Genomic DNA, 57,671 nt, shown 5'->3' with positions numbered 1-57,671 from the left:
CCAGCCGCTTGCCGACGTGCCCTGGGCCGTCCGCGATACGGTGCCGCTAGTGCCTCCAGAGGCGATTCGCGGCCTCGATGGTCTGCGCAATTCACTGACTCGGGGCCGTGAGGTACCGGCACTGGATGCCACCCTGCGCAACAATGGCATCGGCTATGTGCTGGTCCGCCACGACTTGAGAGTTACCTCGAGGGGCGATTCACTGCGTGCCATCACCTCCACGCTGCAGGACTCCCCGACCATGGAAAAGGTGGCGGAGTTCACGGACGAGGACGGCCATACCGCTATCCAGATCTGGGGCGCGGGCCCGAAGGAGCTGCGCAATCGGGCCCTTTCGCCGCGGTTGGTGGACACTACACAGGTACCGCTGGTCGCCGGTGGTCCTGAAGTGCTCCCGCGGCTTGATGAGGTCGATTCCGATGCCCCGGTGCGCATCCTGTCCGGTAAGAACGCCGGCACTGTCACCGACACTCCCGCACGCCGCGGCCGCAGCTATGGTGAAGTCGTCGGAGCGGAGTCGGCAATCCTGGCCGAAGACGAGGACTCATATGTCCGCAACCTCGTTCCGGACTACCCCGTCGCGGGACTGCCACTGACGCAGACAGCAACGGGTCGCGCCACAATTGAGGTTTCATCGTCGGCCTCTGAGCCATACAACGTCGGTGGCGCATCGGCTGACCACTCGGTCAACGCAATGCTCGACGGCGACACCTCTACCTGGTGGGAACCCCTGGCAGGCAAGAGTCAGGCTGAGTGGGTCAAGCTGTCGTGGAAGGAACCGACCGATAACGCAGTGCTCAGCCTGACCGGTGCTCGCGTTCCGGCGCAACTGCGCATCCAGACCGATACGGCTTCCAGCTCCGTACAGTTGGTCCCGGGTGAGACGACTCGCATTCCGCTGCCCGGCGGCAAGACCACATCTGTGCGCATCACAGCAAAGATTGCTCCTGTGGGCTTTGCTATCTCGGAGCTAGGACTGGTGATTCCAAAGCGGGACACTGGCTTCGACGCATTCGAATCCAGCAACCCCGATTCCGATGGAGAGGCGGAACTTTCCGCCGAGGATATAGCGGAGGACCTCACGCCGGTTCGTGTCCCGGTGGTACCGAATTCCTCGTCGCTGGCTCAGCGTTGGGTCTTTGGCCAGGAGATTCACGAGGGCACGCTGGTGCGCCTGTTCACCGTTCCGAAGCCGGTAAAGGTGAAGGTCGATGCTGATACCTGTCGCAACAGCATCGGAGACCCGTGGGCCAGCCTCCAGCGAGGTGACGGTTCTGATCACCGCGAGCTGACCTGTGGTGAAGAGATTGAGCTCTCGCCGGGTCCATGGCGCATCGACGCCAAGTCCGATTGGGTATCGCTCACCTCGACTGACTACTTCGCGCCGTCAGCTGCGCAGCAGAAAGTCACGCCAATCGACCTGAACAATCCCATTGAGGCTGCCGACCACGATCGCATCGTGTGGCTGCCAATCTCTGTCAATGCTGGCCACGAACTTCGTGTCGGAGGTGCCGCCATGAAGCCGGTAACGGTCTCTGGTTGGCAGCAGGGTTGGACGATTCCGGCTGGAATTGGTGGTGCCGTCGAGCTGACCTATCCACCGCAGCAGACCTGGCGTACTGGAATTCTCGCAGGCGGCGCACTCGCAGCTGTGTACGCACTGGTCGCTGTGGGGCTGGCTTTCGCTTGGCGACGATTCGCTCTCACCGCCCCGATTTCCGCATCTTCGCTGGGCAATGACTTGCCGCGGGCGGCTATTGGCATTGCGGCTGCCGCGACAGTGACCCTGGTATCCAGCTGGCCTGGCGTGGTCGTTGCCCTCGTGGTGGTTGCCGCTACCCTTGGTGCGGTTTTCTGGGCACGGAAGCGTGGGGACGTCGTCAAACCATGGCTGAACGTGCGAAATGCACTAATTGTGGCGCTTGCTGCGATGATGTCGATTGCGGGCTTGGTGCTGGCGGCGAACCCATGGCCAAAGGATGACTACGCCGGTGCCGGCTGGCCGCTTCAGTTACTGCTGACGGCGGCGCTGACGATCGTGGCGTGCTGCTCGATGCTTTCCGGTGGCGGTGCTGATGACGACACCGACAACACCGCTGATTAAAAGCCGTTAGCGGTTGACCCAGACGCGTGCGAAGAAGCGGCGGGCAGGTTCCTCGACGAGCGCGTAGGAGGCGGCGGCCACCGGAATCGACAGTGCGACCGTGACAATGGTGACACTGAGCAGATGTCCGGTGAACAGCTTCACGCCAAGCAGCGGGAATGCAATGGAGAGCATCGCCACGTGCCAGAGGAAGATACCGTACGACCAGCGCCCTAGCGCCTGCATGATGGGGTGTTCAAGGAAGCGAGACTCCGGCGCTATCGTCCAGGGGCCGATGATGGCGGCACCGAAGACCAGACCGCACAGCAGGCGGCGGGTGAATTCCCAGTTGGTGAGCTCGACTAGCCCTTCGGGACCCAGGTAGGAAGCCAGAACCAGCGCACCAACGGCGATCGCCAGCCACAGCGAACGGCGGCGTGCCCAGCGCTGCATGGTCTCCACCTTCGCGCGGGCGGCATCGGTATCGACGCCCTGGAGCGATTCCAGCTCGGCGAGAATCATGCCAGCTGCGAACCAGGAAAAGTAGGCAATCGGCTGAATATGCGGGTTAACGCCTTCTGGGTACGGCAGTGGCAGGTAGGGCCAGCCGAAGCTCAAGATCGCAAGCAGGGAAATTGCCACTATGCGGCGCCCCTGCTGGCGATGCGGGTCCAACCGGCTAAGCCCAATGGCAAACAGCGGCAGCGAGATGTAGAACGCGACCTCCACCGACAACGACCACAGGTGCGTCAACCCACCGTGCAGCGAGCCGGAGAAATACACCTGTGTCAGCGTCAGATTTGTTAGCCAAATCTTGAGATCCGCGCCGCGCCCCACCGGCAGTGCGATGAGCACAATAAGCACTAGCACCCAGTACGCGGGCATAATGCGCGCGACGCGCTTCTTGTAGTACTTCGCCCAGCTCTTCTTCCGTCCGCCGTCGGCATCGGACAATGCTTTACGACGGGGAATTCCGCCGTAACCCGAGCGGTGAGAACGCCACAACAGGAATCCGGACAGCACGAAGAAAACGGCCACGAAGAAGTCGAAGCGGCCGAGGATGCGCTCCCACAGGGCTCCCACATCATGCCCGGTCTGGAATGCGACGTGCGTGCCGATGATGCCCATCGAAGCCACAGCTCGCAGGCCCTCCAGCGAAGGCAGGAAGCCTGGGCGGAATGTGGTGGCAGAGCTCGATGCAGTGCTGGATCCCGAGCTGGATACAGTGTTCGGCGTAGAGTTCGGCACAGAGCTCGACACTGTGTCTTGCCCAGCGTTTGGCGCTGCCGCATATGCCTTGGACGTCATAGTACTTTCTTACACGGATACCGGAATGAGTAAAATCACTTGTATTTTATTATGAAATAAGTCCTGTTCAGGCCGGTTTTTCCAAAACTCTTTTGTTTTCCCGACAAGTTATTTTTAAAAAACACACCACATAACTCCTAACTTCCTGCTAGGTTTTGCAGCAGAAAGTTACGTACAGTTAAAGGACTATCCGCTGATGAAGAGAACTCTCGGACATGCACTGATTATTATCGGTGCTGCATTGATTGTCATTGCCGTCCTTCTGCCAACCTTCCTGGTGCCTCGCCTCCGGGTCATCCCACTTGACACTGTGAGCGATACCATCACGGAGGTGCGCGACGGCACTCTGTTGGACTCCAGCCAGCTGGGCAAGAATGAGCCAACGCCAAACCGCAAGAATGACCCGCGCTGCAAGGCAGAGACGGACGAAGAGAAGCGCGATCTCCCGGTCCACTGCTTCATCAACGACAAGACTCCGATGCAGTCGAAGCGCCACGTTGAGATCGAGGAGCCGGCTGACGACAAGATCGCAACTCTCCAGGTCGGTACCACTCTGCTGCGCGATGACCGCGAAGAGCCGAAGAACCTCATCAATGCGACCCTCGACCGCATCACCGTCGACCGCAGCACTGCGTACCCGGTAGATGACCCGATCTCCAGCGTTGCTATTAACGCACCGCAGGGTGGTTCGGACACCAAGCCGCCGACGTTCACCCGTCCGGGCATCCAGTACCAGTTCCCGTTTGGTACTGAGAAGAAGTCCTACCCGTACTACGACGTCCAGGCGATGCGTAACTTCGAGATCGACTTCGTCGGTGAGGAAACTCAGGATGGCGTCAAGGTCTACAAGTACTCCATGACCATTCCGCCGCAGAACCTCTACGAGTCCCTGACCGAGCACTTCACTCGCGACGGCCGCAAGCTCACCGAGGCTGACAAGTCCTCGCTGGCTTCCATGCGCCTGAGCTTCCCGGCTCACAAGTGGGGCCTGGAGGGTGACGACGACGTCGAGTTGGATCGTTACTACACCAACGTCCGTACTGTCCGCGTCGAGCCGACCTCTGGCGTGATCGTCAACGGTACTGAAGAAATGTTCATGTTCTACGCCAAGGACGACAAGGAAGCTGAAGAAATTGCTTCCAAGGCTGGCCGTGAAAAGGAAGCCAAGGAGCAGAACCGTACCGCGATGAAGTACACCGCTCAGTGGGACGAAGGCTCCAAGGGCCGCCAGATGGACCGCGCTAAGGAAGCACGTAAGTCGCTGACTATCGGTGGCACTGTCGCACCGTGGGTCCTCGGTATCCTCGGCCTGGTCCTCATTGTGATTGGCTTCCGTGTTCGCAGCAAGTCCGCCTAAGACGCCAAACTACGGTGCCTCAGGCTCTCGCTTACCCTAAGTATCACTGAGGAAAGCGAAAAATAATTTAATATAGGGCACGTGACACAACGTTTCCGCACTACTCTGACCCAGTCGGCTCGCTCTCATTCGGAGCGAGTCGCCTGGGTTTTTGTGTTGTCGTGGATTCTCCTGCTGACCGCTGCCGTGTGCTGGCCGCTCTTTGTGCCTCACAAGGCCCCGGCTGATGGTCGCTTTGGGGCACCGATGTTCCTGCTGCGCGACATGGTCATCCCCAATCACCCACCGCTTACCGACGCGGCCCTGGGACTCGGCCCCGCTGCGGCACGAGCTGTTCCGCAGGACACCGCACTGTGGGCACTGGGCTACTTTGTGGATGCCAGCCATTGGGTGCGCTTCGGCATGGTGGGCGCCTGTTTGATTGGTGGTCTTGCAGCTGCTGAGCTCGCCCGCAGGTTCACTCGCCACGGCTCGGGCACCAGTAGCGCATCCGGTGCGGGCCTTGTACCCATGACTCCGAGCTTGGCCAGCCAGCTGATTGCACCGACGATGCTGCTCTGGAACCCGTTTGTGGTCGAGCGTTTGCTCCAGGGACAGTGGTCACTGGTCATCGCCGTATTGCTGCTTCCGGCAGTTGTTCTGGCAACGCAGATGGGTAGTGCCTTGTGGCGCACCAGCGCAATTGCCGCTGCGGGTCTCACGCCGACCGGTGCCCTTTTGGCTGGTATCACCGGCATTGTTACCGCTCGCAATAACCGCGACCGCGCTTGGATTGTGGCCACAACAGTAGCGGTCAGTTCACCGTGGCTAGTGGCATCTTTGCTGAACCCGAGTGCAGCTGGGTCCTCTGATGCGGCTGGCGCTGCCGCATTTGCGGCCAGAGCAGAGGCACACGTCGGCACGCTCGGCAGCCTGTTGGGATTGGGTGGCATCTGGAATAAGCAGGCTGTGCCACTGACGCGCGAGGTTGGTTTTTCGGCGATTATGGTGCTGGCACTCCTGGTGCTTATGGGTCTGGGATTCCGTCGTGCCTGGCATTCGCAAGAGCGCTGGCGGGGGCTGATTATCACTGGCGCCACGGCCATCATGCTCGTCGCTCTCGCCGCAACAACGCCGGGCATTTTGATGATGGGTTGGGCGCTGGAGCACATCCCGGGCGCGGGCCTGCTTCGTGATACGCAAAAGTGGATCGCGCTCGCCGTCCCCGCCTATGTCATCCTCGCCGCAAGCGGTGCGGAATACCTGGCACGCCGCGCTCGCGGGGCCACCGCCAATATCGGCCAGTGGTTGGCTACTGGCGTCAGCGCGCTCATCATCATCGCCGCTGTCCCCACGCTGCCCGCCGATGTCGCTCCACTTCGCCCCATTCCGTCATGGGAGGGCTGGTCGGCGGTTTCCGGCGTGGTCGCGCTTGACGACGATCGCGTTGCGGTTCTACCTGCCGGTTCTTACCGCATTATTAATGGGCGTCCTGTCCTCGACCCGGCTACGAAGATTTTGCCCGCTCCGGTGGTGAGCTCTGGCGAACTGATTGTCTCTGGGCAGTCGGTGTCTGGCGAGGGAGCCACAACCGTTGAGCGCACGCTGCTCGGTGGTGCGAAGAGACACGAGGAGCTTGAGTCTGCGCTCCAGAGTCTTCGAGACCAAGGCGTTGGCTGGGTCCTAGTGGAGAATTCGCCCGGCAACTTCGGCGACTCCGCTGACATTGTGGCAGCGTTAGACCCCGTCTATGAAACACCTGACCTGCAGCTATACCATGTCCCCGGCGTTATCGAGCCGGCCACACAACCAAGCCAGGGGGCCTATGCAGCTGCGTGGACAGCCTTTGGAATCTGGACTCTTTGCCTACTCGCTGGGCTGCTGGCGGGGCTACTGACTGGAGTAATGGAAGCGCTACTGCCCCGCCGCAGGTAGCAACTTATCCAGTGTTGGGTTTTCCAAGACATTCAGAACTGCCTCACCGGTCTTGTCCCAGCCAAATTCCGCGGCACGGGCGACGCAGGCCTTGGACATTGCGCGATGCAGTTCGCCGTTATCGAGAATCTGTCGTGTCTTGGCAATCAGGTCAGCTTCATCGCTGGCCAGCAGGCCAGTTTCGCCGTCGTTGACCGAATCGCGCAAGCCCGCCGAGGAGCGATAACCGACCGTCGGCACGCCGTGCTGCGCTGATTCGATGACGGCGAGCCCCCAACCCTCCTTGCGAGAAGGCATCAGGTGCAGACACGCCTTGGAGAGGATGCGGTGTTTGTCCGCCTCGGTGACCTGCCCGTGGAAGACGACGTGGTCCGAAACGCCCTTGTCACGGGCATATTCCACGAGGTTGTCGTGCCACCACCCCGAGCCAATAACATCGAGAATCGCACCTGGACGATCTTGTACAAGATCTGCAAGCACATCGATGGCGTGCTCAATCTGCTTATGCGGAACCAATCGCGACAGCGTCACCAAATGCGGTGCTGGACCGTCGCACTCGGATAGGTCCGCCATGATTTCGGTCGACTGCAACTCCTCCGGAATCGGGTCCACACCATTGCGGATTACCGCGATGCGCCCCGGCGACACTCCAAGTTCTACCAGTTCAGCGGCACTTGGCTCGGAAACTGTGATGTAGCGGCAGCGGCGGTGAATCATCGGCGACAGACGCGACTCGATGAACCACCCAAGCTTGCTAATAATCGGCCCCGCCACTGGCCACTGCTCGCGGTGGCAGTGATGTGTCAGGAGCACCGTCGGTGCGCCGGAGAAAATCCGCGCGAAAAAGGGGACACCGTTTTGGGTATCGACCACGACATCCGGCTTGCCGCCGAGCGCCTTGGCAAGTGGCCCCACGCCAAATCTAGCCCCCAGCATCGCGGTCCAGGAACGCACGTAGACGGAGAAGTTTCCACCAGCGCGGGAGAAAGTCACGCCGTCACGACGTGAAAGGGCCGGTGCGCCTGGGTAGCTGGCCGTGCGGAACACCACAGTGTGGCCTTGGTCGGCAAGGTAACCTGCGACGCGCTCCAAATAGCGCTCACTACCTCCACCTTCGGGATGACCAGTGTCGCGCCAACACAACAATAAGATTTTCATAACAATATGAGCCTAACGCTCGGCACGGCTTTCGTTGCCGCTTTAGCTCAAATCCATACTCCCAGACCCAACCAGTCCATTAGATTGTTTGACGTGACCAGCTTTCGCTTTCCCGCTTTTATCGTCCCGCCCGCTCTGAAAGAGCTGCGCAGCTTTGCTACTCTGTCGCGCTCATTTGAGCTGCTCAACGACTTCAAATACGAGCAAACCGATCCCGATATCTTCTACGGGCACCTTGCCGAAGACACCATCGGCCTCCTAGAAGGCATCGCGGCTGGCGCGGATGGTTCAGTGGGCGCGGTGGATGCGACGGGCACCGTCGGTACGGCGGAGTCGCCGGGCGCAGGGGGCACGTCGTCAAGCGTTACGACGAATACCGCACTGCGTGGCAAGCGCATCCTTGATGTCGGCGGCGGACCCGGGTACTTTGGCCGAGCATTTGCCCAGCGTGGCGTGGAATATTACACCTGTGAACCAGATGTGGGCGAGATGGCGGCGGCGGGTATCAAGCTGGAGTCATCGGTACGCGGATCGGGGCTGGAACTGCCGTTTCGCGATGATGCTTTTGACCTGACATACTCATCGAACGTTGCCGAGCATGTGCCCGAGCCATGGACGATGGGCGAGGAAATGCTGCGTGTGACCAAGCCGGGCGGGCTGGTCGTCTACTCCTACACCATTTGGTACGGCCCATTCGGTGGTCACGAGATGGGGATGACACATTACCTGGGCGGCGACCGCGCGCGGCGCATGTATGAGAAGAAGCACGGCAAGCGGCCGAAGAACTACTTTGGCGAGTCCCTGTTCAAGGTCGGTTGCGGTGAAGGGTTGAAGTGGGCGCGCGCTGCGGCGGAGGCTGTCGACTGTGAACTGCTAGCCGCGTTTCCGCGTTACCACCCGTGGTGGGCCTGGTGGATGGTGCACGTACCGGGGCTGCGCGAGTTCGCGGTGTCGAACCTGGTGCTGGTGCTGCGGAAGCGGTAGGGGGCCAGTTTCTCTCGGAGCGTGCTACCCTGACTTCGTATCGTCTGCCACTAGACTGGGAGCTCAAGCATTTTTACTGATTGAGCGGGGATTTTCACTATGAGTGACGCAGACCGGGCACAGCTGCACAGGACTATTTGGAACATCGCCAACGACTTGCGTGGCAGCGTGGATGGTTGGGATTTTAAGTCTTATGTGCTCGGCATGATGTTCTACCGCTTTATCTCGGAGAAGCTCACCGAGTACATCGATGACGGCGAACGTGCCGCTGGAAATGAGGACGCGGACTACGCTTCCCTTTCTGACGAGGATGCCGAGTGGGGCCGGGCCAGCATTGTCGAGGAAAAGGGCTACTTCATTGTGCCCTCTGAGTTGTTTACCAACGTCTGCAAGCAGGCGGCTGACGAGCACTACCGCGAGAACCTCAATGAACGACTGCAGCAGGTATTCAAAAATATCGAAGCATCTGCAAAAGGCACCGCTAGCGAAAGCGATCTTCAAGGGCTTTTCGACGACATCAACCTAGACAGCAACAAGCTTGGCAACTCGGTCATCGAACGCAATAACAAGATTTACGATCTGATGAGGCACATCGGCAATATGCCTCTCACCGTTAAAGCCGATGACAACTCCATCGACCTATTCGGTGATGCCTACGAGTACTTGATGGGTATGTACGCCTCTCAGGCAGGCAAGTCCGGAGGCGAGTACTACACGCCGCAGGAAGTCTCTGAGCTGCTGACCCGGATTACCGTGGTGGGAAAGAAGAGCGTGAACAGGGTGTACGACCCAGCTGTCGGCTCTGGTTCGCTGCTGTTGAAATTCAAGAAGGTGCTTGGCGAAGGCGGTGTCCGCGAGGGCTACTACGGCCAGGAAATCAACCTGACCACGTATAACTTGGCACGCATCAACATGTTCCTGCACGATGTGAACTTCGATAATTTCGACATTGCGCTGGGCAATACCCTCACCGAACCTGCACACTGGGATAACCAGCCGTTTGAGGCAATCGTGTCCAACCCGCCCTACTCCATCAAGTGGGAGGGCGACAACAATCCTCTGCTGATTAACGATCCACGCTACGCACCGGCGGGCGTCCTGGCCCCGAAATCGAAGGCCGATTTGGCTTTTACGATGCATATTCTCTCGTGGCTTGCGACGAACGGCACTGCCGCAATTGTTGAGTTCCCCGGTGTGCTTTACCGTGGCGGCGCGGAGAAGAAAATCCGCAAGTACCTGGTGGATAACAACTATGTGGATACGGTTATCCAGTTGCCGCCGGATCTTTTCTTCGGCACTACCATCGCGACCTGCATCATCGTGTTGAAGAAGTCGAAAAAGGACAATTCGGTTCTCTTCATCGATGCCTCCGCAGAGTTTGAGCGAAGTGGCAACAAGAACCGACTAAATGAGAAGAATCAGAAGAAGATTCTGGATTCCTTCACTGCCCGCGAGGATGTGGAGTATTTCACCAAGCTGGTGCCCGCTGAGGAGATTGCAGAAAACGACTACAACATCGCGGTTTCCTCCTATGTCGAGCCGGAGGACACCCGCGAGGTCATTGACATCGTGGAGCTGAATAAGCAGATTGTTGGCATCGTGGAGCGCCAGCGTCAGCTGCGCGAGGCCATCGATGAGATTGTGGCAGATCTTGAGGGAACCCGCACCGATGTCTGACACGAACGGCGACATGAGCATGGCGTCTGCGGGCGAGCTGGTGATGTTCCGCACGGACGACGGCGCTACTCGCATTGAGGTACGGCTTGTCGACGAAACCGTGTGGCTCACTCAGGCCCAGATGGTGGAGCTGTTTCAATCGTCAAAGGCGAACGTCTCCGAACATATTAGGAATGTGTTTGCGGAAGGTGAGCTTCCCAGGTCAGAGGCAACTGTTCGGAAATTCCGAACAGTTCAACTCGAAGGTTCAAGGGAAGTTTCGCGCGAGCGGGAGCACTACAACCTCGACGTGATTATCTCCGTGGGCTACCGAGTGAGGTCCTTGCGGGGTACTCAGTTCCGACAGTGGGCACTAGGGGTTTTGCGCGAATACCTGATTAAGGGCTTCGCCATGGACGATGAGCGGCTGAAAGAGGGCGGAGGCGGAACGTACTGGCGTGAATTGCTGGAGCGTATTCGTGACATTCGCTCTAGCGAGAAGGTCATTCATCGTCAGGTTCTAGACTTGTATGCCACCAGCGTGGATTACGACCCGCGGGCCGCTGTGAGTAAGAAGTTCTTTGCGACAGTCCAGAATAAGCTTCATTTTGGTGCTCACGGCCACACGGCAGCCGAGGTGGTTTACGAGCGTTCGGATGCCACAAAGCCAAACATGGGGTTGACGAATTGGAAGGGCGAGCGCATCACCAAGGCCGAGGTGGAGATTGCCAAAAACTACCTTGCCGAGGACGAACTAAAACGCCTGAATACCTTGGTTTCTGCCTACTTCGATGCGGCAGAATTCCGTGCGCAGATGCACCAGCCAACGTATATGGCGGACTGGATGGATCACCTCACCACAATGATTGCGGCCATGGGTGGCAAGTCTTTGGAGGGAGAAGGAACGGTTTCCCACCGCCAAGCTGTACAGAAGGCCCATGAGGAATACGAGAAGTACAAAACTGTGATGGATACCCAACCCAGTGGCGTGGAACGGGATTATCTCAAGGAAATCACTGCAGTTCAGAAACAGATTCAGCAACCACCGAAGGAGCAGAAGTGAACCAGATCGAAAAGCTCATCGAGGAACTCTGCCCGAATGGTGTGGAGTACAAGCCGCTGGGCGAGGTAGCCCACTATGTGAAAGAAAAGGTTGATGCTTCGGTACTTACTGCCGATAACTTCGTGGGCGTCGAAAACCTACTTCAAAACAAACGAGGAAAAATAAAGACAACTAGAGGCCCGAACACTAGTAAAGTTACGGCTTACAAAATTGGCGACATTCTACTCGGAAATATTAGGCCATACTTAAAGAAGATCTGGCTATCCAGCAATAGTGGAGGTTGCAGTGGCGATGTGCTTGCAATAAGAATTTCGGACAGCTCTTCTAAATCCCTAATGCCAGAATTCCTCTTTTACGTACTCTCCAGTGACAAGTTTTTTAACTTTAATAATTCTCATGCCACAGGCGGAAAAATGCCACGTGGAAACAAGAAAAAGATTCTTGATTACCGAGTGCCACAACCACCCTTTCGAGTTCAACAAGAAATTGTAAGAATCCTCGACACCTTCCAATCGCTGGAAGCGGAGCTGGAAGCGGAGCTGGAAGCGAGGAGAAAGCAGTATGAGTTTTATCGTGACCAACTGCTGACGTTTACCGAGAGAGAGAGAGGAGTCCGGCGAGTAACATTGAGAGAAATCGGCAATGTATGCATGTGCAAACGCATACTCAAGTCTCAAACTACCCCGAATGGCGATATCCCTTTTTACAAAATCGGCACTTTTGGAACAACTCCAGACTCCTTCATTTCTCGGGAAATATTCGAAGAATATAAAAGCAAACACCCTTTCCCAAAACCTGGATCAATTTTAATTTCCGCTTCTGGAACCATCGGAAGAACTGTTGAATACTTAGGAGAGGACGCATACTATCAGGATTCAAATATTGTATGGATTGATAACAATGAATCCTTAGTGCTTAATTCTTACTTAAAACATTGGTATAAGACTATTGATTGGAAAACAGACGGAGGTACAATTCGCCGTTTATATAACAACCGTCTCCTAAGAACCGAAATATCTTTTCCTCTCCTCGAAGAACAGCAGCGCATCGTGAATATTCTCGACAAGTTCGATGCACTCGTGAACGACCTCACCTCCGGCCTGCCTGCCGAGATTGAAGCTCGCCGGAAGCAGTACGAGTACTACCGGGATCAACTACTGACTTTTAAGGAATTGGCAGCATGAACCAGGACGGCGTCGGCAAGCGACGAGTAACCAAGTACGACCCGATTGCTGTCGGTGAGGAGAGTACCGTCGTCGCGGAGTACCAGGCCGAGGAGCGCACCTCGGAGGACTACCAAACTGAGGCGCAACTGGAGCAAGAACTCATCGACATCCTCCAGTCGCAGGCCTACGACTACCTGCCTATCCACAGCGAAGCAGATCTCGTTGCCAACCTTCGCCGCCAACTAGAAACCCTCAACCACGTCACCTTCAGCGACGCGGAATGGGAACGGTTCTATCGCACCTGCATCACCAGCGCCAACGACGGAATCAAGGAAAAGACCCGTCGCATCCACGAAGACCACATTCAGGTTCTTACGCGTGACGACGGCACAAGCAAAAACATCCGACTGCTGGATAAAGCAAATATCCATAACAACCGGCTGCAGGTCATTAACCAGTACGAGGTGGAAAAGGGCGAAAGCGGTGCGAAACACTCCAATCGTTACGACGTCACCATCCTGGTCAATGGCCTTCCCATGGTGCATATCGAACTCAAGCGTCGTGGCGTAGAGCTGCGTGAAGCCTTTAACCAGATCAGGCGCTACCAGCGTGACTCTTTCTGGTCTGGCGACGGTTTGTTCGATTATGTGCAGCTGTTTGTCATCAGTAACGGCACGCTGACCAAGTACTACTCCAACACCACCCGTGAACTGCACATCAAGGAAACGGGAGGAAAAGGCCGCCCAGCACGCGGTGCTAAGAGCTTTGAATTCACATCGTGGTGGGCTGACGCAAACAACCAACCCATCCGGGATCTTGTTGGCTTCACTAAGACATTCCTGTCCAAGCACTCGCTTCTCAATATTCTGACTAAGTTCTGCGTCTTCACCGCCGCGGAAGAACTACTGGTGATGCGCCCGTACCAGATTGTCGCTGCTGAGAAGATTCTGCAACGAATTGAGATTTCCAATAACTATCGTGAACGCCTTGGCACCACGGAGGCCGGCGGCTACATCTGGCACACGACCGGTTCGGGGAAAACCCTCACCTCATTCAAGGCAGCACAGCTGGCTAGCAAACTTTCGCATGTAGATAAGGTCCTTTTTGTCGTCGACCGCAAGGACCTCGACTACCAGACCATGCGTGAATACGACCGCTTCCAAAAGGGTGCTGCGAACTCCAACACCTCGACCGCCGTGCTGAAGAAGCAGCTGGAAGACGACGATGCGGCCATCATCATCACCACAATTCAGAAGCTGTCGAACTTCATCGCAGGCAACAAACACCACGATGTCTACAGCAAGCACGTGGTCATCATCTTCGACGAATGCCACCGCTCCCAATTCGGTGACATGCACACTGCCATCACGAAGGCGTTCAAGAAATACAACCTCTTCGGTTTCACCGGAACGCCCATCTTCGCCGACAACTCCACCAGCGGCACCAAGGCCAACCTCAAAACCACCGAGCAGGCGTTCGGCAAACGACTCCACGCCTACACCATCGTTGACGCCATCACTGATAAGAATGTCCTGCCCTTCCGGATTGACTACGTCAACACCATCTCGGTTGGCAACGTTAAGGACAAGGAAGTCACAGGCATCGACACCGAAGGCGCACTCCTGGCGGAGCCACGCTTGAAAAACGTCGTTGCCTACACGCTCGAGCACTTCGCCCAGAAGACGAAGCGGGAATCCTTCTACGAACACCGTGTTGTCGAAAACGTATCCGCCTCAGCAAAGGCCCGACACCGCGGTCGAATCAAGGAAATCAAGAAAGAGCAACGAGTTCGTGGCTTCAACGCTATCTTCGCCACCGCTTCTGTCGATGCTGCCTACACCTACTACAACCTCTTCAAAGAAGCGCAAGCGTCACTGCCAGAAGCAGAGCGCCTGAAGATTGCCATGATTTACTCATTCGCGCCAAATGAGGCCGAAAAGGATGAGTCACCGACGCTTCCGTCGTCAAGCGAAACGAAGAGCGATCCGGCAGCTACTGCTGTGGCCGACGAGACAGGCCTGCTCCTTGAAGAGGGCATGGAGCCCGAGCAGTTACCCAAGGTTGCGCGCGATTACCTGGAAGCGGCGATTGCCGACTACAACGGGTATTTCAAGACCAACTACGACACCTCGGCCGAGAAATTCCAGAACTACTACAAAGACCTCTCCCTGCGAATGAAGAACAGGGAAGTCGATATGACCATCGTGGTCAACATGTTCCTCACCGGATTCGACGCCACTACCTTGAACACGCTGTTCGTGGACAAGAACCTGAAATACCACGGGTTGATTCAGGCATTCTCGCGTACCAACCGAATCCTCAATTCCGTCAAGACGTACGGCAACATTGTCTGCTTCCGAGACCTCGAAGACGCCACAAATCAGGCGCTGCGGCTCTTCGGCGATACCAAGGCGCAAAGCGTGGTACTGCTTAAGCCCTACGCTGAGTACTTTGCCGAATATGCCAAGCTAGTGAAGCGACTGCTCCAGGAATACCCGCTGGATAAGGTCATTGTTGGCGAGAAGGCGAAGAAGGAGTTCATCAAGCTCTTCGGCGCGATTCTGCGTGTCCAAAACATCCTGACTTCCTTCGACCAATTCGCTGATGACGCGCTGTTGACGCCGCGCCAGGAGCAGGATTACCGCAGTATCTACCTCGACCTTTTTGCGGAATTCCGTACTGAAAGCGACGGGGACCGGGAGTCCATCAATGACGATGTCGTCTTCGAGATGGAGCTAATCAAGCAGGTCGAGATCAATGTCGACTACATTCTCATGCTCGTCGAGCAATACCGTGAAACCCACGGCAGCGACGAGAGAGAAGAAATTCGTGCCCAGATTTCTCGTGCTGCAAACTCCAGCCCATCGCTGCGGAACAAGCGCGACCTGATTGAAGAGTTCGTCAGCACCGTGAGCCTGACACAGCCCGTTGATGAGCAGTGGGAGGAGTTCATCAGGACCAAACGCACGGAAGAACTCAATGCGATCATCACGGAAGAAAGACTGCGGATGCCCACTGCGCAATCTTTCATTGAAGAGGCGCTGACCACCGGCATTGTCAGCACGCTTGGCACCGGAATTGTTCGAGTTCTTCCACCAATGTCGCGGTTTACCCCAGGTAATGAGCGTGAAAAGGTCAAGACGCGGGTGCTGCAGCGCATCCAGGCCTTTGTCGAACGCTATCAGAACTTGGGGTTCGCCGAGGATGATGGAGAGGCGGCATGATGGTTGCGGGCGGACGTTTGCGGGGGCTGGAGGGGCTGACGGAGTGGCAGCTGGGCGGGCGTAACGGTTAGGCCTTCACATAGCAGACCGTTACCGCCTCACTTCCGCGACTCCACGCCCCAAACTACTTATGTAATTACCCCCGGTTTCTCCCATAACCGCAGGTGGGAGACTACAGCGAGTCAACTTCCTCCCCAGCACCCCTCAAATCACCCCCGCCAATCCGGCATTCGTTATAGAGTGACGCACGACACTTTACGACGAATCTGTGAGGTAAAAACACATGACTTCCGCCACCATTCAGCCGGGCGGCGAAGCCTTCATTTACGAGGCAATTCGCACCCCGCGCGGCAAGGGCAAGAAGGACGGCTCCCTCCACGAGGTACGCCCGGTATCGCTTCTCGTCGGCCTCATCGACGAAATCCGCAATCGTTTCCCTGACCTGGACGAAGAGCGCATCAGCGACCTCATCGTTGGCTGCGTCAGCCCGGTCGGCGACCAGGGTGCGGACATTGCCCGGACCGCAGCACTCACCGCAGGTCTGCCGTACCGCACCGGCGGTGTCCAGATCAACCGCTTCTGCGCTTCGGGCCTCTCCGCCATCAACTTGGCTGCTCAGAAAGTCCGCTCCGGCATGGACGAGCTCGTCCTCGCCGGTGGCGTCGAGTCCATGTCCCGCGTGCCAATGATGTCCGACGGCGGTGCAATGGCGATGGACGCACAGGTCTCGTTTGCGACCGACTTCGTCCCGCAGGGTATTTCCGCTGACCTGATTGCATCGCTCGACGGCTTTGACCGTGAGTCCCTCGACGAGATGGCAGCACTCTCCCACGCTCGTGCCGCAAAGGCTTGGTCTGAGGGCCGCTTTGACCGCTCCGTCGTCCCAGTCAAGGACGCTAACGGCCTGACCATCCTCGATCGTGATGAGACCATCCGCGAAGGCGTCTCCGCAGAGTCCCTCTCCGGTCTGCGCGCAGCCTTCACCATGATGGGTGAGCAGGGCGGCTTCGACGCAGTTGCACTGAAGAAGTACCCGCAGCTTGAGCGCATTAACCACGTCCACCATGCAGGTAACTCCTCCGGCATCGTCGATGGCGCTGCACTGACTCTGGTTGGCTCTGAGAAGGCCGGCGCAGACATGGGTCTGACCCCACGCGCACGCGTTGTCGCCACCGCCGTCAATGGTGTCGAGCCGACCATCATGCTGACCGGTATCGAGCCGGCTGTCCGCGAGGCACTGGCCAAGGCCAACCTGACCGTCGACGATATCGACGTCTGGGAAATCAACGAGGCGTTTGCCGCCGTCGTCAAGCACGCTCAGCAGAACCTGGGCATCGACTACGACAAGCTCAACATCAACGGTGGCGCAATGGCCATGGGTCACCCGCTGGGTGCAACCGGTGCCATGATCACCGGCGCCGCAATCGACGAGCTGCACCGCACCGGTGGCCGCTACGCTCTCATCTCGCTCTGCGTGGCTGGCGGCATGGGTGTTGCAACCATCATCGAGCGCGTCTAAAGCAAACCGGAACGAAACTCACAGCGACAATTACCGCGGTCACACCGCGATAACCACAAAGGACTGACTGATTTATGAGCACAGATAACATGTTCCGGTGGGATCAGGACGACGCCGGAATCGTCACCCTCACCATGGATGACCCGAATGCGCCGGTCAACACCATGAACAAGACCTTCCAGGACGACATCTGCGCCACCGTGGAGCGCCTGGAAAACGAAATTGGCGACGGCTCTGAGACCTCCATCAAGGGCATCATCATCACCTCTGCGAAGAAGACCTTCTTCGCAGGCGGCGACATCAAGCAGATGTCCAAGGCCACTGAAGACGATGCAGCTGACATGTTCGGCATGGTCGAGGACATGAAGGCCTCCCTGCGTCGCCTGGAGAAGCTCCCGGTGCCGATTGTTGCTGCCATCAATGGCGCAGCACTGGGCGGCGGCCTCGAGGTCGCGCTGGCTGCTAACCACCGCGTTGCTGCCGATGTCCGCGGTTCCAAGATTGGCCTGCCAGAGGTCACCCTCGGCCTGCTGCCGGGTGGCGGCGGCGTTTCCCGCGTCGTGCGCATGCTGGGCATTCAGGACGCGCTGATGAAGGTCATTCTGACCGGCGCTCAGATGAACCCGGGCAAGGCCCTCGCAGCTGGCCTCGTTGACGAGGTTGTTGCTCCGGAGCAGCTCATCGACACCGCCCGCGCATGGCTGACCAGCGAAGACGCCAAGGCCGCACAGCCGTGGGATGAGAAGGGCTTCAAGATCCCAGGCGGTGACCCGAAGACTCCTAAGTTCGCAATGAACCTGCCGTCCTTCCCGGCAAACCTGACCAAGCAGCTCAAGGGCTCCCCGATGAAGGCTCCGCGCCTTGCGATGCAGGCTGCCATCGAGGGCTCTCAGGTCGACATCGACACCGCACTGCGTATCGAGTCCCGCTACTTCACCGAACTGGTCACCGGTACCCAGTCGAAGAACATGATGCAGGCGTTCTTCTTCGACCTCAACCACGCTCAGGGCGGCGGCTCCCGTCCGCTGCAGGCTGACGGCACCCCGTACCCGAAGCGTGAGTTTAAGAAGGTGGCCGTTGTTGGCGCCGGCATGATGGGCGCAGGTATCGCCTACGTGTGTGCAAAGGCTGGCATGGAAGTTGTCCTGAAGGACATTTCCCTGGAGAACGCCGAGCGCGGCAAGTCCTACTCCGAGGGCCTGGAGGCGAAGGCTCTCAAGCGCGGTCGCACCACTGAGGAGAAGTCCGCAGCACTGCTGAACCGCATCAAGCCGACCGAGTCCTACGACGACCTGGCCGACGTCGACCTGGTCATTGAGGCCGTCTTCGAGAACACCGACCTCAAGCACAAGGTTCACGCCGAGATCGAGGCCGCAGTTCCGGAGACCTGCATCCTGGGCTCCAACACCTCCACCCTGCCGATTACCGAGCTGGCTTCCCACGTCAAGCGTGAGAAGGACTTCATCGGCCTGCACTTCTTCTCCCCGGTGGACAAGATGCAGCTGATTGAGATCATCTCCGGCGACAACACCGACCCGGCAATCCTCGCCGCTTCGCTGGACTTCGCTGTTGCAATCCGCAAGATCCCGATTGTTGTCACCGACTCCCGCGGTTTCTACACCTCCCGCGTCATCGGCACCGTCATCAACGAGGCCCTGCGCATGGTCGCTGAGGGCTACGACCCGGCCATCATCGAGGCCGCTGGTCGCCAGGCTGGTTACCCGGCACCGCAGCTCCAGCTTGCCGACGAGCTGAACCTCAAACTCATGGAGAAGATCGCTGGCGAGACCCGCGCTGCCGCCGAGGCTGCAGGCCAGACCCTGGACGAGGGCGGCGTACCGGCTCTGGTCGAGGCCATGCTGCACAAGTTCGAGCGCCCGGGCAAGCTCGAGGGCAAGGGCTTTTACGAGTACGTCGACGGCAAGCGCTCCGGTCTCTGGCCGGGCCTGTTCAACGAGCTCCGCGAAGAGCTGAACATCACCCCGATCGCTCCGGAGGACACCGACCTGCAGGAGCTGGTTGACCGCATGCTCTTCATCGAGGCCATCGAGACTCAGAAGTGCGTCGACGAGGGCGTTCTGCTTCACGACGCCGACGGCAACATCGGCTCCATCTTCGGTATCGGCTACCCGGCCTGGACCGGTGGTACTCGCCAGTTCATTAAGAACTACGACGGCGCCACTGTTGTCGACCCGGCCGCAGCTCACCCGGAGCGCCGCGGCGTCGCGGGCTTCGTCGAGCGCGCCGAAGAGCTGGCCGCTAAGCACGGTGAGCGCTTCAACGCTCCGGAGTCCCTGAAGAAGTAAGGCTACCCCGAGCGCACCCCGGTTGCTGGAATTGTTCCAGTAACCGGGGTTTTTCGCCTTCGAGATCACCTCTACGCGCGTAGCACCGCTGAACGCACCAGCGCGCCAACCCCAATTCGGCCTACCCGTTAAACTGCGCACATGGCTCGAAATGTCGCTGATCTTCCCACCGCACTGCCTGAACTCGCTATCTCCCAGGAGGGATTCGCCGCCCCATCACCGCAGCTGGTCATGCTTAACGACGAGCTCGCGACCCAACTCGGTCTCTCCCCACAGTGGCTCCGGTCAGACGCTGGCCTGAAGTTCCTCACTGGCCGCGGCGCCGATCACGGAGTCGGCCAGGAAACCGATACCCCACTCGGCGCATACACAACCCCGATGGCCACGGCCTATGCCGGCCACCAGTTCGGCAACTTCGCAGGCCTACTCGGTGATGGTCGCGCGCTCTTGCTTGCCACAGTTGAGGCTGAACCGGGGCTGACTGGGCTGCACTGTCCGCCTAACCAGCCCGACTGCCCCAAAGAGACAACCCACAGCGACAACACCCAGTCCTACGAGATTCAGGCGAAAGGCACCGGCCCCACGCCCTTTTCCCGTGGCGGTGACGGCAAAGCCACGCTGACCTCCGCGCTGCGGGAGTACCTCATCAGCGAAGCCATGTATGCGCTCGGCATCCCCACCACCCGCGCGCTGGCGGTCATCAAAACCGGCGAAGAGATTTACCGCGGCTCGCAAACCCCATTCGACAACACCGACCCCACCACCGAACTTCAACCGGGTGGCATCGTCGTGCGCGTAGCATCCAGCCACCTGCGAGTTGGCACGTTCGAGCTGGTCGCTCGCTCCGGAACGGACACCGGAATCATGGATCGGCTCATCGAGTTCGCCGCGCAGCGGCATGGCTACGAGGGTTCGGCGGAGTCGGTTCTCCGGGACGTCGTCAAGCGGCAAGCCAATCTCGTTGCGGCGTGGCTGGCCTGCGGATTTGTCCACGGCGTGATGAACACCGACAATGCCAGCATCGCGGGCGAGACCATCGACTTTGGGCCGTGTGCGTTTCTGGATGCGCACGATTCGCGGGCGGTGTTTAGCAGCATTGATCACGGCGGTCGGTACGCGTACGGCGCGCAGCCAACAATCGCGGGGTGGAACATGTCGACGCTCGCGGAGACATTGCTACCGCATTTCGCAGGCACCCCGGAGGATGCCCTCGCACGCGCCCGCGACCTCCTGGGCGAATTCGCCGACGAGTTCACCGATGCGCTCAGCCGCAGGTGGCTGCCCAAGTTGGGGATTCTCCCCTCGCTTTACGACGACCCGCTGGCCATCCCCCTGGTGCAGCAGTGGCAGGCGTTGCTGGCGAAGTTTGGGCTCGACCATACGAATGCTCATCGGGCGCTGATTGAGGTTCTGGCCGATGGTGATGGGGATACAGTTGCTGCGTTGGCTGCGCTGACCAGGCTGACCGCTGATCCTGCGTTCCCCGCCGCCGCGGCTGAGTGGGGGCAGTTGTGGAAGCAGACGCGGGAAGAGCTGGGAATCGACCAGACGACGGCCCTGACACTTATGGAGGAAACGAATCCGCTGTATATTCCGCGAAACTACCTGGTCACGGAAGCGTTAGCGGCGGCAGGGGCGGGGGATCTGACCGACTACCGGCACCTGCTGGAGGCGGTAACCAACCCCTTTGAGTCGCAAGACGTCCCAGCGGGGTTCACGGAGCCGGCACCGCGGGAGTTGGGTGCTTTCCGCTCGTACTGCGGGACTTAATGCGCTGTCTCTCCGCCTCCTTCAAAGTCCACTTCCTCTTCCAAAACCCACTTCACGACACGGGTGTCACCTCGTGCCAACTGTGGAGGTGGCATGAGGTGACATAGCTGTCGTGAAGTCGCGGATGGGGCCCGCGGACGGGCCCAACGCGGGTAGGGCCCTGACTGAGTGCCAGCGGCGCGGAGAACCAAAGGGCAACCCCTGCGGGGGTGCCAGGATGTTACAACGTTGCACCACTGCACAGGATTAACTCCCCAATCGAGGGTAAAAGACACCGTCAAATAAGGGATGATTCGCCTGATTAATACTCATATGTTTTTTGGACTTGTATGGTTAGAGACTGTATTGAACGGTCGTATCCAAACCTTAGAGTCCACCACACCCAAGTTGTCACCACCACCATTGCTTATGCAGGTGGGAGGTGGGTATCTAAGTCATTTGGAGTGAGCCGATCGCCAAATTCATATCGCCTATCTGGCAGAATCTAGAAAGGCTCGCGATGCATAGACCCGTTGCCTCCGGCCCCTTCCACACCCGGCAGAAACTCCGGCGGAAGCTCCGACAGCGAGAGAAGTCCCGTGCCACAAAACTGCACGCAACAACGCTCAGCGGAAAAGGAAAGTTCACGCTGCATGTCCGCCAGATCCTGGCGGCTTTGCTGGTAATCGCCTTGCCAGGAAGCGCGCTCGCTGCCTGCAGCACTGACCAGCAACAGGTCGGCGCGGGGTTCATTGTGGTCCAGAACTCGGAACCGCAGTCGCCGCTGTACACCACTGACACCAATGAAACCGGTGGTGGCGATATCCTCCGCATGCTCTACTCGGGTCTGGTGCGCTACGACACCGACGGCTCGATGATCCTGGATCATGCGGCAGAAATTAAGCCCAACGAGGACTCGACCCATTTCGACATCACGCTGAAACCGGGCTGGACCTTCCACAACGGCGAACCAGTCACCGCGCAGAGCTACATCGATGCCTGGAATTACGCTGCCTACGGACCGAACCTGCAGAAGCAGCAGTCCTTCTTCGCCAACGTGCAGGGTTTTGATGCTGTTTCGGGAGAAAAGGCCACGGAGAAAACACTCTCCGGCCTGAAAAAGGTCGATGACCTGAGGTTCACCGTGGATCTGACCAACCCAGATTCTTCCTTCCCGCTCAGCCTCGGCTATGTCGCGTTTATGCCGCTGCCGAAGGCAGCGTTCGAAGACAAGAAGGCTTTCGGTGAACACCCAATCGGCAATGGACCGTACAAGATGGCCGAAGGCCGCGCTTGGCTGCACAACAACCAGCTAACTGTGGTTCGCAATGATGACTTCGCCGGTGAGCACAAGGCCCGTAACAACGGCCTGGTATACCGCTTCTACTCGGACGTGGACACCGCATATGCAGACCTCCAGGCCGGCCGCCTGGACACGCTGCCACGCACAATTCCACCAACGGCTCTCGCCAGCTTCCAAACCGACTTCCCCGACTCCAGCGCAAATGTCCCGACCTCGTCTTCGCAGTACTTCGCAATTCCGCGAAATCTGCCAGGTTTTTCGGGTGAAGAGGGCAAGCTTCGTCGTCAAGCGATTTCTATGGCGATTGACCGGAAACTAATCACTGAGAAGATTTTCTTCGACACCCGCACCCCGGCGCGCGAGTTCAGCTCGTTGACGCTCGGTGACCTTGACCCGAACGTACCTGGCCAAGAGGTGCTGGAATACAACCCGAAGAAGGCCCGCCAACTGTGGGCCGAAGCCAACAAAATTGCGCCGTTTACCGGCTCGTTCGACATCGCCTACAACGCCGACGGCGGACACCAGCAGTGGGTCGAAGCGGTGACCAACATGATTGGCGAGACCCTCGGCATCGATTCCCACGGCAAGGCCTACCCGACCTTCAAGCAGCTGCGCGATGAAATCTCCAACGAGACCATCACCAGCGGCTACCGCACTGGCTGGGCAGCTGACTACCCATCTGTGGCCAACTACATGATCCCGCAGTTCGTCACCGGTGGTTCCTCGAATGACAACCACTACTCCAATCCGGAGTTCGACAAGCTGATTCAGGAGGCGGCCTCGGCAAAGAGCGCAGACGATGCCAAGCCAATTTATGTCAAGGCTCAGTCTGTGCTGATGGAGGACCTGCCAGCGATTCCGCTGTGGTACCCCAATGCTTCGGTGGCGTGGAACCCGAAGCTGCGCAATGCCGTAGTGATGTGGGACGGCATCTTGGACTACCCGATGATTGAGAAGGACTAGCACCATGGGTTGGTATATCGGAAAGAGACTCCTGCAGATGGTGCCGGTATTCTTCGGTGCCACACTGCTGATTTATGCAATGGTCTTCGCCATGCCAGGCGACCCCATCGCTGCACTGGCTGGCGATAAGCAGCTGCCACCGGAGCAGGTCGCAGCACTGCGCGCCCACTACCACCTGGATGAGCCTTTCCTCGTCCAGTACTGGGAGTACCTCAAGGGCCTGTTCACCCTGGATATGGGCGAGACCTTCTCCGGTCGCTCGGTCGGCGAGGAAATCGCGCTGGCCTTCCCTATTACAATTCGCCTGGCTCTGATGGCCGTTGCCATTGAGGCCATTTTCGGTATCGGCCTCGGCGTTATTGCCGGTATGCGCAAGGGCGGCTTCTTCGACTCCACCGTTCTGGTGATGTCCCTGCTGGTTATCGCAACTCCGACCTTCGTGCTCGGCTTCGTGGCCCGCTACCTCTTCGGTGTGCGCTGGGAGATTGTCTCCCCCACCGTTGGTAGCGATGCCTCCTTTACCTCCCTGCTGCTGCCGGCATTCGTGCTGGGTCTCGTCTCGGTTGCTTATGTTCTGCGACTGACGCGCTCCGAGGTTTCGTCGGCACGCCATGCTGACTTCGTACGCACTGCCCGCGCCAAGGGCTTGCCAACCTCTGAAGTCACCCGCCGCCACATCTTGCGCAACTCGCTAATTCCCGTTGTGACCTTCATCGGCGCTGATCTCGCTGCTCTGATGGGTGGCGCAATTGTCACCGAGGGCATCTTCAACGTGCCCGGTATCGGTGGCCTGATCTTCCACGCCGTCCAGATTGGTGAAGCTCCCACCGTGGTCAGCATCGTGACCATCCTGGTGGTTATTTACATGTTCGCCAACTTGCTCATCGACTTGCTCTACGCAGTCCTGGATCCGAGGATTCGTTATGCCTAAGCCAGATTCGACGCAGTTAGATTCGACTCAGCCAGAAAAGCAGGCCAACACCGCGCAGGCCCCCGCCGCACAGGCGACGAACCCCGACCACAAGCAGTTGCCGGATACCCCACCACTGGGGCTCTGGGGTTCGGCCTGGCAGAACCTGCGTTACCGCCCACTGTTCTGGGTTTCCGCATTCATTATTTTGCTCTCCATCGCAGTGGCCGCGTTCCCGTCGCTGTTCACCTCTGTGGACCCGACGGCGGCAAACCTGCGTGACTCGCTGGCCCCAGCCCGCGACGGCCACCCGATGGGCTTCACTCAGCAGGGCTACGACGTCTACGCCCGTGTCATCTACGGTGCCCGCGCCTCGGTCATCGTCGGCATCGGCGTCACCCTGGCCGTGACCGTGGTGGGCATCATCCTCGGTGCCATCGCTGGCTATCTTGGCGGTTGGGTCGACGCGGTGCTCTCCCGCATCACGGACATGTTCTTTGCCATCCCCCTGATTCTCGCCGGCATCGTGCTGATGCAGCTGTTTACCGAACGCACCATCTGGTCCGTGGTCTTCGTGCTCGCTGCTTTCGGCTGGCCGCAGATGGCGCGCGTGGTGCGTTCCTCGGTGATCTCGGTGAAGAACGAGGAATACGTCACCGCCTCCAAGGCGCTCGGTCTGTCCAGCACTGGCATTCTCTTCCGCCATGTGCTGCCGAACTGCCTCGCCCCTGTCATCGTCATGGCCACGACCTCGCTGGGTATTTACATCGTCGCCGAGGCCACGCTGTCCTACCTGGGCATTGGCCTGCCGACGACCACCGTTTCCTGGGGCAACGACATCTCTGTCGCACAGCAGGTGCTCCGCCAGGCCCCGTCCAACCTGTTCTGGCCAGCACTCGCCCTGGCGATTACCGTTCTCGGCTTCATCCTCATGGGTGACGCTTTGAAGGATTCTCTCGACCCGAAGGAGCGTCGTCGATGAGCACCGACACCAATACTTCCGCAGCGCCCATTCTCACCTTGAAGGATGTCTGCATTGGCTTTCCGACGACCACAGCGTCCGGCCGCCGCAGTAAATCGTTGACCGATGTGGTGCATGACGTCGACCTGGAGGTTTTCCCCGGTGAGACGGTCGCCATTGTCGGCGAGTCCGGCTCGGGTAAGTCCACCACTGTCCACGCCGCGCTGGGGCTGTTGCCCGGTGATGGTGAAGTCACCGGTGGCACCATCACCTTCGATGGCCGTGACATCACACACCTGACCGACCGCGAGTTTGTTAGCATCCGCGGCAACGGCATCGGCCTGGTCCCCCAGGACCCGATGACCAATCTCAATCCGGTGTGGACCGTCGGTTCCCAGATTAAGGAGGCGCTGCGCGCTAACAACATCGCCACTGGCTCTGAGGCCCACAAAAAGGCGATTGAGCTGCTGGAACAGGCCGGCCTGCCAAACGCTAAAAAGCGTATCGACCAGTACCCGCACGAGTTCTCCGGTGGTATGCGCCAGCGCGCGCTTATCGCGATGGGCTTGGCCGCGCACCCAAAGCTGCTGATTGCCGATGAGCCCACTTCCGCTCTCGACGTGACCGTGGCGAAGAAGATCCTCGACCACCTCGACAAGCTCACTAGCGAACTCGGCACGTCCGTGGTGCTTATTACCCATGACCTCGGCTTGGCTGCCGAGCGCGCTGACCGACTCGTCGTTATGCAAGCAGGACGTGTCGTGGAGACCGGCCCTGCCCTGCAAGTTCTCACCCGCCCGCAGCATCCATACACCAAGCAGCTAATCGCGGCGGCTCCATCGCTGGCTGCCCGGCGCGGTGATCGCGTGGTGGCGGCGCCGACGACATCGGATGCGGACCAGAAGGAGATTCTGGTCGCGAAGAACTTGGTGCGCGACTTTGCCATCCGCGGCGACCGTCCGTGGCGCAAGGATTCCTTCCGCGCCGTCGATGACATCAGCTTTACGCTGCGTCGCGGTCGCACCATTGGAATCGTGGGCGAATCCGGTTCGGGCAAGTCCACTGTCGCCAACATGGCGCTGGGGCTGCTCGATCCGACCGAAGGCGAAGTGCTTTTCGACGGCAAACGCGTCCAGGGCCGGAATCGTAAAGAGGAGCTGGAGCTGCGGCGTCGCATTCAGCCGATTTTCCAGAACCCGTATGCGACGCTGGACCCGATGCGCACGGTGCATTCCTCCATCGAGGAGCCGCTGCGGATTCACAAGATTGGCACCAAGAAGGAGCGTGAGCAGCGCGTATTCGAGCTTCTCGACCGCGTCGCTCTTCCCGCGGAAATGGGGCGCCGCTTCCCCGGTGAGCTGTCGGGTGGTCAGCGTCAGCGTGTGGCGATTGCGCGTGCACTGGCCCTGAACCCTGAGGTTGTGGTCTGTGACGAGGCGGTGTCAGCACTCGACGTGGTGGTGCAGGCTCAGGTGCTCGAACTACTCGCCGAGCTGCAGGAAGAGATGGATTTGGCCTACCTGTTTATTACGCACGACCTCGCTGTGGTGCGGCAGGTGGCTGATGAGGTCATCGTGATGGAGCACGGCAAGATGGTTGAACACCGTCCGACCGACGATCTCTTCGACCACCCGGAGAAGGAATACACCCAGCGGCTGCTGGACGCCATCCCAGGTGCGTCGTTGGATTTGGATCTGTAGCTGGGCGGTGGCCTGTTTCCCTAGGGCACTTCGCTCCGCCCCCCTTCTGGGCCACTTCACGACACAGGCGTCACCTCGTGCCAGCTGTGGAGGCGGCATGAGGTGACATAGGTGTCGTGAAGTGGCTGGGCGATTTTGAGTCGGAGCGGATTGAGCGGGAGAAGAGAGAAAGCTATCCGGAAAGACCGTCCAGACAGCCTGCTAGTCCTCCGGAGCAAGCTCGCTTTCAGTAACCCACTTGTGGTTCTTCATGGTCATACCATCATCGTCAATGTCGACCATGTACACCGGCTCCTGGGTGGAGTAGTCAACAGTGCCCTTGGCCCCCTTCATGCCCGCCATATGCTCGGCGTTGATGGTGATCTCGGAGCCGTCGGCAAGCGGTGCTTCGCCTGGGTTCTCCAGCTCCTCATGAACGACCCAGCGGTGGTCCTTCACCGGCTCACTGCCATCGGTCGGGGTGTAGGAAACGGAGTAGGTTGTGGTGGTGAAAACACCAACAACCTTGCCTTCTGCACCCTTCATGCCCGGCATGTGATCGGCGAGAACCTGCACTTCACTGCCGACCGGGAACTTCGCGTTGTCCGCCGCAATCATTCCCTCTGGAGCCGGACCACCATCGGCCGGATGGTCATGGCCGGCCATCGCGTCATCACCATGGTCACCATGACCGCCATGCTCATCGGCATCGTCCATATCATCCATGTCGTCATGCCCCTCAGAGCTGGTGGCCGACACGGAAGAGCTGGTTTCGCTAACAGTGCTGCTTGCCTCAGTACTAGCCGAATCATCGGAGGAGCAACCGGCCAGCACAAGGACGCTGGCGGCACCCGCGGCTACGAGAGCATCTAGTGGTCGAATATTCTTTGCCATGGTTGAGCTCCTTTGTTGTTGATGTCAATCAATCTATGCCCTCACCCTAACAGCGCTCTCCCGCCGTCACCATGCCTTACTTCCCGCGGCGGACGGAAATCGTCCAGCCAGCTTCACCGGTCTGCTCAAAGTTGGTGACCTTGTGGCCATCCTTCGCAGCCCAGCGCGGAATCGCATCCGTGGCCTGGGTGCAGTCGAATGGGATCACCAGCTCCTCGCCGACCTCAATCTTGTTGATCGCGTCCTTGGCCTCGATCAGCGGGAAGGGGCACACCGCGCCGACGGTGTCGAGCTCGTAACGCCCATCGCCCAGTGGCTTAAGCTTGCCGTCTTCCTGCTTGACGACGCTCCGGTCGAGCAATGCCACCGGAGCGACAGCAAAGGCACCCGCCAGCGGGGAGGCCTCGGTGCCAGCGGCACCTTCGCTACCCGGCAGGGACACAGGCGAAGTAGCAGTCGAAGTGACCGGAGAAATTGCCGATACCGCCGTGTCGTTGGTGGTGGAAGGGGTGCTCGGGACGTCGTTAAGCGAAGGTGCGGACGGCTTCAGCCAGAGCTTTGCGGCGATAGCGACACCTGCGGCGATGGACGCCAGTGCGAGCCAACCCTGGTAGCTGAACAGCGAGGTCTGAACCATGCCGTTACCGACGGTGCAGCCGCCGGCCCACGCAGCGCCGACACCCATGAAGATGCCGCCGACGACCGAGCGTGCACCCTGGGTGGCGTCCGGGACGCGGAGGCGGAATTCACCGGAGGCCTTGGCCGCGATGAAGGAGCCGACGAGGATGCCGAGGACGAGGAGGACGCCCCAGTCGAAACGCTCGGTGTCACCAGTGACAACGTAGTTGGCGAGGTTGGAGGACGGAGTCGTGATGCCGAGGCCGTCGTTGCGGCCGGTGGCGGCGGACAGCGGCCATGCGATAACGCCAAGTACACCGACGATGGCGGCGGTGGCGTACACGTGCCAGGTCTTTTCAGTCAGAATGTGCGCGAGACCGGACTTGCGCGGCGCCAGAGTGGCCGGGCGCGGACCGGAGAATTCTTCGCGCAGGAAGCGGACAGCGAAGTATGCCGTGACGGCGCTCAGCGCGATGACCAGTGGCCAGATACTAATGCCCAGAGAGGCGTGGATGCTGGTCAGGCCGACGGTGCGGTCCTTCAGGGAATCCTGCAGGCCGTTGAGGAAGCCAGTCTTCATGGCAGCAGCGGATAGGGCGTAAAAGACCAGTGCGATCCAAGAGCCGATCAGGCCCTCACCGGAGCGGTACCAGGTACCCGAGGCACAGCCACCGGCCAGGACGATACCCAGCCCGAAGATAACGCCACCGACGATAACGGCCACCGGTGCCAGTTCGTTGTATTCGGGAGTAATCACGCCGGCGCTGGTCAGTGCGGCCAGGCCGATGGCGTGGACGGAAATAACAATCAGCAAGGCGACGAAGCCGCGCCAGCTGCGCTGAGTGAAGATATCGCGCAGGAAACCGGTGACGCAGAAACGTCCTCGCTGCATAACAAAGCCGAGCACGGCGCCCAGCGCTAGTCCTGAGATGAGCATGAAAGTAGTTCTCCTAAGTTTTGTGGACAGACCTGTCTATCTGGTGTTTAGGAAACTACTTTATACGCAGAGAAAAGTCCAAGTTTATTGCGTTTTTGCAGGATAACCGCACCCCCCACTAGACAGACCGAACCGTATATAACACTGTCGTCCAGGAAGGATTCACCACTCCGAGTTCCACTTTGTGGCAGTGTGGAAAGTTGTGAGTGCAAAAAGTTTCGCGATGACCCCGGTACAGCGATTCCTTGTGCTGCGCTCCATAATCGATCTGCCTTTTACCCGGACATTCGCCATCGACGCGGAGCAGGTCGTCGAAATCTCCGGCGTCGCTCGACTCAGCGAGCTCAACGCCAAAAATGCCGTAATAATCGACAGCTTGCGTTCACTCGCCCACACCAACACACAGGACTTTTACGCCATCGATGATGCCGCCGAGGCGCTGGGCACCGCGCTTCGCATGGCAGTGTCTTCCAGGCAGCTACTGTGGCTCAGCTCGCTTCCCAAAAGCGACGTGGACAAGGTGCGCGCAATCCTCGGTGATGACTTGGTGCACGTGGTGGGCCCAGCACTGGCCGTCGACAAGCTCAACGACGACATCCTGGAGGTTCCCGACGCACTGAAGCGCCGTGGCGAACCGCTTGTTCCCATTGCACTCTCGCCGACTGCGCTAGTGCACGCGTGGGCACATGGCACGCATGAGCAGCAAAAAATGCTGGCGTACCTGCTCGAAGGCACCAACACATTGGTGATGGAGAGCAAAAATCTGCATGCGCTGCGCAAAGTCGGGGCGAACCTCATTGAGCGCAACCTGATCTGGCGGCTGCTCTACAACCCCAAGGTGCTCGCGTATCTGGTGGTGCTGATTTACTCATCTCTGCGCGCGCTACCAGTAGTTTTTGTCCCCGGCTTCCACGGCAATGTCTGGGTGCTCTGGACTATCGACATCATCACGGCAATCCCCTACACCTGGGGAATTGTGGAGATGTTCACCGGCAGCTCATTCTGGCGCCGAATGCTGGGACTGCTGGTCACACTGGTGACTTTTATCTCGCCGTATGTCTATTTCTGGTTCAACGGCCGCGACTATCCCGTGTGGGTCACCGCATTCGTCATCGCCATGATCGTGGGCGCCTTCGCCGTCGAATTCATCCGCTGGCTACGCGACCGCCTCATCCACACAATCCTGCACCAACTGCCCGCCGCTACCGGCCGGTAAACGAGCGACGCACACCACCGACAATCAGCCACGCACCGGCGGCAACGTTGACGGCCACCATCGCATGGCTCACCGTCAGGCTTAACGACGCCGCTTTCGTCACAATTGCGATAAGCAGGCCTGTCGTGACAATCCAGACAAACGTTGCAGCAATGTTGCCCACCTTGCCGCGTTGCACGCGGAACGGGTGCGTGTAGTGCAGCGGTACCAGCGTCATTGTGCTGAAGATAACGATTGCGGCGATACACACTGCCATCGGCGCATTCCACACCCATAGCAGGACTGCCACAATATTCCACGCCGCCGGGAAGCCCACAAAGTAGTAGTCCCCAGACTTGGCGGCTTCGTTGGCATAACAGAACATCGAGGAGACCAACACTACGATGGCCAGGAAAATCGCCAGCGGACGTGGCCCCAGCGGCAGGTACATAACCATGAACGCTGCAGGAATGGCCGTCCACGTGAGGTGGTCGACAATATTGTCCACCACCGCACCGTTAAACCAGGGCACGACTTCCTTGATGTGGTGCTTACGCGCCATGTTGCCATCGACACCGTCGACGACAAGCGCGATACCCAGCCAGAGCCACATCCATTCCGGCTTGCCGTCGAGAAGCGCCACTACCGCCAGCGTTGCCCACACCAAACCGGTCAGCGTGAACCCGTGAACCGCCCAGGCGATAGCATGCTGCCTCCGCGTGAAGGTCTGGGGAGCAGCAGAACTGGCAATGTCAGAGCTAGTAGAAGCGTTCACGGCAGATGTCCTTTAGAGAACAAATTGCGCACAACTGCAAACCTTTATCGCAGTTGTGCGCAGAGTCGATTTTTTTCAATCGGTGAGTATAACGGCTGATGGGTCGTTTTCCCGTATTTTTGCTCGGGCTTGTGCCGAGTTATTTAACGACGATCCTCGAACCAACCGGTAACAGCCGGCGCCGTGTTCTCGTAGACCAGCTTGGCTTCGGTGTACTCTTCCAGGCCGGTCGGGCCCAGCTCGCGGCCAATACCGGACTGGCCGAAGCCACCCCATTCGGCCTGTGGCAGGTAGGGGCCAAAGTCATTAATCCAGACGGTGCCGTGACGCAGCCCGCGGGAAACGCGCTCAGAAACCTCGCGGTTGGATGTCCACACCGCACCGGCCAGGCCATATTCGGTGTCGTTGCCAATCTCGATGGCCTCGTCAACCGTGGTGAAGGTCTCCACCGTCACCACCGGGCCAAAGGCTTCGTCGTGAACGCAGTCCATTTCGCGGGTGACCTGGTCAATCACGGTTGGGAGGTAGAAGTAGCCGTCGGCAAGCGAGGCGGAACCGTCAGCGGTGGCGCCGGTGGCAATCTCGCCGCCAACGCGCACGCGAGCGCCCTGTTCACGGGCCCGATCGACGTATGCCGCGACCTTATCCAGGTGCTGCTTCGAAATCAGCGCACCGGTCTCGGCCTTCTCGTCGAGCGGACCGCCGAGCTGGATGTGTCCGGCGCGCTCGACCAGATCGTCGACAAACTTCTCGGCGATGGACTCCTCCACAATCAAGCGAGCGCCCGCCGAGCACACCTGACCGGAGTGCAGGAACGCAGCATTGAGGGCATTGTCCAAAGCGGCTTCGTAATCGGCGTCGGCGAAGATGATGTTCGGGTTCTTGCCGCCGAGCTCAAGCGCGACCTTCTTCACAGACTTAGCCGCTTCACCAGCAATAATCTTGCCAGTGACAAGACCGCCAGTGAAGGAGACCATGTCCACCTTCGGATGCGAGGACAGCGGTGCGCCCGCTTCGGCACCGGCTCCGGTAATGAGGTTGGCAACGCCTGCCGGAACACCCAGATCATCGATGACGTGCATGAGCAGAATTGCTGTGTGCGGAGTCAGCTCCGCCGGCTTGAGCACAAAGGTATTGCCCGTGGCCAGCGCCGGTGCAACCTTCCATGCGGTCTGCAGCAGTGGGTAGTTCCACGGCGTAATCAGGCCACAGACACCAACAGGTTCACGCACAATACGCGCGACGACGGACGGGTCATCCGCATCCACGAGACGACCGGCATCATTGCCCGCGAGCTTCCCGAAGTACTCAAAGCAGGCAATGATGTCATCCATATCGGCTGCCGCCTCAGGCAGGCGCTTGCCGGTATCCATAGCCTCTGCCCAGGCAAATTCGTCCTTGCGCTGCCTGATGGCAGCTCCGATATCGAGTACCAACTTGCTGCGCTCAGCTGTGCTCCAGGATGCCCAGGAACCTTCTCCGGTACGTCGGAAAGCAGCGTCGGCGGCGGCGATGGCGCGCTCGGTGTCGGTTGCGTCTGCTTCTGCGACCTCGGCGATGAAAGAGCCGTCGGCCGGGCACTCGATGGTGCGAGTATTGCCAGCGGCTGCAGCGGACCAGGTGCCGTTGATAAACAGCGTGGCGGCCCCTTCGTGAGATTTGGCGGTCTCGGTTGCGAGAGCCTTATCAGTAGTGGAAGGCTTAAAGGTCATTTAGGAATCCTCCTTGGCGTAGTCATCAGACCATTCGCGGACAGGTTCGGCATTATCGGACAGATCTGAGGTGCCCGGGAGATCAGACTGCATATGCAGGAACTCCAAGTGCCGTTCGTAGAGGTCGAGGACGTCGGAAATCAGCTGCTCTTGGGTGTAGCCATAGACGTCGTAGCCGAGCGAGCCGGTAAGCGTGAAGACCTCGAGACGGTAGTAGTAAATATCAGCATCACTGTCCAGGTGTACCAGGCCAGCGAAAGACGGCGTCAAGTGTTCAACCGGATAGACCTGGTAGCGGAAGCTCATCTCCTCGCCGAAACCGACCTGCAGGTCAATCTGGTCGATGCCAACTTCTTCTGCTGGTTCACGGTGCAGCGTCACTTCGCCGCCACGATCCCTGATAGCTTCTGCCACCTGTTCAAGCGCGGGCTGTACCACTCGGTCGAGGTAGCGCATGACTGGCTTCTTGCCCGGGAAGGACATGGAGCGGGCAAGTCGCTTACGCCAGTCGCCCTGTTCGCCATCTACGGCGCGGCCCGACATCGCCCCATGGAGGGCTCGACGTGTCGAATCCTGTTGCAGCAGCTCCAGTCGCAGCGACTTAAAGAGGCCATACATCACCAGATAGATGACAAAGGCGAACGGCAGGCCCATCACAATCGTCGCGGACTGCAGTGTCGGAATACCGCCGACGTAGAGCATCGCGATGGTCAGCACACCGACCACGACAGCCCAGAAAATACGGGTCCACTTCTTACCGTCCTGCTGTGTGTCGGTGATCTTCGAAGTGAAGTTACTCATCACCAGTGCTGCCGAGTCAGCCGAGGTGATGTAGAGCAGCAGACCGATCAGGGAGGCGACTGCCGCCACCAACATCGGTGCCGGGTACTGCTCTAGCAGAAGGTAGAAGGCGCGCTCCGGGTAATCCAATGCAGTCTGCCCAAACTCCGAATCGCCACCGATAACCAGGTCCAGAGCCGAGTTACCGAACACCGATACCCACATCAGAACGAAGAGGAATGGAATGGTCAGCGTGCCGACGACAAACTGACGCAGACTACGGCCACGGGAAATGCGAGCCAGGAACAAACCGACGAACGGTGCCCAGGCCACCCACCAAGCCCAGAAGAACAGGGTCCAGGAGTTCAACCATTCCTGCGCTCCGGAGAACGCGTAGGTATCCATAGTCATGGACGGGAACTTCGAGACGTACTCACCGACGTTCATCACCAGTGCGTCAAACAGGAACGCGGTGCGGCCGGTAACCAGGATGTAGAGCATCAAGCAGATGGCCAGGCCAACGTTGAGCTCCGAGAGACGACGAATTCCCTTGTCGACACCGGAAACTGCGGAGGCGATAGCCACCGATACGGCCACGACGATTAGAGCGATCTGCCAGGACGTACTCTCATCCACCCCGAACAGCACACGCAGGCCGTAATTCAGCTGGACGACGCCGATACCCAGCGAGGTTGCGACACCGAAAACGGTACCCAGCATCGCCGCGATTTCGACCGCTTCACCAGCGGGGCCGTGGATGCGCTTGCCGATAATCGGATAGAGCGCCGAACGAATGGTCAGCGGCATGTTCAGGCGATACGCGAAGTAGCCGAATGCCATACCCATCAGGGCGTAGAGTGCCCAACCGGTCACGCCATAGTGGAAGAGCGTGAACACCACTGCCTGACGTGCAGCTTCGATGGTCTCCGCGTCTCCGGTCGGCGGGCCATAAAACTGTGCCACCGGCTCCGCTACCGAGAAGAAGAGCAGGTCAATGCCGATACCCGCCGCAAAGAGCATAGAGGCCCAGGAGAACAGACCAAACTGAGGCTTGGCGTGATCGGGGCCGAGCTTAATCTGTCCCGTTCGCGAGATAGCGACGTAGAGCATGAAGAGCACTGCCACCGTCGCGGTCACAATATAGAACCAGCCGAAGTTCTTCGATACCCAGGCGACAATGCCAGCTAGGGTGTCCGCTGCATTGTCCGGGGCAAAAATAGCCCACAGGGCAATGGCAAGAATGCCAACACCTGAAATAATAAATACAGGCCAGTTGACCTCAGGCTCGGAGGTCACACTCGCTTGCGCTTGTTGTGGAGGGGCCGACTGCGATCGCTGCATTCCTTGCGACGATCCAGATTTTTCCTCCGTTACCTTCTCAGTTGGCGGAGTATCAGACATAGGAAAATCCTTCAGATTCGGGAACTAACCCAGCATACCTAGTTTGAATAATCCCTCAAGTTTAAGAATCGATTCAGAAGAATTCTCCAATACCAACATCAACACCTTCACCTGCATATTTACCCAGTTTTCAAGACGTTTAAAATCATTCCAACTGGAATTGAATACCAATTGTGTGGCATTCTATATAGGTGAAGGGGATTTGAGATACGCCTCCGGCCACTTATTCCAATATCAATATATAGGGCCCGCCTTTAAATATTACTTGGGGCTTATCGGGGCTTATCACAGTCCTTGAAAACCATTCCGATATGCATCGGCAAACAACCTACGGAGGTACACCAGAACATGGGAGCTTTCCCGGCTGTCTTCAACTTCGGTAAAAAGAATGGCAACACCACAGTCGAACACCGCGACGTCGTCATCGTTGGCGCGGGCTCTGCCGGCTCTGTGCTGGCTAACCGGCTGTCCGCAGACCACACTCAGCAGGTGCTCGTACTCGAGGCCGGCCGCATGGACTCCCTCTGGGATCTCTACATTCACATGCCTTCGGCGTTCTCCTTCCCAATCGGTAACAAGTACTACGACTGGAAGTACGAATCCGAGCCGGAACCGGAGATGAACGGTCGCCGCATCTACCACGCCCGCGGCAAGGTCGTCGGCGGCTCCTCCTCCATCAACGGCCAAATTTACCAGCGCGGTAACCCCATGGACTACGACAAGTGGGGCGACACCAAGGGGCTGGAGAACTGGGGCTGGAACCACGTTCTGCCGTACTTCAAGCGCATGGAAAATGCACTCGGCTCCGACAAGGACGACCCGCGCCGTGGCCACGACGGCCCACTGCGCATGAAGCGCGGTCCGGCCGATTCTCCGCTGTTCAAGGCCTTCTTCAAGTCTGTCCAGCAGGCCGGCTACAACTACACCCCGGACGTCAACGGCTACCGCCAGGAGGGCTTCGGCCCCTTCGACGCGAACATCGACAAGGGCCGTCGCCTCTCCGCTGCCCGCGCATACCTGCACCCGGCTCTGCAGCGTCCAAATCTGGAGCTTCGCACCCGCGCAGAAGCCACCCGCATTCTCTTCGAGGGCACCAAGGCCGTCGGCGTGGAGTACGCCTGGAAGGGGCGCACACGTCAGGTGCGAGCAGACAAGGTCATCCTCTGCGGTGGCGCTTTCAACTCTCCGCAGCTGCTCGAGGTCTCCGGCATTGGCGATGAGAAGGTCTTGAATGCCGCCGGAGTGAACGTCGTCAAGCACCTGCCTGGTGTCGGCGAAAACCTGCAGGACCACCTGGAGGTCTACATTCAGTACAACGCCACCCAGCCGGTGTCTTCACAGCCGTACCTGGAGAAGTGGCGTTGGCCGTTCATTGGCCTGTGGTGGCTGCTCACCCACAAGGGCCCGGTGGCAACGTCGCACTTCGAGGGTGGCGGTTTCGCGCGCTCCAACGACAACGAGCCCTACCCGAACCTGATGTTCCACTTCCTGCCGCTGGCCATGCGTTACGACGGCACGAAGATCGATAGCCCGCACGGTTTCCAGTTCCACGTTGGTCCGATGTACTCGGATGCCCGTGGCCATGTCCACATCACCTCCTCGGACATCAAGGTCAAGCCGTCGATTCTGTTCAACTACCTGTCCACTGATCAGGACCGCCGTGAATGGGTCGAGGCTGTGAAGGTCTCCCGTAAGCTGCTGGACACTCCGGCAATGAAGGAGTACACCGACGGCGAGATTTCCCCGGGTGCAGATGTGCAGACCGACGAGGAGATTCTCGAGTGGGTCCGCAAGGACGCCGAGACCGCACTGCACCCATCCTGCACCTGCAAGATGGGGCCGGCCTCCGACGAGATGGCCGTGGTCGATCCGGAAACCATGCAGGTTCACGGCACCGAGGGCCTCTACGTGGTTGACGCTTCGGTCATGCCGGGCATCACCAATGGCAATATCTACGCACCGACCATGATGATTGCCGAAAAGGCCGCTGATCTCATCGCCGGCAAGACCCCGCTGGCACCGCAGGACATTCCGTTCTACCGCGCTGGCCAGGGTATGCCGCTGGATCCGCCGGAGAGCACCAAGTAGTTCTTGAGTTTTTGAGGCGGTAGCGCGACGTCTATTGCGCAACGTCGCTCGTCGGAACCGGCCGGGTTCTCCCACGCGGGGGAATCCGGCCTTAGTGTTACTCTCGCCCTTATGAGCAGTACAACCTCGCAGACACTCGAAAACCTCCGACGCTCATCAATCATTTTGGCACCGATGGCCGGTGGCCCATCCACGCCCGAACTCGTCGCTGCCGTTTCCAATGCTGGCGGGCTTGGCACCCTTGCCGCCGGCTACCTCACTGTCGAAAAGCTCACTGAACAGGCACACCAGACGTGCACACTGCTTGACGACGGCAAAGGTTTCGGCATCAACCTCTTCTGCCCCAACACCGCTGACGCCGGTATCGGAACCTCAGAGGAGGAACTTGCTCAGTGGACCGCTTTTCGTAATCGTCTGGCGCCGGCCGCTGCCCACTTCGACATCGACTTGCCTGACACTCCGACCTGGTCAGATGACTACTTCTCGGCGAAAGTCGAGGCAATTCTCGCTGATGACTTTCTGCCCAATCCCGATGCCCTGAAGTTCGTCTCCTTTACCTTTGGCTACCCAGATAACGAGGTCATTGCTCGGGTAAAGGAATCAGGCCGCAAAGTGATTTTGAATGCGACCTCAATTGAGGGTATACAGGCGGCGGCGAAGGCTGGCGCTGATCGCATTGTCCTGCAGGGACTAGCTGCGGGTGGGCACCGCGCATTTGTGAAGGGGAAGGATTCGTCCGACAGCATTGGGGCCTCTGTAGAAGAGCTCGCCCAAGCAGTCACCGAAGCATGTGCGGTAACCGATGTACCTATCATCGCCGCTGGTGGGGTGGGTAACCGAGAGGACGTCGTCAAGCTTGTGGAAGCCGGCGCGGTGGCTGTGCAAGCTGGCACACGGTTCCTCACCACCGCGGAGGCGGGTACGAAGGAGACGCACCGACGGGCACTGCGTGATTTGGTGGGGCGTGACACCGTTTTGACTCATGCTTTTTCCGGCAAGCCAGCGCGTGCCATCGAGAACACGTTTACCCGGGAGTTTTCTAGGATCGCGCCGGAACTTTACCCACAACTGCACTACTTGACCACGCCGATTCGAGGCGCGGCGAATAAGGCCGGCGATTCTGAATATCTCAACTTATGGGCAGGTATTGGGTTTGCGCAGTGCGAGGTTCAATATGCGGGCGAGGTTGTTGCGGAGCTTTCCGGCTTGGCCGAGTAATACGAAGCCGCCGATGCTACAAACAGCACAATGACCAGCCCCGGGCATACATCGTCGCTGGTCATTCGGCTTTATTTGTGACGATGGCTTTTATGCCGACGGCGCAGTTGTGGCGTTAGGCATCGAGCAGCCAATCGTTCGGGCTGAACAGCTCGAAGTGAACGTTATTGCGGTCAATACCGCGATCGGCGAGCTGCTGGCGAATGGCCTGCAGGAAACCATTGCCACCACAGAGGTAGAACTGAGCACCCTCCGGCAGCTCCGTATCAGCCAGATTCATCAAATCCGGCTCGTACCACACCTGCTGGCGGGCATTGGCTAGCGCAGAGACTGCGTTATTGCGTTCTGCACGCAGTGCGTCGGTGTTCTCGGCGCGGTCCGCGTGGAGGACGACAACATCACGCTTAGAGTCGGCGGCCACCAGGGCATCCAGCATGCCGATCATGGGGGTGGCGCCAATACCTGCGGAAATGAGCACTACCGGGTCATCGGACTTTGTATCCAACACCAGGTCACCTGCAGGCAGAGAAATTTCGATGGCATCGCCCGGCTGCACCTTTTCCCACAGCTGTGTGGAAACTTCGCCAGCCGGCAGGTCCTCGGAGGCATCGACACGACGAACCGCGAAGGTCAGAACACCTTCCTCGCCGCCGACCAGAGAGTATTGCCGTAGCTGGCCGGCGCCGTCCGGCATGGTCTGGCGCACAGAGATGTACTGTCCTGGGAGGTAGGAAACGGGGGTTTCGTCGTCAAGCTTGACGGAGAACACTGCGACGTCATCACCGCGCTCTTCACGGGAGACGACGTGAGCGGCGCGGAAGACATCGCCTGCTTCGACACCGAGGTCGTCATAGAGCCCCTTCTCGAAGTTGATGAGAACACGCTCCATCTCCAGGTAGACGGCATCCCACGCATCGCGGACAGCTCCCTGAAAGACCTCTGGGGTGAGGATTTCCTCGATGGCATCGAAGAGGTGCTTGTGTACGATTGGGTACTGCTCCGGCTTGATACCAACGGAGATGTGCTTGTGGCCGATGCGGGAAAGCAGTTCTTCCGGGGCGGGAGCATCTGGGTCGACCAGGGTAGCTGCGAAGGTAGCGACGGATGCCGCCAGCGCCTTCTGCTGAGCACCCTGCTTCTGGTTGCCGCGGTTGAAGGTATCGGCAATGAGCTCCGGGTGAGCAGCGAACATCCGGTTATAGAAGTTCGGCGTGATTTTCTCGATGTTGGCACCGACAACGGGCAGGGTTTGGGTGATGACTTCAGCCTGCTCTGGGGTCAGGCCGTTCTTGTTGACATTCAGGTTTGGCATGACTTCACAATAACACCATATTGCGCATTCCGTTTGCGTATTATCACCCAATGGTGTCCCTAACTACTCTATGCGGTTGAGTTTTACCCGTCTTGAACTGCACAAATGGCAATGTCGAAAACTTCACCAGAAAACTTCGACAGCACCATTTTTAGCTTTTTCAACCCGCGGTCAGGCCTTCAGCTCTGCACCTAAACCGGACGAATATTGAGCTGGGTACTCCCCTGCGGACCGTCTCCCTCGGGGCGATTGGCATCCGCACCATTAGCCGATTTGGGCGGAATGAGATCAGCAATCAACACCGGATCCAGTGCGGCGAAGAACGCCTCCTGTGCAGCCGCTAACTTGCCACGCAACAGGCACGTCGGCAGTAATGGGCAGTCAGTGCCGACACAATCGACGACCTCGTTGTTTTCCAGAGTGCGCAGCAGCTTGCCGACGGATTTTTCCGTAGCCGAATCTCGCAGATAGATGCCACCATTGCGCCCCTTGACCGCTTCCAAGAAGCCGAGCTCCACAAGCCGCGAGACAACCTTGGAAACATGCGCGCGAGACGCATTGAGAGACTCCGCCACCTCAGCAGCGGTGTACTTCCGTCCCGGCTCCCCCATCGCCATCAAAGTGATGACACGCAGGCTCAAATCAGAGAAAAGCGTTAATTGCATTGCGTGTCACCCTTCATCGTTGTACTGCACAAACCACCCCCTTGCCAGCCACTTCGGGCAACAAGGGGGTGGTTCTATGTTCTAGCTTTTAGCAAGGCTAGCTAGCAAGATCTTAGTCCTGCAGGCTCTTCTCGATACGAGCCTTCAGAGCCTCGAACTCGTCCCAGACTTCCTGCGGAACGCGGTCGCCGAGGAACTTCAGCCACTCCTCGTTGTCCGGCAGGTCACCCTGCCACTTAGCAGCCGGTGCCTTCAGGGCTTCCTTGACATCTTCAAAGTCGATGTCCAGGCCAGTCAGGTCCAGGTCCTCTGCCTTAGCGGTGTGACCAACAACGGTCTCCTTGGCGCCAACACGGCCCTCAATGCGGTCAATGATCCACTTGAGAACGCGAGAGTTGTCACCGAAGCCCGGCCACAGGAAGCGGCCGTCTTCGCCGCGGCGGAACCAGTTGACCAGGAAGACCTCTGGCATCTTGTCGCCGCCCTTGACACCCATGTCAATCCAGTGCTGCAGGTAGTCACCGACGTTGTAGCCAATGAACGGCAGCATTGCCATCGGGTCATGGCGCAGGGAACCGACCTTGGCCTCAGCGGAAGCAGCGGTCTGGCCGGAAGCCAGGGTTGCACCGATGAAGGTTGCGTGGTTCCAGGACAGTGCCTGGGTCACCAGCGGCACAGTGTCCGGGCGGCGACCACCGAACAGGATGGCGTCGATCGGGACACCCTGCGGATCGTCGTACTCCGGTGCGGCGACCGGGCACTGCGAAATCGGGGTGCAGTAACGGGAGTTCGGGTGCGAGGACAGCTCGTCGGAATCCGGAGTCCAGTCATTGCCCTTCCAGTCAATGAGGTGCTCCGGCTTGCCTTCCATGCCTTCCCACCAGACGTCACCATCGTCGGTCAGCGCGACGTTGGTGAACAGGGTGTTACCGGCCTCCATGGTCTTCATGGCGTTCGGGTTGGAGGAGTAGTTGGTGCCCGGTGCAACACCGAAGAAGCCGTTCTCCGGGTTAACAGCGTACAGGCGACCGTCCTCACCGAACTTCAGCCATGCAATGTCGTCGCCGACGACCTCGGCCTTCCAGCCCTCGATGGTCGGAGTCAGCATAGCCAGGTTGGTCTTACCACATGCAGACGGGAATGCAGCGGCGATGTGGTAGGCCTTGCCCTCCGGATTAGTGAGCTTCAGGATGAGCATGTGCTCAGCCATCCAGCCCTCTTCCTTGGCCATGACCGAAGCGATACGCAGTGCGTAGCACTTCTTGGCCAGGATGGCGTTTCCGCCGTAGCCGGAACCGTAGGACCAAATCTCCTTGGTCTCCGGGAACTGGGTGATGTACTTCTCATCGTTGCACGGCCATGCAACGTCCTCCTGGCCCTCCTCCAGCGGAGCGCCAACGGAGTGCAGAGCGTGGACGAAGTCTCCGTCCGGGCCAATCTTGTCCAGGGCATCCTGACCCATGCGGGTCATGATTCGCATAGAGAGAACCACGTACTCCGAGTCGGTCAGCTGAACGCCCAGCTTCGGCTCCGGGTCGGTGATCGGACCCATGCAGAACGGAACGACGAACATGGTGCGGCCCTTCATGGAACCGCGGTAGTGCTCGGTCATTTCCTTCTTCAGCTCGACCGGATCCGCCCAGTTATTGGTCGGGCCAGCGTCCTCTTCCTTTTCAGAAGCGATGAACGTGCGGGACTCCACACGAGCAACGTCCTTCGGGTTAGAGCGGGCAAGGAAAGAGTTCGGGCGCTTTTCCTCATTCAGCTTGATAAGAGTTCCCTTATCAACCAGGTCCTGGGTAAGGCGGTTCCACTCTTCTTCCGAGCCATCAGCAAAGACAACCTTGTCTGGCTGGGTCAGTTCTACGACCTCAGCAATCCAGCGCAGCAGTTCGGCGTTCTCGGTCGGGGCCTGGCCCTCGAGACCAGGAATAGAAGGTGCGGACATCAGTTCTCCTGACTCATTGATTCGCGTCTTAATTTAAGGCTACCGGGGGATACCGAAAGTTGCCGGGCCCCACATCGACAATCGGCTCGTTCCCGCATTTGCAAGCCGTTACATCACAGCTTTACAACAAATAATTTTCCCCGCCCCATTCTTGCGACCTGTTCATTTACGGCCATAACCAGGGACCAAGGCCAGCCTCACCATATAAATTTACAACCATTAACCCCTTGCGGGCAGTTACCCCCATTTGTAAGCAACCGAGACACGGGTACCCCCGTGCGCAGCGTTCCCAAAGTCGTTAGTCCCAGCTGCCCCGAGCGGATTGCTCCCATGAATACGCATCCCACTTCCCCGCGGCTGATGCCGGTTCCACTGCTGCTCCGCCCATCGCGTCAGCAGCCCTCACATCATCACTGCTCCAAGACTCCCAAGTGCCGTCAAAACGGACCGTCGTAACGTGATCCACCGTGCCGTCACCGTCCAGATCTGAATAGATTGACAACCCGGAATCGTCGGCAAGCGTAATTGACCCCTCGTCGTCGCCGAGGTCGTAGAGCTGCCCATCGACCTCCACAACCAGCCCGGCACCACCAACGTCCGCCGACTGCCCATCAATCGGTGTCGCCGCCTCCAAACCACACGGCGTAGCGGGCGAACGCGCCTCCACCCCGCCATCGGACGCGGGTTGATCGGAAAAGTACTGCAGTAAAGAAAACTCATCCATCGTGATATCCCCCTATTTCTCTTCGCTGTCACAGCTATCGTGCAGGCGTTCCGGTGTACTCCGCCAGCTGCTCTATTCGCCATCCCGGACCCCGCGCACCAATGGCTTCGCGCACCGTCATCTCCACGGACTGTGTCCATTTTCGCCGCAGATGGGCAAGGTAATTTGCCCGCCACTGCGAGGTGCGTTGGCGTGCGTTACGACGAATCGTTGCGCTCACCGCCACCACCGCAACACCGAGGCCTATTGCGAGTGCGACCAGCTGCGCCGCAAGCGTCGGCACCCCAATCCACATCAGCAATCCGTGGACGATCCGCACTGCGCCGACCGCCACGCCAAGCGATGCCACCGCCACCAGAGTGTCCATGGCATAACTGGGGCGAGCCGGACTTTCTGGAGCGGGCACCGGGATTTCCACATGAAGGCCCAATTCGTCGCCACACCGCTGCTGCAGCCGCGTCGCTGCAATTTCGGCACGGCCCTGAAGTTCCGCTTGGTCACCCGCGGGGCCGTCAGCCACTTCCTGGAGCGCATCCCGCACTGCACTCTCAGCTGCCAACTGCATCTTCCGCTGCAATCGCGCCGCCGCCCCGGCTCCGCGCGATCGCTCCTGCGCCAGCTGAGCTCGCACATTTCGAGCCCGGCGCGCACTCAGTGTTTCCCCCGAGTTTCTGGGCGGGCCTTCTGCCAGCAGAACCAGGGTTCTGGCCATCCTCTCGTCCAGCGCTCCCATCGGGATTGTGCTGTCGATTTCCTGACGCCAGGCCTCGACATACTCACCATTGCCAATCAGGCCAACTGCAACGCGACCGGTGGCCTGGCTAATTGCTGCAACCGTGCTGACACACTCCCGCGTGGGCTGCACCTCGCTGTCTGCAACATAGAGCACGACGGCGCTGCGTTTATCCACAAACTCCAGCCGACGTGGCGGCATCGCAGTGTCAACGATCTGCGAGAGGTCCGCGCGGTCCGCTGCATCCCCAGCTTTGGTGACAAGGAGCGGTGGCTGCTCAGACCCCTCCGCCGAGACCGGGCGTGGCTCAACTACGTCCGGTGTTGCCATAGCAACTCCTCCAGGCTGTCTCTAGCCGCGGGAAAGGCTGCCGCGATCTCAGTCAACTGCACTGCGAGTAGCCCGTCATCATCGCGTGATTCGTCTTCCGCACCGTAGCGTTCAGCAATCTTCCGCAACGCGGAGCTGAACAAAAAAGTGTGTTCAGCTGTCTCGTTTGTGGAGATGTCGCAATACTCGTCGGCAAGCGAATGGCGAATCGGTTGTTGCTCGATGACCAGCGCGACAGGGGCGGGCAGCTTGTCGGCCAGCTCCGCGTGACATTGCGAAAATGCCTCGCGCACAGCGGTTTCGCGCACGCCCCTGCGCAATCGCGCGCAGATTATCGGTGGCCGTTTCTCGCGCTCAAGCGCCTTGGCGACGCACACCTCCGCGCCGCTCGTGTTAGCGGTGTCCGAGTGCGCGGCCTGCCGTGATGACAGCCAGTCCACCACGGCAGCGCGCAACGACGACGATGTAGATCCCGTTGACGGCTGTGTTGTTTCCGTGACATCAGTTGCGGAAATAAGGTCCATTCGGCCTAGTCCCCTCCCATAAAGCCCCTGCGTGGTTTAGTTAAAACCTGCGTAACCCCCATACGGCCCGTGAGCCAGATTCCGCGCCCTGAAACGCTGCGCTAGGCAGACCCCAAGCGCCGCTTCAACCAACAAATAAGCGCGGCTTCGCGTTCAGCCTACAGCGGACCGCGGATTCGGCAAGTCGACAAAACAACTTTCCCCGCCATGCCGCCAGTTCGGGACGACGCGGCATCGTCAACCGAAGTGAAACCGCCAGGACAACAACAAAAATCCTAGGGGCAATGATTGGATAGTTGGCCGATGTCGTGGACAATAGGGAACGTGACTACTTCTGATTTTTCTGAAAATATCGAACAGCCTGCGGTTTCGCAGGAATCTGAACCATTGCCAACTCGCGGAGACGAGCAGGCGGAACAGCCGCATGAGCGCCAGCCGAAGAAGGGCGAATTGCCTGCAGGTCGTCCGGAAAAGACCCAATTCGACGACGGTCTTGACTACCCGCGCATCGGCAATCTGTCCTTCCGCCGCGGCACTTTGACCCCCAACCAGGAAAAAATCTGGGAAGACAACTGGGACACTTACGGCAAGGTCCTCTCCGACGAAGTCATTGACGTGGAGGAATGGTTTGGCCGCAAGGGCCCGACCATCGTCGAGATTGGCTGCGGCACCGGCACGTCCACCGTGGCTATGGCTCCGCAAGAACCGGACCACAACATCATCGCAGTTGAGCTTTACCGCCCTGGCCTCGCGAAACTGCTCTCTGCCACCGTGCGCAATGAGGTGTCGAACATCCGCATGGTCCGCGGCGACGGCGTCGAGGTTTTGCAGCGCATGATCGAGCCGGAGTCGCTGGCCGGCGTGCGCCTGTTCTTCCCGGACCCGTGGCCGAAGGCACGCCACCACAAGCGCCGCATTGTGCAGTCCGGCACGTTGCGCCTGATCTCTTCGCGTCTGAAGCCCGGCGGCATTTTCCACGCCGCCACCGACCACGCGGACTACGCGGAATGGATTGAGGAACTCCGCGAGGTCGAGCCGACGCTCGAGCCCATCGCCTGGCCGTGGCCGGAATCCCCCATGCTTCTCGACCGACCGACGACCAAGTTCGAAGCCCGCGGCCTGAACCTCGACCACGACATCCACGAGTTCATCTGGCGCAAGAAAGAGGCATAGGAACATGAGCACTACCCAGAACACCTCTGCCAGCTACAACACCACCGAGACGCACCCCACCGCACTGCTCGTATGGGACGCCCCGAACTTGGACATGGGGCTCGGCGCTATCCTTGGCTCCCGCCCGACCGCCGCGCACCGCCCGCGCTTCGACGCCGTGGGTAAATGGCTTATCGACGAAGCCGAGCGCGTATCCAAGAAAATCGGCTCCGATGTCCTCCCCGAAGCCACGGTCTTCACCAACGTCAACCCGGGCTCTGCGGAGATTGTCCGCCCCTGGGTCGAGGCCCTGCGCAATGTCGGTTTCGCGGTCTTCGCAAAGCCGAAGATCGAAGAGGACACCGACGTTGACCCCGACATGATTGCGCACATCCAACGGCGTTACGACGAGGGCGTGTTGCGCAGCGTCGTCGTTGCGTCCGCCGATGGCCAGAACTTCCAGGAGCTGCTGGAAAAGCTCGCCTCCGAAGGGATTCCGGTAACCGTCATCGGTTTTCACGAGCATGCTTCCTGGGCGCTGACCTCCGATGCGATTCGCTTCGTTGACCTGGAGGAAATCAAGGGCGTCTTCCGCGAGCCGCTACCGCGTATCGACCTCGACCGCCTGCCAGATGGCGGTGCGTGGCTGCAGCCGTTCCGTCCGCTCACGTCGTTGCTCAAGGAGCGCGACGGTAAGAACGACGACTAGGGAGACCACCGCGGCGACGTCTAGGGAGACGAACAGGAAGACGAACAGGCTTCTTATTTATGTCACGACTTAAAAAAGTCCTCAAAACCGGCAATTCGAGCTGGCTACGATCGATAATCCTCGTGGCCCTCGTGATTGCCGGTATCGTCCTGACGGTAAGAAACTGGGACAGCGTCGTCCAGGGGCTCCAAATCCTTGCGGATGTCGATGCTAAGTGGCTGTTCATCGCCATTTTTTCCGTGGCTTTTTCGCTCTACGCGATGGCGGAAGTGATGCGTCTGCTGTTGCGAGCTGGAGGCGTAAAAGCAGCCACTCGCCGTAGCACCAATGCGCTAACCCTCGCATCCAACGCGTGGGCGGTCACCGTTCCCGGTGGTGCCGCATTCTCCACGGCGCTGCAGATTAAGCGCATGATGCAGTGGGGCGCATCCGCGGTCCTTGTCAGCTGGTTCGTGCTTTTTTCGGGCGCGTTGTCGTTTTTAGGTCTGGCATTTCTGGGGCTTGGCAGCCTCTTCTTCGTCGGACAGGGTGGCACGACCGCAGTGCTCATCGCTATGGCAATTGCGGTTTTACTAGCCACCATTTTGCTGTGGCGGATTTCGCAGAACCCGGCTTTTCTCAACAAGACAGGCGCGTGGTGTCTGCGTGTCTTTAACAAGATTCGAAAGAAGCCCGCGGACACCGATGTCGACCGACTTGAAGAGTCCGTCAAACAGCTGACCAGCGTGAAGTTGCCCGTGCAAACTTTGGCTCTTTCCTTCACCTGGTCCTTTATCAACTGGGTCGCGGAAATTGTCTGTCTCTACGCCGCCATCCGTGCCGTTGGTGTCGATGACATCTCCGCTACGAAGGTGCTGCTGGCTTTCGTAACCGGCAAGCTCGCAGGTTTCATCCAGGCCACACCGGGCGGCATCGGCACTGTCGAGGCCGCTTTGACCGCGGCTCTCATCGCAGGCGGCACCACCGGCGCCGAGGCCTTTGCAGCGGTGCTGGTCTACCGCATCGTTTCCTTCGTCCTGGTGGCAATTGTGGGCTGGATTATCTACGCCCTCGGCTTCGACCACAAGGATCAGCCCGAGCATCAGCCAGTCGCTGACCGCTAATGGCTTCCTCGCCGCTGGTCGCTGGTCACCCACCAATCTGAGGGGTCGCTAGACTAAGAAGCATGAACACACGCGTATCGACGTTCTTGATTGACATCCTCGCCATCTTTATTTTCGCCGTGTTGGCACGTCTGGCTCACAACACTCCCGAGGATCCTTTTACCTTCATCAATATCCTCGATACCTGGTGGCCGTTCGCATTCGGTGTCCTCCTGGGCACCGCGCTGATTAAGAACGAGCCGAACCCGCGTGCAGTGAGTTCAGGCGCAATTGTGTGGCTCGGCACTGTCGTCGTCGGCCTAGCTGTGTGGGCCACCCGCAATTCGGCAGTCCCGCACTGGTCCTTCATTCTGGTTGCCTCAGTCATGAGCGCCTTGCTGCTGCTGGGTTGGCGAGCAGCGTCGAATGCGGTTGCTCGTAAGTCTCTGGACTAAGCCTTCGGACCCGTCCCTAACCCTTCGGTTTAGTTCACTGACTAAATCTGGTTTTTAATTTTTGCACTCCGCCTCGATAATTGAAGAATGGACAAATCTTCAGACGAGGCTCTCGGCAATCAACCAACTGCTGAGACCCAACGAACTCACAACCCCGCAGGGTCCAGCGAAGAACGCACGTTCATGGGCCAACCGTGGGGTCTCGCCAACCTCTTCGGCATCGAAATGTGGGAGCGCTTCAGCTTCTACGGCATGCAGGCCATCCTGGCTTTCTACATGTACTACGAGACCACTCAGGGCGGTCTCGGCCTGGACAAGGGTGCTGCTACCTCCATCGTCGGTGCTTACGGCGGTCTTGTCTACATGGCCGCACTCGTTGCCTCTCTGGTTGCCGACCGTATCCTTGGCTCGGAGCGGACACTGTTCTACTCCGCCATCCTGGTCATGTTTGGCCACATCTCCTTGGCATTCATCCCCGGCGTGATTGGCCTGGCTATTGGCCTTGTCTCCATCGCAATCGGCTCCGGCGGCGTGAAGACCAACGCACAGGTCGTGCTGGGTCAGCTCTACGCCAAGGACGACCCGCGTCGTGACGCCGGCTTCTCCATCTTCTACATGGGCGTCAATATCGGTGCCCTGTTCGGCCCACTGCTCACCGGCTGGATCTGGGGAATGAAGGGCTTCCACTGGGGCTTCGGCCTGGCCGCTATCGGTATGGCTGCCGGTCTGATTCAGTACATCCTGATGCGCAAGTCCACCATCGCCGAGGCCGGCCATGAGATTCCGAACCCACTGCCGAAGAAGCAGTACCCGGTATGGATTGGCATTGCAGTGGTCATCACTGTTGTCTCGGTTACGCTGGTTTCCACCGGAATTGTTCCGGTCACGACTCTTTCCACTGTGGTCACAGTGATTGCACTGATCGCCGCTGTGGTGCTGTGGTGGCAGATGTACTCCTCGCCACTTACGACGAAATCGGAGAAGACTCGCCTGGTCGGTTTCATCCCGATGTTCGTCTCAGGCGTGCTGTTCTTCGGTATCTTCCAGCAGCAGTTCACGGTGCTGGCCATCTACTCGGACATCCGCCTCGACCGCGAGATCTTCGGTTGGGAAATGTCCCCGGCCTGGATTAACTCGATCAACCCGATCTTCATCATCGCCTTCTCGATGGTCTTTGCAGCCGCCTGGTCCAAGCTTGGTGACCGCCAGTGGTCCACCCCAGTGAAGTTCGGTGTCGCCAACATCATCATCGGTATCTCGCTGTTCTTCTTCATCCCATTCTCCGGTGGCGGTGAGAACTCCACTCCGCTGTATGCGATTATCTGGATTCTCTTCCTGTTCACCATGGGTGAGCTCATGCTGAGCCCGGTCGGCAACGCCCTTGCTACCAAGGTCGCTCCGGCAGCATTCCCGTCGCGCATGATGGCCGTCTGGCTGATGGCAGTCGCTATGGGTACTTCGCTGGCAGGCACCCTGGCCGGCTTCTACAACTATGAGGATGCCGCTGCTGAGAACACCTTCTTCATCACCCTGGGTATCGCCTCGGTTGTCCTGGGCTTGATTCTGCTCGCCCTGCGCAAGTGGATTGTCAAGGAGTTCGTCGACGTCCGATAGGGCTGGCTCCGTAGGGCTGCCCCTCGCTCTGGCACAGCCCACGCTCACGCCCACGCCCCTCCCCCTCCTCCCCACTTCACGACACCTATGTCACCTCATGCCGCCTCCACAGATGGCACGAGGTGACATAGGTGTCGTGAAGTGTTTTTTGGGTGGCTCTGAACATGCTTCGCCACAAACTCGCCACCAGCACAACCGCCATCCACAGATTTTCCCCACCTCCCCACCGGCTAAAATTGAGGCCATGTTTGCCATCATTACCGTCACCGGCGAGGATCACACCGGCATCATCGCCGCCGTCACCACTGCTCTGGCGGAGCAGGACGTCAACATCGTCGATGTTTCCCAGACCCTCATGGATAAATGGTTCACCATGATCCTGCGGGTGGAGTTCAACGAGAAGGCCACCCCCATCAGCACGCTGCAGGGTTACATGGATTCCGTCGGCAAGCGGGAGGGGCTTGTCATTCGAATCCAGTCTGAGGCGCTATTCAACGCCGTCAACGAGATTTAAAGGGCGCGACCAGGATGGATTTCAACTTCGCGCAATCTAAGTTCCTCGACACTATTGACATGATCGAGAAGTACCGTCTGGATATCCGGACGGTCACCATGGGCATTTCCCTGCTCGAGTGCTCTCGCTCTGAAATGGAAGCCACCGCACAGGCGGTGTATGACCGCGTAACCAGGCAGGCCGCTCGCCTCGTGGAGGTCTGCGAGGGTATCGAGGCGGAGCTGGGCATTCCGATCGTCAATAAGCGCATCTCCGTCACACCAGTTTCCCTCATCACGGCCGGTTGCGAAGGCGACCCCACCGTGGTGGCCAAGGCACTGGACCGCGCCGCCCGCGATTCTGGCGTGAACTTCCTCGGCGGCTACTCGGCGCTCGTCGAAAAGGGCGCGACGACCAGCGAGAAGCGGCTCATCGACTCCATTCCCCACGCTCTTAGCGAGACCGAATTGGTGTGCAGCTCGGTCAACGTAGCGTCGTCACGCGCGGGCATCAACATGGATGCAGTGCGCCGCATGGGCGAAGTGGTGAAGGAAGCTGCGGCGCAGACCGCCGACCGCAGCTCGATTGCCTGCGCAAAACTGGTGGTTTTCGCCAATGCGGTGGGCGACAACCCCTTCATGGCCGGCGCGTTCCACGGTGTCGGGGAGCCAGATTGTGTCGTTTCTGTCGGCGTTTCGGGTCCGGGTGTGGTCGATCGCGCGCTCGGCGATCTGCATGGCGCCAGCTTTAACGAAGTCGCCGAGGAGATTAAGAAGGCAGCGTTCAAGATCACACGCACGGGTCAGCTGGTCGGCACGATGGCGTCGGAGCGCCTGGGCGTGCCTTTTGGCATCGTGGATCTCTCGCTCGCGCCGACCGCCGAGATGGGCGACTCCGTCGCTCATATTCTCGAGCATATGGGGTTGGAGCAGGTCGGCACGCACGGCACCACTGCCGCGCTGGCACTGCTTAACGACGCCGTGAAGAAAGGCGGCCTGATGGCGTGTTCACGCGTCGGTGGACTGTCCGGGTCGTTCATTCCGGTCTCTGAGGACAAGGGCATGATTGATGCTGTGCGCGCGGGGTCGATCAGCATGGACAAGCTGGAGGCGATGACCTCTATTTGCTCGGTGGGCTTCGACATGATCGCGATTCCCGGCGACACGCCTGCGACCACGATTTCCGGCATGATTGCCGACGAGGCCGCCATCGGTGTGATGAACCACAAGACCACCGCAGCCCGCCTCATTCCGGTGCCGGGTACCAAGCCGGGCGATGAGGTGAACTTCGGTGGTCTGCTCGGCTACGCGCCGGTCATTGATGTCAATGCCAAGGGCAATGCCGAGTTCATTGCCCGCGGCGGCTACATCCCCGCGCCGGTGCACGGCTTCAGGAACTAGCGGATTCGGACGAGGCTCCTACGATTGCAGGCGGCGCCCATTTGCGTCATAGGCGTAGGAGCCGCTACCGACGAGAATCAAAATGAACTCGATAAATGCCCAAATGCTGACGCCGATAATGAGGAAGAAGCCAACCAGGAAGATGGCGGTAATCCAGCCGAATACCGTCAGTGCTAGCTGAATAGCACCACGCGAGTTGTGCCCCAAGTAGAAATTGTGAACACCCAGGGTGCCCAGGAAGAAAGCAAGCAGAGCCGCTGCAATCTTGGACTTATCCGAGACAGGGGAACCTGCCACCCCGTAGCCCTGGTGCGGGTTCGGGCCGCCGAAGCCAGCGGAATACGCCGGCGCCTGCTGGTTTGGGTAACCACTCTGATACGGATTCGAGTACCCGTTGTGGAAATTGTGCTGGCTCGGGTCCTGATAGCCCTGCCCCACGTTCGGCTGCTGCGGTGGGTATGGATCCGAGTACGGCATACCGGAGCTGTAAGCACCCGAGCTGTTAGCGAACTTCCCCTTGGACCTCGGCATACCGTCTTCGTCGAAATCTCCATATGGGTTTGTCGGATTCGTCATTGCACCCTACCTTTTCGCCTAGATTTCCCCGGTCATGAACAGCAGTTCCTTGGGCGATAATAACCGGTTCCGTCAGACTGCTTCCTGCAACTTTGTCAATTTCTTTCGAAATTTTAGTGAAACTGTTGTTTTGGAATATTAAACACCAGTTCTTGAGCAAGATTCTAACAGCAAGTCCCCGTCGGGGGCGTCTCGCACATTGTGAGCTGCCTCGACTACCGCGCCAGCGATTGCTCAATCAGTTCGCGAGCCCAACCCTCAGTCCAGGCCAGCGGAGTCGTCCCCGGAATTGCCGCATCATTCGTGGCGTAGGTCGCGTGCGCACCCGCGCCGGTAATCATCTCCTGCGCTCGTGCAATCGCATCGGCCACTCCCGGAGGCACATCACAGAAGGAGTCCGATGGCACGCAGACATTCTGGACCTTGTCATTAAGAGGCCCAAAGCCGTCTCGTGGACCGCGCATCGTTGCGCCCGGAACCACAGCCTGCACAATACCGCCGAGCGGCTGCAATGACAGCTCGACGCCCACACCAGCCAGCGGAACGCCCTGGTTCACGCCCTGATTGGGGTCACGCCGCGGGTCACCCAACAGAGCCACGCCCGCAATGCGCTCGGCCGGAACAACACCGCGGCCATTGCCGATGTCAGAGGCCAAATCACCTGCAATAGCGGCACCCTGGGAGAAGCCCATCAGGACGAAGTCCGTCAGCGGACACTGCCCGTGCAAGTCAGCCATTTCCTTAGCGGTGACATCGCGCCCGACTGCCTGCGAATCATCGTAAGTGAGTTGGTCGGGCAGCTGATGCGTCTTAATCTGTGCCGGGTACGGCGTAGTCCAGACCTTGACATCGCCCTCCGAGTAGGCCCCTGAGATCGAGTTCGTCAGGCCAAGCAGCAGCGAATGCGGGTTCGCGGTCGGGGCCATCGGATCATCGTCAGCACGCGATTCTGCAGTTCCGGGCACAGCGATAACTTCTACCGCCGGGCACCACTCGGGTTGTTCGGCCAGAACCCCGCCATCGTCACCGGGGGTCGGTGGGGTTTGACCGCCTTGGTCGTCGTTAAGCCATTGCACTACGCCGAAGCCAATAGCGGCCACCAGCACAATGACCGCCAGAATTGTCAGCACTTTACGCATGAGTGCTAGCAATACGCCTTTTTAGCGGAGCTTGCAATAGTCTTCGCCACTTCCTCAGCGCTTTCCTGTGAGCGCCCCTGGGCGACCAGCTGCCCGGCAATCGCCAGCGCGATGACTTCACGCTCCTCCTCCGGTGCGTCCGCGCATGCCGCGCGGCCAGTGCCGATGAGCTGATCCTCCACCCCATCAACATCGATTCCCGCTTTTTCCAGCGCTCCGAGGTATGAATCGTCCGCCTCGCTGAGCTTCATCTGCCCATCGGGCGCTTCGTCCACGCGCTTAGCTTGGGGATCTGTGATCTCCGGCGCAGACTTTTCGCTCGACTTCGGCGCAGAAGTCTTCGTGCTTGACGACGTCGTGGAGGTCTTCGTAGTCGGTGACGAGGTGACCTCCGAAGATTCCACTGTGGAACTGCCACAGGCGGCCACTCCGAAGGTCAGCAGCGCAACAGCTGTGGTTGTAGCCAGTGTCCGGAAGGACTTGTTCATGGACATTTGTCTATCCCCTACTCAGTGCCCTGCTTTGGTTGGCTTACTTGTCATCAGCGTTGTCGGCGGCTGGGGCCGGTGCATCTGGCTTATTGCGCTCTTCGACAATCTTGCCGTTGAGCTGACGGATCCAGCCACCCTCGAACTGCTGCTCAAGACCGCCGGCCTTGACTGGCTGCAGTGGGCCGACCGGGTAGCCGAACGGTCCATTCTCGTAGCCAGTGCTGCCCCAGTGGTCAGTGATGTCGTTGGAGCGCACCGGCTGTGCACCAGTTTCCGGAGTCCAGTAAATGGCACCGTGTTCGAAGCGCTGGAAAGCGCCGCGGGCGAGCTTGACCTCGTCGCCGTCGACAGGCAGACCCAGATCGGACTCAGCGCCACCGAGCTCCTTGTAGACACGGCCGATTTCACCACGCACGATGCGAGGTTCTTCGCCGCCGATCTTGACGATGGTGCCACCCTGGAAGTCCTGGGCGACACCGCCCGGAATATCGCGGTGGTTGGCGACTGGGTAGCCCAGCGGACCGGTCTCGAAGCCGGCCTTGCCCCAGACGTTCATAATGTCGCCGGTGACTTCGTGGGCTCCGCCTTCCGGAGTCCAGTAAATCGAACCCTTTTCGAAGTGAACGAAGCGTCCCGAGCCATCCGGCGTAGCCAGTTCGTTGGTCACTGGGTAGCCGAGCGGCGAGGACGGACCACCGAGCTCGTTGTAACGCGAACCGATGCGCCCCCAGACCACATGTGCCCCGGAATCCGGGTGCCAGTAGGCGGTACCGCCGGTAAAGTCCTGAGCCACGCCATTCTTGGCGACGCCATACTCATCCGACAGGCAGGTGCCAATTCCTGGCAGCGATGCGACGGCCTTCTCAATCTCGCCGCCTACACGGCAGACCGCGCCACGATCGGACTCCGGCAACTGCAGTGCATCGGCCAGCGTTGGCCAGGCCTGACTGACCTCGAATTGCCAGTACGGCCAGGTGTGAGTACCCGAGCTCCGGAAGTTCACAACCGGCTCGACGCCCTTTTCGCGAGCATTTCGGATGAAGGTCTCACTGGTCATGCGGGAAAGCACTTCCAATGCGTAACCGGTCGGATTGTCCGGCTTCGTCGGATCGATCTGCGACGGCACGTCCCACTCACCGGTGTTGCCGTTACCCGCCGAGATGTACAGCGACATGCCCTTGAGCTTGTCGATGTTCAGCTTCGGATCATTGTCCTTCCAACGCTGCGAACCGAGCGGGCCCCACATCTTCGTCGCGTCATAGCCACCGGTGTTCTTCATCGCCAGAGAGATTGCCTGCGGCATGCCCGGCGAAGTCATATCCAGGTAACCAGAGAGGCTACCGGCAAACTTCCACAGCTCCGGAGAGTGTGCTGCAACGTTGTAAGCACCGGTAGCTCCCATGGAGATACCGATAATGCCGCGTTCATCGTTGCCGCGGAAGCCGTTGGTGATAACCGGCACGAGCTCCTTAGTGATGAAGCTCTCCCACTTGTAGTTCTGACCGTTATCCGGCTGATCCCAGTCAGAGTAGAAGGACGATGTACCGCCGGCAGGCATAACCACCAGGACATTCTTGTCCTCGTAGAAGCGCTCGATATTAGTAGCGCGAATCCAACCGGAGTAGTCATCAAACGATGCCATACCGTCAAGGTGGTAGACGCTCGGGAATGTGCGCTCCTTGTCGCGGTACCAATCGCGCGGCAGCAAAATCTCAACCTGGATTGGCTTCTCCGGCATGGCAGCCGAGCGAATGTGCGCAATGACGTGGTGATCTGTGTACCACTCGACCTTGTCTACGCTGACTCCGCTGGGGAGGTTCGCCACTGCGGGAGTATCGACTTTAAATGGCGTACGCTCCGGCCCTGGCATCGGCTTCGGCATACCCAGGCCAGGTAGCTGCGCACCAGCAGCTTGCGCTGCTTCAGCGGCCTTAGCAAGGTCTCCCAGGTCTCCAGATTGAGCCAACTGCCCCTGAACGGCCTGAAGCTCCTCGTAGCTAGGCAGACCTGGCTGAGCTGGCTCCGGTTCCGCCACTGCAGCAGGGGCACCGAGAGCGAGAGTCAACGGTAGTGCCAAAAGTGCGGTCAACGCCCGCGATGACTTCCGGCTGTTGCCGAGGCCACCACGGGGGAATCTAGCGGTTACGCGCATAAGAGGGCTTCCCTTTACAAAGTCGCTGGTTGAAATTATTTGAGACGTTGAGTGTTGCACCGGCGCCGATTAGGCACCTGCAGATAGCATCACGCGGCGCTAGAGCTATGCGTTTACCGTTCGACTTCGCGGAATTACGTGGTGACCAGCAACGTATCCGAAGGTTCCCCTCCTCCGGCATGCCGCTGCACGAAGAATCTCACACACGTTCTGCGAAACAAACGGTATAGCTACCTGAATAGCTTCACCCTTTACTTTAAGGTTCGACTCTCATGTTTACCCTCTTACGGGTAAAAACCGTGGAGACACACGCAAACGGAACTGAATTCAAGCTTTGACAGCGCAACTCTTTGTGCCCCTCTTTAAGCCGTTACCCACACCTTCCGCTCAGCATCCAAACCGGACTCAACACAGAAAAAGACCAACCCCAACAAAAGGATTGGTCTTTTTCAAAATTGAGACGTCTTAAGAAGCTAGTCCCTTTAAGAAGTCATCCAGCACCAGAACTAGGCCAGCGCGCCAGAGCGCCAGAGTGCCCTGAAATAATTACCGGCTTAAAGCCCCAGCGCCCGAAGAATGTGCGGGCGAGCAAGCGCGGCATCACGGCCCCACAGCTCCCACGAGTGGATACCGTTGGGGCTGTAGACAAACTGCGCATTGAGGCCGGCAGCGCGAGCATCCTGCTCAAAGCGCTGCGTCGAAGCGCGGGAGACGGACTCCATCACGGCACGCCAGACGGTGTCAGGGAGCTGTGGCACCGGACGGTTCAAAACCTCCGGATCACTCCACAGGCTCTGAACACCCTGGGCGGAGGAAACATACATCGGCAGCCCCTTGAGCTGGTCGAGCAGCATCGAAGGGTCATGGGCCTGGCGTTCCGCCGAGGCCGGAACCGGAAGACCCCACATGCCAGTCGGATTCACTACACCAGTGCTAGCCACCATTGCAGTGGTACCCGTAGCAACAACTGGGTTGGACATCTGGTAGTAACCGGACAGCGAAGTAACCTGCTTGAACTGATCACGGTGGCGGGCCGCCAGAGAAACCGCCGCAGCCGCACCCATGGACAGACCAGCGATTGCGTTGCGGTTCGGGTTGACACCAAACTCACGCTGCAGATAGACCGGCAGCTCCTGAGTCAGGAAGGTTTCCCACTTCTGAGTCTTGACCCCTTCGGAAGTCACGGCCGGATCGCTCCAGTCGGCATAGAAGGAGCCGTCGCCAGCAGCCGGCGCAACCAGAGTGATGTTG

General features: G+C 59.1%; 43 protein-coding genes (2 of these 43 cut by a window edge). 25 read left to right on the top strand and 18 right to left on the bottom strand.

Annotation, left to right across the window (positions count from 1 at the left end):
* Positions 1 to 2,104 carry the 3' portion of an alpha-(1->3)-arabinofuranosyltransferase domain-containing protein gene (locus tag QP995_RS05650; RefSeq protein WP_284853010.1) on the top strand. Its footprint begins 1,499 nt before the window's first position, so the window shows 2,104 of its 3,603 coding nt (coding positions 1,500–3,603); its start codon lies off the left edge, out of view; its stop codon occupies positions 2,102 to 2,104.
* A 6-nt stretch (positions 2,105 to 2,110) separates the two neighbouring features.
* Here QP995_RS05650 and QP995_RS05645 read toward each other — a convergent pair whose 3' ends face one another.
* Positions 2,111 to 3,391: an acyltransferase family protein gene (locus QP995_RS05645; RefSeq protein ID WP_049171762.1), complete on the bottom strand. Its 1,281-nt coding sequence runs from the start codon at positions 3,389 to 3,391 to the stop codon at positions 2,111 to 2,113.
* Between the two features lie 196 nt (positions 3,392 to 3,587).
* Here QP995_RS05645 and pgfA point away from each other — a divergent pair, with 196 nt between their 5' ends.
* Both pgfA and QP995_RS05635 read left to right on the top strand, forming a co-directional pair.
* Complete coding sequence (gene pgfA / locus QP995_RS05640; protein WP_284853009.1) at positions 3,588 to 4,748, top strand: cell envelope lipid trafficking protein PgfA; 1,161 nt, start codon at positions 3,588 to 3,590, stop codon at positions 4,746 to 4,748.
* Positions 4,749 to 4,829: 81 nt separating this feature from the next.
* Complete coding sequence (locus QP995_RS05635) at positions 4,830 to 6,662, top strand: MmpA family trehalose lipid delivery protein (RefSeq protein WP_070595690.1); 1,833 nt, start codon at positions 4,830 to 4,832, stop codon at positions 6,660 to 6,662.
* Here the strand turns inward: QP995_RS05635 and QP995_RS05630 are convergent.
* Positions 6,642 to 7,820: a glycosyltransferase family 4 protein gene (locus tag QP995_RS05630; RefSeq protein WP_284853008.1), complete on the bottom strand. Its 1,179-nt coding sequence runs from the start codon at positions 7,818 to 7,820 to the stop codon at positions 6,642 to 6,644. The two genes, QP995_RS05635 and QP995_RS05630, sit on opposite strands and share 21 nt — an antisense overlap.
* Positions 7,821 to 7,913: 93 nt before the next feature.
* Between QP995_RS05630 and QP995_RS05625 the strand changes: the two genes are divergently transcribed.
* The 12 genes from QP995_RS05625 to QP995_RS05570 all read left to right on the top strand — a co-directional run bounded on the left by QP995_RS05625 (position 7,914) and on the right by QP995_RS05570 (position 27,324).
* The gene (locus tag QP995_RS05625) at positions 7,914 to 8,804 is read left to right on the top strand and encodes a class I SAM-dependent methyltransferase (protein WP_284853007.1); all 891 of its coding nucleotides are present in this window, start codon (positions 7,914 to 7,916) and stop codon (positions 8,802 to 8,804) included.
* 99 nt (positions 8,805 to 8,903) lie between these two features.
* Positions 8,904 to 10,481, top strand: coding sequence for a type I restriction-modification system subunit M (locus tag QP995_RS05620; RefSeq protein ID WP_049191026.1), 1,578 nt, complete (start codon positions 8,904 to 8,906; stop codon positions 10,479 to 10,481).
* On the top strand, positions 10,474 to 11,523 hold the full coding sequence (locus QP995_RS05615) for a virulence RhuM family protein (RefSeq protein WP_049193183.1): 1,050 nt from the start codon (positions 10,474 to 10,476) through the stop codon (positions 11,521 to 11,523). The genes QP995_RS05620 and QP995_RS05615 overlap by 8 nt, the downstream gene beginning before the upstream one ends.
* Positions 11,520 to 12,707 (top strand): restriction endonuclease subunit S, encoded by a 1,188-nt coding sequence (locus QP995_RS05610; protein ID WP_070767105.1) that lies wholly within the window; start codon positions 11,520 to 11,522, stop codon positions 12,705 to 12,707. The genes QP995_RS05615 and QP995_RS05610 overlap by 4 nt, the downstream gene beginning before the upstream one ends.
* Positions 12,704 to 15,913 carry a type I restriction endonuclease subunit R gene (locus QP995_RS05605; RefSeq protein WP_284853006.1) on the top strand — a complete coding sequence of 1,070 codons (3,210 nt, stop codon included), beginning with the start codon at positions 12,704 to 12,706 and terminating at the stop codon, positions 15,911 to 15,913. The genes QP995_RS05610 and QP995_RS05605 overlap by 4 nt, the downstream gene beginning before the upstream one ends.
* 283 nt (positions 15,914 to 16,196) lie before the next feature.
* Positions 16,197 to 17,432 (top strand): acetyl-CoA C-acetyltransferase, encoded by a 1,236-nt coding sequence (locus tag QP995_RS05600; RefSeq protein WP_048760224.1) that lies wholly within the window; start codon positions 16,197 to 16,199, stop codon positions 17,430 to 17,432.
* A gap of 74 nt (positions 17,433 to 17,506) precedes the next feature.
* Entirely contained in the window at positions 17,507 to 19,738 is a 2,232-nt protein-coding gene (locus QP995_RS05595) for a 3-hydroxyacyl-CoA dehydrogenase NAD-binding domain-containing protein (RefSeq protein ID WP_049193177.1), read from the top strand.
* A gap of 141 nt (positions 19,739 to 19,879) precedes the next feature.
* Entirely contained in the window at positions 19,880 to 21,508 is a 1,629-nt protein-coding gene (locus QP995_RS05590; RefSeq protein WP_284853005.1) for a protein adenylyltransferase SelO family protein, read from the top strand.
* A 499-nt stretch (positions 21,509 to 22,007) separates the two neighbouring features.
* Complete coding sequence (locus tag QP995_RS05585; RefSeq protein ID WP_049191012.1) at positions 22,008 to 23,753, top strand: peptide ABC transporter substrate-binding protein; 1,746 nt, start codon at positions 22,008 to 22,010, stop codon at positions 23,751 to 23,753.
* Positions 23,754 to 23,757: 4 nt separating this feature from the next.
* Complete coding sequence (locus tag QP995_RS05580; protein ID WP_016421610.1) at positions 23,758 to 24,684, top strand: ABC transporter permease; 927 nt, start codon at positions 23,758 to 23,760, stop codon at positions 24,682 to 24,684.
* Entirely contained in the window at positions 24,677 to 25,645 is a 969-nt protein-coding gene (locus QP995_RS05575) for an ABC transporter permease (protein WP_259803365.1), read from the top strand. Before QP995_RS05580 ends, QP995_RS05575 begins: the two co-directional genes overlap by 8 nt.
* Positions 25,642 to 27,324 (top strand): dipeptide ABC transporter ATP-binding protein, encoded by a 1,683-nt coding sequence (locus QP995_RS05570; protein ID WP_049171783.1) that lies wholly within the window; start codon positions 25,642 to 25,644, stop codon positions 27,322 to 27,324. The genes QP995_RS05575 and QP995_RS05570 overlap by 4 nt, the downstream gene beginning before the upstream one ends.
* A gap of 201 nt (positions 27,325 to 27,525) precedes the next feature.
* Here the strand turns inward: QP995_RS05570 and QP995_RS05565 are convergent, their stop codons facing one another.
* Both QP995_RS05565 and QP995_RS05560 read right to left on the bottom strand, forming a co-directional pair.
* On the bottom strand, positions 27,526 to 28,197 hold the full coding sequence (locus QP995_RS05565) for a YdhK family protein (RefSeq protein WP_210384691.1): 672 nt from the start codon (positions 28,195 to 28,197) through the stop codon (positions 27,526 to 27,528).
* 76 nt (positions 28,198 to 28,273) lie between these two features.
* A complete protein-coding gene (locus tag QP995_RS05560; protein ID WP_284853004.1) occupies positions 28,274 to 29,752 on the bottom strand; it encodes a YeeE/YedE thiosulfate transporter family protein in 1,479 nt (492 codons plus the stop codon).
* A 202-nt stretch (positions 29,753 to 29,954) separates the two neighbouring features.
* Between QP995_RS05560 and QP995_RS05555 the strand changes: the two genes are divergently transcribed.
* Positions 29,955 to 30,968, top strand: a complete 1,014-nt coding sequence (locus QP995_RS05555) for a hypothetical protein (protein ID WP_224784016.1) — start codon at positions 29,955 to 29,957, stop codon at positions 30,966 to 30,968.
* On the opposite strand, the gene QP995_RS05550 is transcribed toward QP995_RS05555, so the two are convergent.
* The 3 genes from QP995_RS05550 to betT form a co-directional block, all read right to left on the bottom strand.
* Entirely contained in the window at positions 30,955 to 31,722 is a 768-nt protein-coding gene (locus QP995_RS05550) for a CDP-alcohol phosphatidyltransferase family protein (protein WP_053087292.1), read from the bottom strand. The genes QP995_RS05555 and QP995_RS05550 overlap by 14 nt on opposite strands.
* A gap of 143 nt (positions 31,723 to 31,865) precedes the next feature.
* Complete coding sequence (locus QP995_RS05545) at positions 31,866 to 33,434, bottom strand: aldehyde dehydrogenase family protein (protein ID WP_049191000.1); 1,569 nt, start codon at positions 33,432 to 33,434, stop codon at positions 31,866 to 31,868.
* Complete coding sequence (gene betT, locus QP995_RS05540) at positions 33,435 to 35,615, bottom strand: choline BCCT transporter BetT (RefSeq protein WP_049190998.1); 2,181 nt, start codon at positions 35,613 to 35,615, stop codon at positions 33,435 to 33,437. It abuts the gene before it with no gap.
* Between the two features lie 348 nt (positions 35,616 to 35,963).
* On the opposite strand from betT, the gene betA reads away from it, so the two are divergent.
* Positions 35,964 to 37,703 (top strand): choline dehydrogenase, encoded by a 1,740-nt coding sequence (betA, locus tag QP995_RS05535; RefSeq protein ID WP_049193170.1) that lies wholly within the window; start codon positions 35,964 to 35,966, stop codon positions 37,701 to 37,703.
* 111 nt (positions 37,704 to 37,814) lie between these two features.
* The gene (locus QP995_RS05530; RefSeq protein WP_070437257.1) at positions 37,815 to 38,921 is read left to right on the top strand and encodes an NAD(P)H-dependent flavin oxidoreductase; all 1,107 of its coding nucleotides are present in this window, start codon (positions 37,815 to 37,817) and stop codon (positions 38,919 to 38,921) included.
* Positions 38,922 to 39,036: 115 nt separating this feature from the next.
* Here the strand turns inward: QP995_RS05530 and QP995_RS05525 are convergent, their stop codons facing one another.
* The 6 genes from QP995_RS05525 to QP995_RS05500 form a co-directional block, all read right to left on the bottom strand.
* Positions 39,037 to 40,233: a globin domain-containing protein gene (locus QP995_RS05525; RefSeq protein ID WP_070549953.1), complete on the bottom strand. Its 1,197-nt coding sequence runs from the start codon at positions 40,231 to 40,233 to the stop codon at positions 39,037 to 39,039.
* Between the two features lie 191 nt (positions 40,234 to 40,424).
* Complete coding sequence (locus QP995_RS05520) at positions 40,425 to 40,898, bottom strand: Rrf2 family transcriptional regulator (RefSeq protein ID WP_284853003.1); 474 nt, start codon at positions 40,896 to 40,898, stop codon at positions 40,425 to 40,427.
* A gap of 112 nt (positions 40,899 to 41,010) precedes the next feature.
* Entirely contained in the window at positions 41,011 to 42,846 is a 1,836-nt protein-coding gene (locus QP995_RS05515; RefSeq protein WP_070546521.1) for a phosphoenolpyruvate carboxykinase (GTP), read from the bottom strand.
* 298 nt (positions 42,847 to 43,144) lie between these two features.
* Positions 43,145 to 43,570, bottom strand: a complete 426-nt coding sequence (locus QP995_RS05510; RefSeq protein WP_070546519.1) for a DUF6802 family protein — start codon at positions 43,568 to 43,570, stop codon at positions 43,145 to 43,147.
* Between the two features lie 34 nt (positions 43,571 to 43,604).
* A complete protein-coding gene (locus QP995_RS05505; protein ID WP_150960699.1) occupies positions 43,605 to 44,633 on the bottom strand; it encodes a hypothetical protein in 1,029 nt (342 codons plus the stop codon).
* Positions 44,615 to 45,157: a hypothetical protein gene (locus QP995_RS05500; protein ID WP_049193159.1), complete on the bottom strand. Its 543-nt coding sequence runs from the start codon at positions 45,155 to 45,157 to the stop codon at positions 44,615 to 44,617. Before QP995_RS05500 ends, QP995_RS05505 begins: the two co-directional genes overlap by 19 nt.
* A 324-nt stretch (positions 45,158 to 45,481) precedes the next feature.
* Between QP995_RS05500 and trmB the strand changes: the two genes are divergently transcribed.
* The 7 genes from trmB to QP995_RS05465 all read left to right on the top strand — a co-directional run bounded on the left by trmB (position 45,482) and on the right by QP995_RS05465 (position 52,062).
* Positions 45,482 to 46,330, top strand: coding sequence for a tRNA (guanosine(46)-N7)-methyltransferase TrmB (gene trmB / locus QP995_RS05495; protein WP_224784017.1), 849 nt, complete (start codon positions 45,482 to 45,484; stop codon positions 46,328 to 46,330).
* Between the two features lie 4 nt (positions 46,331 to 46,334).
* Positions 46,335 to 47,018, top strand: coding sequence for an NYN domain-containing protein (locus QP995_RS05490; RefSeq protein ID WP_070566676.1), 684 nt, complete (start codon positions 46,335 to 46,337; stop codon positions 47,016 to 47,018).
* 59 nt (positions 47,019 to 47,077) lie between these two features.
* Entirely contained in the window at positions 47,078 to 48,121 is a 1,044-nt protein-coding gene (locus QP995_RS05485; protein ID WP_016421635.1) for a lysylphosphatidylglycerol synthase transmembrane domain-containing protein, read from the top strand.
* Between the two features lie 62 nt (positions 48,122 to 48,183).
* The gene (locus tag QP995_RS05480) at positions 48,184 to 48,555 is read left to right on the top strand and encodes a DUF3054 domain-containing protein (RefSeq protein ID WP_016421636.1); all 372 of its coding nucleotides are present in this window, start codon (positions 48,184 to 48,186) and stop codon (positions 48,553 to 48,555) included.
* Between the two features lie 87 nt (positions 48,556 to 48,642).
* A complete protein-coding gene (locus tag QP995_RS05475; protein ID WP_070549948.1) occupies positions 48,643 to 50,169 on the top strand; it encodes a peptide MFS transporter in 1,527 nt (508 codons plus the stop codon).
* Between the two features lie 244 nt (positions 50,170 to 50,413).
* Positions 50,414 to 50,683: an ACT domain-containing protein gene (locus QP995_RS05470; protein ID WP_016421638.1), complete on the top strand. Its 270-nt coding sequence runs from the start codon at positions 50,414 to 50,416 to the stop codon at positions 50,681 to 50,683.
* A 14-nt stretch (positions 50,684 to 50,697) separates the two neighbouring features.
* Complete coding sequence (locus QP995_RS05465; protein ID WP_049193157.1) at positions 50,698 to 52,062, top strand: PFL family protein; 1,365 nt, start codon at positions 50,698 to 50,700, stop codon at positions 52,060 to 52,062.
* A gap of 18 nt (positions 52,063 to 52,080) precedes the next feature.
* Here QP995_RS05465 and QP995_RS05460 read toward each other — a convergent pair whose 3' ends face one another.
* The 5 genes from QP995_RS05460 to QP995_RS05440 all read right to left on the bottom strand — a co-directional run.
* Positions 52,081 to 52,638, bottom strand: a complete 558-nt coding sequence (locus tag QP995_RS05460) for a TM2 domain-containing protein (RefSeq protein WP_016421640.1) — start codon at positions 52,636 to 52,638, stop codon at positions 52,081 to 52,083.
* 215 nt (positions 52,639 to 52,853) lie between these two features.
* Entirely contained in the window at positions 52,854 to 53,777 is a 924-nt protein-coding gene (locus QP995_RS05455; protein ID WP_016421641.1) for a cutinase family protein, read from the bottom strand.
* Between the two features lie 5 nt (positions 53,778 to 53,782).
* Positions 53,783 to 54,271: a DUF732 domain-containing protein gene (locus QP995_RS05450; RefSeq protein WP_284853002.1), complete on the bottom strand. Its 489-nt coding sequence runs from the start codon at positions 54,269 to 54,271 to the stop codon at positions 53,783 to 53,785.
* A gap of 37 nt (positions 54,272 to 54,308) precedes the next feature.
* Positions 54,309 to 56,420: an alpha/beta hydrolase-fold protein gene (locus QP995_RS05445; RefSeq protein ID WP_070600978.1), complete on the bottom strand. Its 2,112-nt coding sequence runs from the start codon at positions 56,418 to 56,420 to the stop codon at positions 54,309 to 54,311.
* Between the two features lie 554 nt (positions 56,421 to 56,974).
* On the bottom strand, positions 56,975 to 57,671 hold the 3' portion of the coding sequence (locus QP995_RS05440) for an alpha/beta hydrolase (protein ID WP_070437281.1). The gene runs 347 nt beyond the window's last position; only the last 697 of its 1,044 coding nucleotides appear in the window; its start codon lies off the right edge, out of view; it ends in the stop codon at positions 56,975 to 56,977.

Origin of the sequence: Corynebacterium sp. MSK032 (genome assembly GCF_030232065.1) — a bacterium.
GTDB classification, from domain to species: Bacteria; Actinomycetota; Actinomycetes; order Mycobacteriales; family Mycobacteriaceae; genus Corynebacterium; species Corynebacterium jeikeium_D.
The sequence above is the reverse complement of the archived record's forward strand: the minus strand, read 5'-3'. Positions and strand labels throughout refer to the sequence as shown.

Bases quoted from the DNA above. Each gene is read 5' to 3' on its own strand.
- QP995_RS05645 (WP_049171762.1), bottom strand. From the start codon at position 3,391: ATGACGTCCAAGGCATATGCGGCAGCGCCAAACGCTGGGCAAGACACA.
- pgfA (WP_284853009.1), top strand. From the start codon at position 3,588: ATGAAGAGAACTCTCGGACATGCACTGATTATTATCGGTGCTGCATTG.
- QP995_RS05630 (WP_284853008.1), bottom strand. From the start codon at position 7,820: ATGAAAATCTTATTGTTGTGTTGGCGCGACACTGGTCATCCCGAAGGT.
- QP995_RS05620 (WP_049191026.1), top strand. From the start codon at position 8,904: ATGAGTGACGCAGACCGGGCACAGCTGCACAGGACTATTTGGAACATC.
- QP995_RS05615 (WP_049193183.1), top strand. From the start codon at position 10,474: ATGTCTGACACGAACGGCGACATGAGCATGGCGTCTGCGGGCGAGCTG.
- QP995_RS05605 (WP_284853006.1), top strand. From the start codon at position 12,704: ATGAACCAGGACGGCGTCGGCAAGCGACGAGTAACCAAGTACGACCCG.
- QP995_RS05600 (WP_048760224.1), top strand. From the start codon at position 16,197: ATGACTTCCGCCACCATTCAGCCGGGCGGCGAAGCCTTCATTTACGAG.
- QP995_RS05595 (WP_049193177.1), top strand. From the start codon at position 17,507: ATGAGCACAGATAACATGTTCCGGTGGGATCAGGACGACGCCGGAATC.
- QP995_RS05590 (WP_284853005.1), top strand. From the start codon at position 19,880: ATGGCTCGAAATGTCGCTGATCTTCCCACCGCACTGCCTGAACTCGCT.
- QP995_RS05585 (WP_049191012.1), top strand. From the start codon at position 22,008: ATGCATAGACCCGTTGCCTCCGGCCCCTTCCACACCCGGCAGAAACTC.
- QP995_RS05580 (WP_016421610.1), top strand. From the start codon at position 23,758: ATGGGTTGGTATATCGGAAAGAGACTCCTGCAGATGGTGCCGGTATTC.
- QP995_RS05575 (WP_259803365.1), top strand. From the start codon at position 24,677: ATGCCTAAGCCAGATTCGACGCAGTTAGATTCGACTCAGCCAGAAAAG.
- QP995_RS05570 (WP_049171783.1), top strand. From the start codon at position 25,642: ATGAGCACCGACACCAATACTTCCGCAGCGCCCATTCTCACCTTGAAG.
- QP995_RS05565 (WP_210384691.1), bottom strand. From the start codon at position 28,197: ATGGCAAAGAATATTCGACCACTAGATGCTCTCGTAGCCGCGGGTGCC.
- QP995_RS05560 (WP_284853004.1), bottom strand. From the start codon at position 29,752: ATGCTCATCTCAGGACTAGCGCTGGGCGCCGTGCTCGGCTTTGTTATG.
- QP995_RS05545 (WP_049191000.1), bottom strand. From the start codon at position 33,434: ATGACCTTTAAGCCTTCCACTACTGATAAGGCTCTCGCAACCGAGACC.
- betT (WP_049190998.1), bottom strand. From the start codon at position 35,615: ATGTCTGATACTCCGCCAACTGAGAAGGTAACGGAGGAAAAATCTGGA.
- betA (WP_049193170.1), top strand. From the start codon at position 35,964: ATGGGAGCTTTCCCGGCTGTCTTCAACTTCGGTAAAAAGAATGGCAAC.
- QP995_RS05530 (WP_070437257.1), top strand. From the start codon at position 37,815: ATGAGCAGTACAACCTCGCAGACACTCGAAAACCTCCGACGCTCATCA.
- QP995_RS05525 (WP_070549953.1), bottom strand. From the start codon at position 40,233: ATGCCAAACCTGAATGTCAACAAGAACGGCCTGACCCCAGAGCAGGCT.
- QP995_RS05520 (WP_284853003.1), bottom strand. From the start codon at position 40,898: ATGCAATTAACGCTTTTCTCTGATTTGAGCCTGCGTGTCATCACTTTG.
- QP995_RS05515 (WP_070546521.1), bottom strand. From the start codon at position 42,846: ATGTCCGCACCTTCTATTCCTGGTCTCGAGGGCCAGGCCCCGACCGAG.
- QP995_RS05510 (WP_070546519.1), bottom strand. From the start codon at position 43,570: ATGGATGAGTTTTCTTTACTGCAGTACTTTTCCGATCAACCCGCGTCC.
- QP995_RS05505 (WP_150960699.1), bottom strand. From the start codon at position 44,633: ATGGCAACACCGGACGTAGTTGAGCCACGCCCGGTCTCGGCGGAGGGG.
- QP995_RS05500 (WP_049193159.1), bottom strand. From the start codon at position 45,157: ATGGACCTTATTTCCGCAACTGATGTCACGGAAACAACACAGCCGTCA.
- QP995_RS05490 (WP_070566676.1), top strand. From the start codon at position 46,335: ATGAGCACTACCCAGAACACCTCTGCCAGCTACAACACCACCGAGACG.
- QP995_RS05485 (WP_016421635.1), top strand. From the start codon at position 47,078: ATGTCACGACTTAAAAAAGTCCTCAAAACCGGCAATTCGAGCTGGCTA.
- QP995_RS05480 (WP_016421636.1), top strand. From the start codon at position 48,184: ATGAACACACGCGTATCGACGTTCTTGATTGACATCCTCGCCATCTTT.
- QP995_RS05475 (WP_070549948.1), top strand. From the start codon at position 48,643: ATGGACAAATCTTCAGACGAGGCTCTCGGCAATCAACCAACTGCTGAG.
- QP995_RS05470 (WP_016421638.1), top strand. From the start codon at position 50,414: ATGTTTGCCATCATTACCGTCACCGGCGAGGATCACACCGGCATCATC.
- QP995_RS05465 (WP_049193157.1), top strand. From the start codon at position 50,698: ATGGATTTCAACTTCGCGCAATCTAAGTTCCTCGACACTATTGACATG.
- QP995_RS05460 (WP_016421640.1), bottom strand. From the start codon at position 52,638: ATGACGAATCCGACAAACCCATATGGAGATTTCGACGAAGACGGTATG.
- QP995_RS05455 (WP_016421641.1), bottom strand. From the start codon at position 53,777: ATGCGTAAAGTGCTGACAATTCTGGCGGTCATTGTGCTGGTGGCCGCT.
- QP995_RS05450 (WP_284853002.1), bottom strand. From the start codon at position 54,271: ATGTCCATGAACAAGTCCTTCCGGACACTGGCTACAACCACAGCTGTT.
- QP995_RS05445 (WP_070600978.1), bottom strand. From the start codon at position 56,420: ATGCGCGTAACCGCTAGATTCCCCCGTGGTGGCCTCGGCAACAGCCGG.